The 57,671-nt window shown below is 34.2% G+C and carries 51 protein-coding genes (1 of these 51 running past the window's edge); 19 read left to right on the top strand and 32 right to left on the bottom strand.

The genetic code is table 11. From position 1 onward, the window contains the following. Window positions 1-438, bottom strand: the beginning of a protein-coding gene (locus SB689_RS15310; protein WP_410692962.1) for an AraC family transcriptional regulator. The gene continues 468 nt to the left of window position 1, outside the view; only the first 438 of its 906 coding nucleotides appear in the window; the start codon lies at window positions 436-438; its stop codon lies off the left edge, out of view. Window positions 439-560: 122 nt separating this feature from the next. Between SB689_RS15310 and SB689_RS15305 the strand changes: the two genes are divergently transcribed. From SB689_RS15305 to SB689_RS15295, 3 genes are read left to right on the top strand one after another with little or no spacing between them, the layout of a single operon-like run. Continuing rightward, the gene (locus SB689_RS15305; RefSeq protein ID WP_410692961.1) at window positions 561-1,790 is read left to right on the top strand and encodes an MFS transporter; all 1,230 of its coding nucleotides are present in this window, start codon (window positions 561-563) and stop codon (window positions 1,788-1,790) included. A gap of 2 nt (window positions 1,791-1,792) precedes the next feature. Further along, window positions 1,793-3,265 carry a trehalase family glycosidase gene (locus SB689_RS15300; RefSeq protein WP_410692960.1) on the top strand — a complete coding sequence of 491 codons (1,473 nt, stop codon included), beginning with the start codon at window positions 1,793-1,795 and terminating at the stop codon, window positions 3,263-3,265. 26 nt (window positions 3,266-3,291) lie between these two features. Then, window positions 3,292-5,727 carry a TonB-dependent receptor gene (locus SB689_RS15295; RefSeq protein WP_410692959.1) on the top strand — a complete coding sequence of 812 codons (2,436 nt, stop codon included), beginning with the start codon at window positions 3,292-3,294 and terminating at the stop codon, window positions 5,725-5,727. A gap of 346 nt (window positions 5,728-6,073) precedes the next feature. Here the strand turns inward: SB689_RS15295 and SB689_RS15290 are convergent, their stop codons facing one another. Beyond that, window positions 6,074-6,712, bottom strand: coding sequence for an MBL fold metallo-hydrolase (locus SB689_RS15290; RefSeq protein ID WP_410692958.1), 639 nt, complete (start codon window positions 6,710-6,712; stop codon window positions 6,074-6,076). 210 nt (window positions 6,713-6,922) lie between these two features. On the opposite strand from SB689_RS15290, the gene SB689_RS15285 reads away from it, so the two are divergent. Beyond that, complete coding sequence (locus tag SB689_RS15285; RefSeq protein ID WP_410692957.1) at window positions 6,923-8,137, top strand: type IX secretion system plug protein domain-containing protein; 1,215 nt, start codon at window positions 6,923-6,925, stop codon at window positions 8,135-8,137. An 88-nt stretch (window positions 8,138-8,225) separates the two neighbouring features. Here the strand turns inward: SB689_RS15285 and SB689_RS15280 are convergent, their stop codons facing one another. From SB689_RS15280 to SB689_RS15260, 5 genes are all read right to left on the bottom strand, one after another. Beyond that, a complete protein-coding gene (locus tag SB689_RS15280; protein ID WP_410692956.1) occupies window positions 8,226-8,483 on the bottom strand; it encodes a hypothetical protein in 258 nt (85 codons plus the stop codon). After that, window positions 8,483-8,713, bottom strand: coding sequence for a hypothetical protein (locus SB689_RS15275; protein ID WP_157886015.1), 231 nt, complete (start codon window positions 8,711-8,713; stop codon window positions 8,483-8,485). The genes SB689_RS15280 and SB689_RS15275 overlap by 1 nt, the downstream gene beginning before the upstream one ends. A 573-nt stretch (window positions 8,714-9,286) precedes the next feature. After that, window positions 9,287-10,309 (bottom strand): ferrochelatase, encoded by a 1,023-nt coding sequence (hemH, locus tag SB689_RS15270; protein ID WP_410692955.1) that lies wholly within the window; start codon window positions 10,307-10,309, stop codon window positions 9,287-9,289. After that, entirely contained in the window at window positions 10,309-10,704 is a 396-nt protein-coding gene (locus SB689_RS15265; RefSeq protein ID WP_410692954.1) for a hypothetical protein, read from the bottom strand. The genes hemH and SB689_RS15265 overlap by 1 nt, the downstream gene beginning before the upstream one ends. A gap of 69 nt (window positions 10,705-10,773) precedes the next feature. Continuing rightward, complete coding sequence (locus SB689_RS15260; protein WP_410692953.1) at window positions 10,774-11,652, bottom strand: NifU family protein; 879 nt, start codon at window positions 11,650-11,652, stop codon at window positions 10,774-10,776. A gap of 153 nt (window positions 11,653-11,805) precedes the next feature. Between SB689_RS15260 and SB689_RS15255 the strand changes: the two genes are divergently transcribed. Beyond that, window positions 11,806-12,342: a gamma carbonic anhydrase family protein gene (locus SB689_RS15255; RefSeq protein WP_066755230.1), complete on the top strand. Its 537-nt coding sequence runs from the start codon at window positions 11,806-11,808 to the stop codon at window positions 12,340-12,342. 192 nt (window positions 12,343-12,534) lie between these two features. Here the strand turns inward: SB689_RS15255 and SB689_RS15250 are convergent, their stop codons facing one another. Beyond that, window positions 12,535-12,990 carry a hypothetical protein gene (locus SB689_RS15250; protein WP_410692952.1) on the bottom strand — a complete coding sequence of 152 codons (456 nt, stop codon included), beginning with the start codon at window positions 12,988-12,990 and terminating at the stop codon, window positions 12,535-12,537. An 84-nt stretch (window positions 12,991-13,074) separates the two neighbouring features. On the opposite strand from SB689_RS15250, the gene SB689_RS15245 reads away from it, so the two are divergent. Next, complete coding sequence (locus SB689_RS15245; protein ID WP_410692951.1) at window positions 13,075-15,201, top strand: helix-turn-helix domain-containing protein; 2,127 nt, start codon at window positions 13,075-13,077, stop codon at window positions 15,199-15,201. 56 nt (window positions 15,202-15,257) lie between these two features. Here SB689_RS15245 and SB689_RS15240 read toward each other — a convergent pair whose 3' ends face one another. Beyond that, entirely contained in the window at window positions 15,258-15,707 is a 450-nt protein-coding gene (locus tag SB689_RS15240) for a mannose-1-phosphate guanylyltransferase (RefSeq protein WP_410692950.1), read from the bottom strand. Window positions 15,708-15,720: 13 nt separating this feature from the next. Further along, window positions 15,721-16,158 (bottom strand): hypothetical protein, encoded by a 438-nt coding sequence (locus SB689_RS15235; protein WP_410692949.1) that lies wholly within the window; start codon window positions 16,156-16,158, stop codon window positions 15,721-15,723. Between the two features lie 266 nt (window positions 16,159-16,424). Here SB689_RS15235 and SB689_RS15230 point away from each other — a divergent pair, with 266 nt between their 5' ends. After that, the gene (locus SB689_RS15230) at window positions 16,425-17,429 is read left to right on the top strand and encodes an LLM class flavin-dependent oxidoreductase (protein WP_410692948.1); all 1,005 of its coding nucleotides are present in this window, start codon (window positions 16,425-16,427) and stop codon (window positions 17,427-17,429) included. Between the two features lie 67 nt (window positions 17,430-17,496). Beyond that, on the top strand, window positions 17,497-18,618 hold the full coding sequence (gene ribB, locus SB689_RS15225) for a 3,4-dihydroxy-2-butanone-4-phosphate synthase (protein WP_410692947.1): 1,122 nt from the start codon (window positions 17,497-17,499) through the stop codon (window positions 18,616-18,618). Window positions 18,619-18,731: 113 nt separating this feature from the next. On the opposite strand, the gene fmt is transcribed toward ribB, so the two are convergent. From fmt to folK, 6 genes are all read right to left on the bottom strand, one after another. Then, window positions 18,732-19,679, bottom strand: coding sequence for a methionyl-tRNA formyltransferase (fmt, locus tag SB689_RS15220; protein ID WP_410692946.1), 948 nt, complete (start codon window positions 19,677-19,679; stop codon window positions 18,732-18,734). An 87-nt stretch (window positions 19,680-19,766) separates the two neighbouring features. Further along, window positions 19,767-21,668, bottom strand: coding sequence for an ATP-dependent DNA helicase RecQ (locus tag SB689_RS15215; protein WP_410692945.1), 1,902 nt, complete (start codon window positions 21,666-21,668; stop codon window positions 19,767-19,769). A gap of 83 nt (window positions 21,669-21,751) precedes the next feature. Beyond that, the gene (locus tag SB689_RS15210; RefSeq protein ID WP_410692944.1) at window positions 21,752-23,206 is read right to left on the bottom strand and encodes an OmpA family protein; all 1,455 of its coding nucleotides are present in this window, start codon (window positions 23,204-23,206) and stop codon (window positions 21,752-21,754) included. 201 nt (window positions 23,207-23,407) lie between these two features. Then, window positions 23,408-24,952, bottom strand: a complete 1,545-nt coding sequence (locus SB689_RS15205; protein WP_410692943.1) for an OmpA family protein — start codon at window positions 24,950-24,952, stop codon at window positions 23,408-23,410. Window positions 24,953-25,039: 87 nt separating this feature from the next. Next, a complete protein-coding gene (locus tag SB689_RS15200) occupies window positions 25,040-26,149 on the bottom strand; it encodes an OmpA family protein (RefSeq protein ID WP_410692942.1) in 1,110 nt (369 codons plus the stop codon). Between the two features lie 21 nt (window positions 26,150-26,170). Beyond that, window positions 26,171-26,587, bottom strand: coding sequence for a 2-amino-4-hydroxy-6-hydroxymethyldihydropteridine diphosphokinase (gene folK / locus SB689_RS15195; RefSeq protein ID WP_410692941.1), 417 nt, complete (start codon window positions 26,585-26,587; stop codon window positions 26,171-26,173). Window positions 26,588-26,606: 19 nt separating this feature from the next. Between folK and sppA the strand changes: the two genes are divergently transcribed. After that, window positions 26,607-28,364 carry a signal peptide peptidase SppA gene (gene sppA, locus SB689_RS15190; protein WP_410692940.1) on the top strand — a complete coding sequence of 586 codons (1,758 nt, stop codon included), beginning with the start codon at window positions 26,607-26,609 and terminating at the stop codon, window positions 28,362-28,364. A 76-nt stretch (window positions 28,365-28,440) separates the two neighbouring features. Here the strand turns inward: sppA and SB689_RS15185 are convergent, their stop codons facing one another. The 5 genes from SB689_RS15185 to rpmB all read right to left on the bottom strand — a co-directional run bounded on the left by SB689_RS15185 (window position 28,441) and on the right by rpmB (window position 30,435). Further along, complete coding sequence (locus tag SB689_RS15185; RefSeq protein WP_410692939.1) at window positions 28,441-28,701, bottom strand: GlsB/YeaQ/YmgE family stress response membrane protein; 261 nt, start codon at window positions 28,699-28,701, stop codon at window positions 28,441-28,443. 66 nt (window positions 28,702-28,767) lie between these two features. After that, entirely contained in the window at window positions 28,768-29,721 is a 954-nt protein-coding gene (ftsY, locus tag SB689_RS15180; RefSeq protein ID WP_410692938.1) for a signal recognition particle-docking protein FtsY, read from the bottom strand. Between the two features lie 113 nt (window positions 29,722-29,834). Beyond that, window positions 29,835-29,987: a DUF4295 family protein gene (locus SB689_RS15175; RefSeq protein WP_066755245.1), complete on the bottom strand. Its 153-nt coding sequence runs from the start codon at window positions 29,985-29,987 to the stop codon at window positions 29,835-29,837. Window positions 29,988-30,006: 19 nt separating this feature from the next. Further along, window positions 30,007-30,189: a 50S ribosomal protein L33 gene (gene rpmG, locus SB689_RS15170; RefSeq protein ID WP_027373683.1), complete on the bottom strand. Its 183-nt coding sequence runs from the start codon at window positions 30,187-30,189 to the stop codon at window positions 30,007-30,009. A gap of 3 nt (window positions 30,190-30,192) precedes the next feature. Then, on the bottom strand, window positions 30,193-30,435 hold the full coding sequence (rpmB, locus tag SB689_RS15165; RefSeq protein WP_054511814.1) for a 50S ribosomal protein L28: 243 nt from the start codon (window positions 30,433-30,435) through the stop codon (window positions 30,193-30,195). Between the two features lie 240 nt (window positions 30,436-30,675). Between rpmB and SB689_RS15160 the strand changes: the two genes are divergently transcribed. After that, on the top strand, window positions 30,676-32,388 hold the full coding sequence (locus SB689_RS15160; protein WP_410692937.1) for an FG-GAP-like repeat-containing protein: 1,713 nt from the start codon (window positions 30,676-30,678) through the stop codon (window positions 32,386-32,388). 310 nt (window positions 32,389-32,698) lie between these two features. Here the strand turns inward: SB689_RS15160 and lnt are convergent, their stop codons facing one another. Next, entirely contained in the window at window positions 32,699-34,339 is a 1,641-nt protein-coding gene (lnt, locus tag SB689_RS15155; protein WP_410692936.1) for an apolipoprotein N-acyltransferase, read from the bottom strand. 55 nt (window positions 34,340-34,394) lie between these two features. Between lnt and SB689_RS15150 the strand changes: the two genes are divergently transcribed. Both SB689_RS15150 and SB689_RS15145 read left to right on the top strand, forming a co-directional pair. Next, on the top strand, window positions 34,395-34,814 hold the full coding sequence (locus SB689_RS15150) for a VanZ family protein (protein ID WP_410692935.1): 420 nt from the start codon (window positions 34,395-34,397) through the stop codon (window positions 34,812-34,814). 42 nt (window positions 34,815-34,856) lie between these two features. Further along, window positions 34,857-35,438, top strand: a complete 582-nt coding sequence (locus SB689_RS15145) for a hypothetical protein (protein WP_410692934.1) — start codon at window positions 34,857-34,859, stop codon at window positions 35,436-35,438. A 125-nt stretch (window positions 35,439-35,563) separates the two neighbouring features. Here SB689_RS15145 and proC read toward each other — a convergent pair whose 3' ends face one another. The 8 genes from proC to SB689_RS15105 all read right to left on the bottom strand — a co-directional run bounded on the left by proC (window position 35,564) and on the right by SB689_RS15105 (window position 45,985). Next, window positions 35,564-36,367: a pyrroline-5-carboxylate reductase gene (gene proC, locus SB689_RS15140; RefSeq protein WP_410692933.1), complete on the bottom strand. Its 804-nt coding sequence runs from the start codon at window positions 36,365-36,367 to the stop codon at window positions 35,564-35,566. 45 nt (window positions 36,368-36,412) lie between these two features. Beyond that, on the bottom strand, window positions 36,413-37,561 hold the full coding sequence (locus tag SB689_RS15135; protein ID WP_410692932.1) for a cytochrome-c peroxidase: 1,149 nt from the start codon (window positions 37,559-37,561) through the stop codon (window positions 36,413-36,415). A 3-nt stretch (window positions 37,562-37,564) separates the two neighbouring features. Continuing rightward, window positions 37,565-39,091: a DUF6850 family outer membrane beta-barrel protein gene (locus SB689_RS15130; protein ID WP_410692931.1), complete on the bottom strand. Its 1,527-nt coding sequence runs from the start codon at window positions 39,089-39,091 to the stop codon at window positions 37,565-37,567. Between the two features lie 31 nt (window positions 39,092-39,122). Then, on the bottom strand, window positions 39,123-40,349 hold the full coding sequence (locus SB689_RS15125; protein WP_410692930.1) for a DUF4876 domain-containing protein: 1,227 nt from the start codon (window positions 40,347-40,349) through the stop codon (window positions 39,123-39,125). Between the two features lie 21 nt (window positions 40,350-40,370). After that, window positions 40,371-43,124, bottom strand: coding sequence for a carboxypeptidase regulatory-like domain-containing protein (locus SB689_RS15120; protein ID WP_410692929.1), 2,754 nt, complete (start codon window positions 43,122-43,124; stop codon window positions 40,371-40,373). Window positions 43,125-43,269: 145 nt separating this feature from the next. Continuing rightward, window positions 43,270-44,283: a UDP-N-acetylmuramate dehydrogenase gene (gene murB / locus SB689_RS15115; RefSeq protein ID WP_410692928.1), complete on the bottom strand. Its 1,014-nt coding sequence runs from the start codon at window positions 44,281-44,283 to the stop codon at window positions 43,270-43,272. 4 nt (window positions 44,284-44,287) lie between these two features. Beyond that, entirely contained in the window at window positions 44,288-44,767 is a 480-nt protein-coding gene (locus tag SB689_RS15110) for a hypothetical protein (protein ID WP_410692927.1), read from the bottom strand. A gap of 12 nt (window positions 44,768-44,779) precedes the next feature. Next, a complete protein-coding gene (locus tag SB689_RS15105) occupies window positions 44,780-45,985 on the bottom strand; it encodes a pyridoxal phosphate-dependent aminotransferase (protein WP_123980430.1) in 1,206 nt (401 codons plus the stop codon). 276 nt (window positions 45,986-46,261) lie between these two features. Here SB689_RS15105 and SB689_RS15100 point away from each other — a divergent pair, with 276 nt between their 5' ends. The 6 genes from SB689_RS15100 to SB689_RS15075 all read left to right on the top strand — a co-directional run bounded on the left by SB689_RS15100 (window position 46,262) and on the right by SB689_RS15075 (window position 53,140). Continuing rightward, window positions 46,262-48,757, top strand: coding sequence for a fibronectin type III domain-containing protein (locus tag SB689_RS15100; protein ID WP_410692926.1), 2,496 nt, complete (start codon window positions 46,262-46,264; stop codon window positions 48,755-48,757). A gap of 132 nt (window positions 48,758-48,889) precedes the next feature. Continuing rightward, window positions 48,890-49,345 carry a DUF1801 domain-containing protein gene (locus SB689_RS15095; protein ID WP_410692925.1) on the top strand — a complete coding sequence of 152 codons (456 nt, stop codon included), beginning with the start codon at window positions 48,890-48,892 and terminating at the stop codon, window positions 49,343-49,345. Between the two features lie 40 nt (window positions 49,346-49,385). Next, complete coding sequence (locus SB689_RS15090) at window positions 49,386-49,973, top strand: YiiX/YebB-like N1pC/P60 family cysteine hydrolase (RefSeq protein ID WP_410692924.1); 588 nt, start codon at window positions 49,386-49,388, stop codon at window positions 49,971-49,973. 268 nt (window positions 49,974-50,241) lie between these two features. Next, window positions 50,242-50,553 (top strand): NIL domain-containing protein, encoded by a 312-nt coding sequence (locus SB689_RS15085; RefSeq protein WP_410692923.1) that lies wholly within the window; start codon window positions 50,242-50,244, stop codon window positions 50,551-50,553. A gap of 112 nt (window positions 50,554-50,665) precedes the next feature. Continuing rightward, entirely contained in the window at window positions 50,666-51,220 is a 555-nt protein-coding gene (locus SB689_RS15080; protein WP_410692922.1) for a LemA family protein, read from the top strand. Window positions 51,221-51,223: 3 nt separating this feature from the next. Next, window positions 51,224-53,140, top strand: a complete 1,917-nt coding sequence (locus SB689_RS15075) for a DUF2207 domain-containing protein (RefSeq protein ID WP_410692921.1) — start codon at window positions 51,224-51,226, stop codon at window positions 53,138-53,140. A gap of 105 nt (window positions 53,141-53,245) precedes the next feature. Here the strand turns inward: SB689_RS15075 and murA are convergent, their stop codons facing one another. After that, on the bottom strand, window positions 53,246-54,553 hold the full coding sequence (murA, locus tag SB689_RS15070) for a UDP-N-acetylglucosamine 1-carboxyvinyltransferase (protein WP_410692920.1): 1,308 nt from the start codon (window positions 54,551-54,553) through the stop codon (window positions 53,246-53,248). After that, complete coding sequence (locus SB689_RS15065) at window positions 54,554-55,237, bottom strand: DUF4290 domain-containing protein (protein ID WP_410692919.1); 684 nt, start codon at window positions 55,235-55,237, stop codon at window positions 54,554-54,556. 189 nt (window positions 55,238-55,426) lie between these two features. On the opposite strand from SB689_RS15065, the gene SB689_RS15060 reads away from it, so the two are divergent. Next, window positions 55,427-56,863: an alpha-amylase gene (locus SB689_RS15060; protein ID WP_410692918.1), complete on the top strand. Its 1,437-nt coding sequence runs from the start codon at window positions 55,427-55,429 to the stop codon at window positions 56,861-56,863. The last annotated feature ends 808 nt before the right edge of the window (window positions 56,864-57,671 follow it).

The following is a 57,671-nucleotide window of genomic DNA, read 5'->3' as shown; positions in this document are numbered from 1 at the left end:
TAAATATCTTTTGTAACCTTCAGATTCCAGCATTAATTTTAACCTTGGAAGCATTGCTTTTTTGACCTTAGTATGAAATTGAATCCCATATTTTGAAAGCTCCAACAGATTTTTAATAGATCTTGCTTCAACTTCTTGCTGGGGAAACTGCAAAATATCTTCCTTGAACTGCAAAACAATTTCTTCATGCGGATCAATAGAGTTTAATCCAAATCCGGAGTGTGGAATATTAGAACCAATTAATACCAGATCGCCGTTCGTATAATTGCTTTTGTGGTAACCAACGTGGCGTGTTCCGTTCCCCGAAATCACGCACACAAGTTCAATTTCGGGATGATAATGGTATTCCCACTTGAATTCAGAAATAGGTGAATTGTTGTGGATTGTGCGAAAAGAGCTCTTTTCATCGGGGATCACTCGTTCAAATGTAACTTTCATTCAGTTAATCGTATTTTATCGACTAAAATAATAATTATATTAATATAGTTCAAATATTCATTTACTATGTTAAATTAACGTTAAGTAAAATGCTTCTATCTTAGCCACCAAGAAATTATTTAATGAAAAATTTCAACATAAAGGCGGTTTTATTTTTAAATTATTTTGTTTTTGCAATTCTATTGAATTCTGTGGGAACGGTAATTTTACAGATGCAGCAAAATTTCGGAATCTCGAAATCTTCTGCAAGTGTTTTGGAGGGTTTTAAAGATCTCCCGATTGCAATCTGTTCGTTTATTTTGGCATCTTTTTTACCAAAAATAGGAATCAAGAAATCAATGTTGATTGCATTGTTTTTGGTAAGTTGCATGTGTTTTGTAATGCCTTTTTCTAATGATTTCTGGTTTTTCAAATTACTGTTTACGATTGTCGGAATTTCTTTCGCTTTGATTAAGATTTCGGTTTTTACATCTATCGGATTGGTGACAAATACAGATAAAGAGCACTCAAGTTTTATGGGATATCTGGAAGGGTTTTTTATGATTGGAGTGTTGGTGGGGAATGTTCTATTCAGCTTATTTATAGACGACCATAACCCGAAATCTACCCATTGGCTGAATGTTTATTGGGTGTTGGGCGCACTTTCCACACTATCATTTTTGTTTCTTTTCTTTTCTAAATTGAATGAAAATGAAGCAAAAAGCGAAAAAACAGACTTGCTGGGAGATCTGAAAAACAGCGCAAGTTTATTCAGTTACAGAAAAGTGTTGTTCTTTTTATTATGTGCTTTTCTTTTTGTTTTGGTAGAGCAGAGTTTCCAAACTTGGACGCCAACTTTTTATAAAGAGATCCTAAAAGTTCCTACTTCGATGAGTATTCAGGCGGGTGCGGTTTTGGCGGGTGCTTTTGCGCTGGGAAGATTTTTATCAGGGTTTTTCTCGAAAAAATTCAGTTGGATTTACGTTGTTTCCTTTTGTGTAATTGGTTTTGCAATAAGTATTTTATTGGTTTTACCTTTAACTCACAATATTCATATCGACACGGGAACAACTTGGCTGAACGCTCCATTGGTTGTGTATTTATTTCCATTAATGGGCGGTTTATTGGCTCCGATTTATCCAAGTATTAATTCTGTGATCTTAGCATCAATTCCAAAATATTTACACAGTGCAATGTCTGGTTTGATTGTCGTTTTTTCTGCAATAGGAGGAACAATTGGTTCGATAATTACAGGTTTTGTATTTGAGAAATTTAGCGGACAACAGGCATTTTACCTTTCATTAATTCCACTTTCAATGTTGATTGTTTCGGCAATTTTCATGAATAAATTAAAAATAAATCCTAAAAAATAAAAATGAGTAATCAACTTTACATAAACGAAATTCAGGTTCTTTTTGATGAGGTTCAAAGATCTAAAGTTTTTGAAGATCAAAAGATGATGACAGATGCGGTTCCATTATTTTCTATTGCTGAAATTAATTCAAAATATGAAAAGGAAAAAGATACAGAAGGTTTTGATTTAAAAGCTTTTGTAATGTCAAATTTCGATTTTTTGGGAGCTAAAATTACAATCACGAGAGAAAAGCAGTTGCCAATAAACGAACATATCGAAAAACTTTGGGATGAACTGACAAGAACTGCTTACGAAGAAAAAGGAACATTATTAAAACTTCCAAAGCCTTATGTTGTTCCTGGAGGGCGTTTCAATGAGTTTTTCTATTGGGACAGCTATTTTATTATGCTTGGTTTACAGGTTTCAGGAAGAGTGGAAATGATGGAAAATATTATTGAAAACTGTTCTTATTTAATTCAAACCGTTGGATTTGTGCCGAATGCGAGCAGAACTCATTTTTTGAGTCGTTCTCAGCCACCGTATTTTTCGTTGATGCTTGATTTGCTTTTTGAAACTACAAAAGATGAAAATATTTACATCAAATATCACGATACACTGGAAAAAGAATATGCTTTCTGGATGAATGGTGAAGAAGGTTTAGAAAATGGTTCTAATACAAAAAGAGTTGTAAAAACAGTTGACGGAGATATTTTAAACCGTTATTATGACGCAGAAAATGAACCTCGTCCTGAAAGTTATTTAATTGATATTGAAGACAGCGAAAATACAGGAGACGAATTTTACAGAAATATAAGAAGCGCCTGCGAATCGGGTTGGGATTTCTCCAGCAGATGGTTTGCAGATGGCGAAACGATACAAACAATAGAAACACTGAACCTTGCTGAGGTAGATCTGAACTGTCTTTTATGGCATTTGGAAAAAACATTGGCAAAATCTTCAGCGCTACAAAATTTAACAGAAAAGGAATTTTACTTTACTCAAAGAGCAGCAAAGCGAAGACAGATGATCGATAAATACTTTTGGGATGAAAACATGTATAAAGATTATCACACAAAAAAACACACAACAACACCGTCTGAACATATTGCTGCTCTTTATCCTTTATTCCTTGGTTTGGCCAGTGAAGAACAAGCGAAATCTGTTGCAAAAAATATAGAAGAAAAGTTCTTGTATCAGGGCGGATTGGTTACTACAACCAAAAACTCAGGGCAACAATGGGATCTTCCGAATGCTTGGGCGCCTTATCAATGGTTAGGTTTTAAATCAATGAAAAATTATGGATTTGATGATCTGGCCGAGAAAATTAAAAATAACTGGTGTTCGAATGTTGAAAGAGTATACAACAACACCGGAAAATTAATGGAGAAATATAATGCATTAGACACGGAAACAATTGCCGGAGGTGGAGAATATCCAAATCAGGACGGTTTCGGTTGGACGAACGGTGTTTATTTAAAATTAAAACAAAATTAAAACTAACTATAAAAAATCATATGGCTATGAAAAAAAAATCGATCTTTTTAATTGCCGGTATTGCAACGCTTTATTTCAACAATGCGTATGCTCAGGAAACTCCACAGGATTCTACCAGATCGGCGTCTATTGAACAAGTCGTAATCACTGGTAACTCAAATCCTAAAAAGAAAATAGAATCGAGTACCGCAATTTCTACCTTTAGTGCAAAAGAAATTCAGAAGCAAAACCCAATCAGTGCGGCAGCTTTGCTACAAAGAGTTCCAGGTTTTGCCGTGGAAACTTCAGGTGGTGAAGTAGGAAACAACCTTTTCGCAAGAGGTATTCCTTCTGCAGGAGCTTATGAATTTGTACAGGTTCAGGAAGATGGATTGCCTGTTTTCGAAGATGGAGCTTTGCAGTTTGCTAATGCGGATAATTTCTTCCGTGTTGATAATTCAGTAAGTAGATTAGAAGCTTTGAGAGGAGGTTCAGGGTCTATTTACGCAACGAACTCTCCCGGAGGTTTGATCAACTTTATTACAAAAGAAGGAGGTAACGATTTTAAAGGAACTGCAAAACTTGAAACGAGCACTTACGGATTAATGCGTACCGATGTCAACTTGGGTGGCGCTTTGGTTCAGGATAAATTGTTCTTCAATGTTGGCGGTTTCTACAGAAGTGATGACGGAATCAGAAAAACAGGTTTTAAAGCCAATCAGGGTGGACAAATCAGAATGAATCTAAAATATGTTTTCGATAAAGGTTACGCTAAAGTTTATTATAAAAAACTTGACGACAGAAATACATTCTATCTTCCGATTCCTTTGGTGAGAGATGGAAATGATATAAAAGAATTCGGTGGTTTTGATGCTAATTATGGAACTTACAGCTATAGAACAATCAGTCAGTTGAATATTCCTCAAGCAGGAGGCGGTTTTTTCAACAGAAATTTAGAAGATGGAATTCATCCAAAAGTTGATGTTTTAGGAGCAGAATTTAAATATGATCTTGGAAATAATTTCTCTGTTTTAAACAAAACAAGATATACCAATATCAACATGAACTATACGGGAATTTTCCCAGCTGGCACACCTGCAACAGGTGCTAAATTTGCAAGTGATAATGGAATCGCGGGAAATAATTATCAATATTCATCAGTAAGCTCAGGAGCAATTATGAATCCGGCTTATGTTCAGGAATTAGGTTTTTGGGCAATTGATAAGCAGATGAATAACTTTGTGAATGATTTACAGTTCAATTATAAATTCGACAAGGGAAATGTAACGGCAGGTTTCTATAAATCAAACTGGAAATCCCACCAATACTGGAACTGGAGCAATATTCTAACAACAGCAACAGACAGACCTGAGCTTCTTAATTTAGTTGATACTTCATTAACGCCAAACAGTGTTGGATATTCCAAAACCTATAATGGAGTTACGGATATGACTTTCCTTCAGAGAGATACACAAACTCAAGGAAGTCTGAATGATCTTTATGCAAATTTAGACTATAATATTACGGATGATTTAAGCGTAAATGCCGGACTTCGTTACAGTCATGATTATTATAAAGGAAATTTTGCTAATACAACGAGCGCTAATCTTAATAATTCAGGATTAACGACAGACGGAACTCATAGCTTTTTAACAACAACGGCGGATGACAATATGAGTGTTTTAGGAAATAAATACACGTATTGGAATTATAATATTGATAAAGTTTCTTTCACTCTTGCTGCAAACTATAAAATTAACAGAGAAAACGCAGTGTATGCTCGTTTTTCTAATGGTTTCAGATCTCCGAATGAAGAAGCATATTATAATTATTTCTCCAATCCGACACCGGATCAGCCTTTGAAATCTGTATCAACCAATCAGTTTGAAGTTGGTTATAAATATTATTCAAGAACATTTGATATTGCTGTAATTCCTTTTTATTCTACACTTAAAAACCTTTCGTTTACAGATGTTTTCTCTAACGGAACTTCTGAAAATACTTTTGCTAATACCAAAAACTTTGGGGTTGAGTTAGAAGGATATGCAAGATTGTTTGATAATGTATTGGAACTTACCTTTAACGGAACAATTCAAAATCCAAAATACGATGGCTTGGAAGCAGGAAGCGTTCTGGAAGGGAATGTAGTAAGAAGAATTCCGAAATTATATTTTAATATTTCGCCAGCTGTAAATATTACGAAACAATGGAGAACGTATGTAAGCTATAATTATTATGGTAAACGTTTTCAGGATCAGACCAATCAGGATACTTTGCCTGCATTTGGTGAGGTTGGAGCTGGAATGTCTTATCAGTTGGGAAAAATACGTTTTGCAGTTGACGGAACGAATATTTTCAATACGATCGGAATTACAGAAGGAGATCCAAGATCACCAACCGTACAACAAGCGGGTAGTACGACTATCATGGCTAGACCAATTATGGGTGCTGCTGTAAGAGCATCAGTTGCATTTGATTTCTAAACAATTAGTTTTTTCATATCAAATTAAGAAACCGTCAGATTTTTTCTGACGGTTTTGTTTATCAATAGGAACGGGCTTTAGCCTGTTTATTTAAATTTAAAAATTCAATTGGCTTTAGCCAAAACGTATTTTGGAACACGAAAAAACGCAAATATTTTCACAAATATCCACAATCATCTGTGTAAATCTGAGTAATCTGTGGGAGAAAAATTATGTATTAAGTTTATCATTCAACAAGGGAGAAATTTGTCACATAAATTCTTCACTTCTTTCGCTCAATTGAATGTTAGTATATTTGTAAAAACTCTAAAACCCTAAAACTCTCCCGCGCTAAAACACTAAACCCTTACTTCAAAAATGGATTATACTGCTTTTCAAAACCAATACTCGTAGGATTTCCATGACCTGAAAAAACCTGTGTTTCATCATCTAAAATGAAAAGTTTGGTTTTAATTCCATCAATTAATTGCTCGTAATTTCCTTTGTAAAGATCGGTTCTTCCGATACTTTGTTCAAAAAGAACATCGCCGGAAATCATGAATTTCTGATTTTCATTATGATAAACCACACTTCCAGGAGAATGTCCCGGAACATGATATATTTTAAACTTTTCTCCGTCTAATTCTAATTCATCGCCTTCATTTACATATTCTACATCAACTTTTACAGGATCAATTTGAAAACCGAATCTCATTCCGCTTGCCTGAAGCATATCCAAAACTTCCTGATCTTCTTTGTGTAGGCTTACAGGAACTTTAAATGTATCAAAAGCCCATTGCAACCCTAAAACATGATCAATGTGAGCATGAGTCAACAATATTTTCTGAATTTTTAATTCATTTTCTTTAATGAAATTATCGATCGCTTTTGTTTCCTGTTCGTTCATATTTCCCGGATCGATCAACCAGGCATTTTTGTTTTCATTATAAACGATATAAGTGTTTTCGCTTGCAAAATTGAATACGAAGCCTTGAATCTGAAGCATATGCTGAATGTTTTTATTAGGACAAATTTAACCACAAAAGTCACAAAAGCCTTATTTAAACTAAGATTATTTTTAAAGCTTCAAGATTATCATAGATTTTAATGAGAATATTTAGAATGTAACTTTCTGTCTTATTTGGCTGGTGTTAAACTTTAAAAACTTTTGTGCCTTTTGTGGTTTAAAAATTGATTTTTCGTTATCTTCGTCATAATGAAAACTTTGCGCATACTTTTACTTTCTTTGAGTGGTTTGGTTTTTGGACAAAACATCCAAAGTATACAATTATTCAACCCACAGACGAATGATGAAACTCCGGTGATCAACCTTAATCAGACCTTGGTTTTAAGTTTTGATGATCTTACAAATTCAAGTGATATTTTTAGATATACGATCAAGCATTATGACAGAAACTGGCAGGATGATAATCTTTTCTTTACAGAATTTGCCAATGGAAGTTTAAATGGAATGATAGATAAATTTCAATATTCATTCAATACATTACAGGCTTATACACATTATACGCTGACGTTTCCTAATGACAAAATGCAACCAAAGGTTTCAGGGAATTTTGAATTGATTGTTTATAAAGATTCTGCGGAAAAACCTCTTTTTAAAAGAAGATTTTATGTAGTTGAAGATAATGCGAACCTAGCTTTAAATATTTCGAGAATTTCGGATGCAAGAAATCCAAATGCGAATCAAAAGGTAGAGGTACAGGCGGTTTCAAAAGGTGGAGATCTTTCTTCTAATGTCAATTCAATGAGTTTGAATGTGATGCAGAACAACAATCCGAACGTTACGGTCAATAATTTAAAACCAAGTGCGACTTTAGGAAATAAATTACTTTTCCAGCAAATGAATCTTGTTTTCCCCGGAAATAATGAATTTTATTATTTCGATAACAAAAACATGAATTTACCTGCAGATATGGTTCAGGCAACAGAATTGAAAGACGGAGTAAATCAAACCTATCTTCATCCGGTTTGGGCTTTTCCTCTGAATTATCAATATCAGCCGGACGTGAACGGAGCTTGGTATTACAGAAGAAACGACATCGGACTTGAAAGAAATGCAGAAAGAGAAGCAGATTATTCTTGGGTATATTTCTCTCTGGAATCTGATCCTGTGGATAAAGAAATTTATGTGTTGGGAGGTTTTAATAATTTTAAACCAAGCAAAGAAAACCAAATGCAATATGATGAAGCGGGGAAAAAATATGTTGCTAAAATATTCCTGAAACAAGGTTTCTACAACTATATTCTGGCTACAAAAAATCCTGATGGTTCATTGAATTTCGGTGAAGTCAACGGTAACTTCTGGCAGACGGAAAATCTTTATCAGGCGTTTTTATATTATGCGCCTTTCGGAAGAAGCTATGATGGTTTGATGGGGTATGGCGAGTTCAGAACTCCTGTGAGAAAATAAAAAACCTTATAGGTGTCAACTCCTATAAGGTCCTACATATAAAATAGTCCTGAAAAATGTGCTAATATTTTATTTAATCATTTTCAACTTAATTGATCTCCTTAAAGATTGCAGTAATAAATAAACTCTCTTCATCTTCAAAAATATAATGAATGTGAACGGGGAAGTTCTGCATGCTCATTTGTTGGAGTTCTGTTTCGGGATCTTCAGAATTTTCCACAATTTGTTGGATTGATTCTTTCAGATCTTCCAGAAAATAGGCTCCTTTATGTTCTTTTTCTGCATTGAAAACTCTCATAAGAAGTCTTATATCGTTCTTTGCAATGGAGGACAAAAATACTTTCATCAGGCAAAATTCTTTTCCAGCTCAGAAATATTTTCATAAAAATCAAGTTTTGTCTTCGGATTCTCGTTGTGAAACTGAATTCTGTACAAAACTTCATCCATCTGAAACTGAGGAACGGAAAATCTATTCTGCATTTCTAACTTTTCTACCATTCTTGCCAAAGTTTGAAGCAATTCGGGTGTGAAGCTTTCGATCTTGTGTTTTAAAATTTCGGCAGTTGCATTCATCATTTTTAATTTTTATGGTTAATGCTTTTCTTTTGATAGGGTAAAGTTAAGAAAAATATTTAAATTTTATAATTTTATTTAAAAATAATAGGGGTATTTGTTTAAAATTAATATTTATTTGAAATTAAGTATCAGAATTAACGGGGTGGTTGTAGAAAATATTGTTTTTATTTTTTATTTGAAGCTTTTTCCAGCTTTCCGCTATATCTTTTTGGTTACGGGCTCGGCTTCGCTCCGCCCGCAACCAAAAAGGATGTCGCTGCAATCTGGGCTAGGGTTGTAGTCGTTCTTTCAACATCCGTCATTGCGAACCGAAGGTGAAGCATCTATTAAATAAAAGTATATAAGTCAGATTTTAGCCCAAAATATAAGTTGAAGCCGTCGGAATTTCCGACCATGCAAATCAATATAGGTTTAAGCTATCGGAAGTTCCGACGAGAACAATCAAATTAAGTTTAGACTTTCGGAGTTTCCGACGATAGGAAATTAAAAAGGTTTGAGCTTTCGGAAACTCCGACAACGCAAACCTATATTTAAACAAAAAAAATAACCTCCGTTTCCGAAGGTTACTATATTTTAAACTAAATAAAATTCATTGAGTTTTTCCTCACACAAAGTTTTTACAACTTCAATCCAACGGTCTTCATCGTTCAGACAAGGAATGTAATGGAAATTTTCTCCACCTCCGTGCAAGAACTGTTCTTTTCCTTCCACCGAAATTTCTTCTAAGGTTTCCAAGCAATCAGAAACGAAGGCCGGACAAACAATTGCCAGGTTTTTCACTCCTTTTTTACCGATACTTTCCAGAGTTTCGTCAGTGTAAGGTTCCATCCATTTGTCGTTTCCTAATCTTGACTGGAACGTAACCATTACTTTTTCTTTTGGTAATCCTAATTTTTTAATAACAGAATTGGTCACATCAAAACATTGGTGACGATAACAAAACTGATGACTCGGATTATCTTTACGCGAACAGCAATCGTTTAAATTACAAGTATTCGTAGGATCGGTTTTATAAATGTGTCTTTCTGGAACTCCGTGATAAGAGAACTGTAAAGCATCGAAGTTTTCAGGAAGTTTTTCTCTGATACTTTCTGCCAAACAATCGGTGTAGATCTCTCTATTGTAAAAAGGTTGGATATAATTAATCTTTATATTTGGGAAGCTCTTTTTTCTAACTTCTTCCGCCTTGTCGATTACGGTTTCCGTAGTACTCATCGCATATTGCGGGTACAATGGGAAAAGCACGATTTCGGTAACACCTTGATCAACTAATTTTTGAATTCCAGCTTCAATACTTGGTTGAGCGTATCTCATCCCGATTTCAACAGGAACATCTACCAATTTTTGAAGTTTCTTCTGAATTTTTTCAGTGATCACAATCAAAGGCGAACCTTGCTCTGTCCAAACCGTTTTATAAGCTTCTGCTGATTTTGCAGGTCTTGTATTTAAAATAATTCCACGCACTAAAAGGGCTCGAAAAATCCAACGATAATCAATTACCTTTTCGTCCATCAGGAATTCGTCAAGATATTCCTTTACATCATTTACCGCCGTTGATCTTGGTGAGCCAAGATTTACTAATAGAATTCCCTTCATTATTTATTTAGATTTTCCAGTTGTCCATCAACAGTCGGACCATAGTTTTTCTTTAAATGAAAAATATACACTTCTCTGGCAAGCATTTCCTCGTCTTTTGTAATTCCAAAAGTGGCAAGGTATTTATCGTCTTTCTCAGAGATTATTTTGGTGAACAGCGCAAAATATTCTTCAGGATGTTCACTTAAGAAATTTTCTCCCTTTGATTTTTTTATTTCATCCTGAGTTTCTTTGTCGAGCTTATAATAATAGTGAACATAGTAATCCAGGAAAGTCGTATTCTTTTTATTAAGCTTATCAAAAACAACATCCATTTTCTGAAGGCTGTCTTTGGCTAAATTAGATTTCACAAGATCTTCATGAAATCCGGCATTAATATTAGAATGTGACTCCATTTCTTTCTTACATGAAAAAATACTTAGGCTGAAACAAATTAAAAGAAGAAATATTCTCATATTTAATAATTATCCGTTTACAGCTTCCACTTTTTCTACCAAATCAGGAACGAATTGTTTTAAAATACCTTCAATTCCGTTTTTCAAAGTAGCGGTAGAGCTTGGGCATCCTGAGCAAGCACCTTGTAAAAGCATTCTCGCTGTTTTAGTAGATTGAACGTATTCCATTAAAGAAATCTTTCCACCGTCATTTTCTACAGCAGGAGCAACGTATTCATTTAAAATATCAGAAATTTTCTGCTCATCATCTGTATAATCTCTGTTGATGATCTTTTCTACAGGATTTTCGTGTGTTTGAGCTTCAATTGTTGAGATCTCACCACCGTTTTGTAAATAGTCAGCGATCAATCCGCGAACAGCCATCATTACTTGGTGCCATTCCACAGAATTATCTCTTGTTACTGCCACGAAATTGTCAGAAATGAAAACTTCCTTAGTAAAATCAAACTCTTTAAAGATAGCCTGAGCTAAAGGAACTCCATCCGCTTGTTCTCTAGATTTTACTTCAACAAAACCTTCCAACAACAGTTTGCTTGAAACGAATTTCATTACCGCGGGATTTGGAGTCATTTCTGCATAGATCTGATACATTTCCTTTTTCTTTTGAAGGTAAATTCTAGGGTTAGCTAATAATTCATCTTCAATGATGTTTTTCAGACTTTCAACAACGTGTTCCCATTCTACAGTATCTTGTTTTGCTACGGCTACAAAATTTGCCGTAATAAAAATTCTTTCAACAAAAGGATAGTTAAAAAGTTCTTGTGCTAAAGGAATTTCTGAGATATCAGAATCTCTGTCCAGCTCCAAAGACCCGGGAATCAAGTTGTAGTCTGCTACAAATTTCATCACTTTTGGGTTTTCAGTTGGTTCTATAAGTATAGTATGCATTTTTTCGTTAAATTTGAGATACAAAAATACGGATTTAGAAGTTAGAAGCTAGAAGTTAGAAGTTAGATTTTTGCTATCAGCATCATTTAAAAATCGTGAAGTAAAAATTTAATTGCTAAATCGGCTCATTTTTCAAATTTTCAAAATAAAAATATGGCACTAATAAAAGAACTTTTAGGGAAAACACCGCAAATAGGAGAAAATACTTTTTTAGCTGAAACTGCAACAATCATCGGCGATGTTGTGATGGGTAAAGATTGTAGCATCTGGTATAATGCGGTGATAAGAGGAGATGTAAATTACATCAAAATGGGAGATAAAGTAAATGTTCAGGATAATGTAATGTTACATTGTACGTATGAAAAATATCCTTTAATTATAGGAAATAATGTTTCGGTGGGGCATAATGCTATTGTACATGGATGTACAATTCAGGATAATGTGTTGATCGGGATGGGTTCTATCGTAATGGATGACTGTTTGGTAGAAGAAAACTCTATTGTGGGTGCAGGCTCTGTGGTAACGCAAGGAACGCACATTAAATCCGGTGAAGTTTGGGGCGGAGTTCCGGCAAGAAAAATTAAAGATATTTCTGCTCAGCTATTAGAAGGTGAAGTTAATAGAATTGCTAATAATTATGTAAAATATTCTTCTTGGTATAAAGAGAACGCGAAAGAAGTTGAAAGATAATTTGGATGTGAATTGTGAATTTTCTTCGAAGTCAATTAACTTCGTTGTCAATTTTTTAGCACAATAAATTCACTTGCGAAGCAAAATTGACTATTCACATTTTAATAATTCATAAAAAAGCATTGCCAATTTTGACAATGCTTTTTTTTAATCCTTAGTGAGAAAACTCCTGATTGAGTTCGAGTGTTTATTTTATTCTACTGGGTAAACTACCTCTGCTTTTCCGTTGACACATCTGATTCCTGCCGGTTCTCCAACCAATGAACAGTCTGATGTGATGTTGTATTTTTTATTAAACTCAGCTTCTTTTGTATTGTAACTTTCAATTTTCGGTAAAATCTGAGCTTCTAATTTTGCTGGATAAGCGATATAAGATTTCGGTCCACCACAAGCTTTAGATCCTATTGGAGCAGGTTTCCATTCGTTTGTGGTTGTATCTGTACATTTTTCTTTAGAAATTTCGGCATCAATTTCAGCTCTCAGTTTATCTAATTGTGCCTGATCGTATTTCTGACTGTTTTCGTCAGCAGGCCTTTCTGCAATATCTTTAGGTAAATTAGTATTAGGGTCAACTTTCGCTTTACATGAATTCAAAGCAAAAACTGAAAATAATACTAAAACTGGAACCTGAATGAATAATTTTTTCATAAAATAAACTTTTTCTTTCCTCTAATTTTCAAAACTTGTGCCAAGATAAAAAATTCAAATTCATTTTCCGTAATTTTGCCGGCGATGAACAATCATTTTTTTGACTTAATAGAATATACCAACAGAAGCATTTTCTTAACAGGTAAAGCAGGTACAGGAAAAACAACTTTCCTGAACGATTTTGTAAAACGTACAAAAAAGAAGCACATTGTTGTGGCTCCTACGGGAATTGCTGCGATTAATGCGGGAGGTGTTACCATTCACTCAATGTTTGGGCTGCCTTTACGAACCTTTTTACCGACAACCGACCGTATCGACACCAGTTTGGCGAATAATATTGCCGACTTGATGCCTCATTTTAAATACCGAAAAGATAAACTTAAACTTTTACGTGAAGTGGAGGTTTTGATTATTGATGAGGTTTCAATGTTGAGAGCTGATGTTTTGGATATGATGGATTTTTCTTTACGATTCATCAGAAGAAACAGCCAACGATTTGGAGGTGTTCAGATGTTGTTCATTGGAGATTTATATCAGCTTCCACCGGTGGTGAGAGATGAACATATTTTAAAAATGTTTTATAATTCTCCTTTCTTTTTTGATAGCCATGCGATCAAAGAGATTCCTTTGTTGACAATTGAATTAACAAAAGTTTACCGTCAGTCTGACGAAAGCTTTTTAGATATTTTGAATGCAATTCGTGATGGAGATGTAGGAAGCATAGATTTCGAACATCTTAATGAAAGATACGATCCTGCATTTGAAACAGGAACTGAATCTTACGTTTATCTGTGTTCTCACAACAGAATGGCAGATGAGATCAATCAGGAAAAATTAAAGGAAATAAAAGTGGATCCTTCTACTTTTGAAGCGAAACTTTTCGGTGAATTTAAAGAAAATCAGTTTCCCAACGAGCAATTTTTAGAATTGAAAATAGGCGCTCAGGTAATGTTTATCCGAAATGATATTTCCGGAGAAAAAAGATATTTTAATGGAAAATTGGGTGAGATTTCCGCTTTAGATGAAAACGAAATTAAAGTAGTTCTCGACGGAAGCGAAAGAGAAATTACCGTAAAAAGAGAAGTTTGGGAACAGAAAAAATATTTTCTGGATACCGATAAAAATATTAAAGAAGAGGTTTTAGGAAGCTTCGAGCAGTTTCCTATAAAGTTAGCATGGGCGGTTACCATTCATAAAAGTCAGGGATTGACATTTGATAAAGTAATTATTGACGCCGGAAAAAGTTTTACAGCAGGTCAGGTGTATGTTGCCTTGTCGCGTTGCCGAACGTTAGAAGGAATTGTGTTGAAATCTAAAATTACGCCTGAAGTTATTTTTAAAGATAACCGAATTCTACAGTTTCAGGGCTCTACTTTTGCGAATGATAATGTGGAGGCTATTTTAAATCAGGAGAAATACGATTACAGCATTAAAAAAGTGCTTCGTACAGTAGATTCAAGATGGATTTTAAATGAAGTGGAAGAGTGGAATAGGCTTTCAATCACTACAAAAAGTATTGATACGGTAAAAACTAATCAATTATATATCCAGTTAAAGCATGAAGTAACTCAGCTTGGAAAAATTTTCGAAAAGCTGGAAAAAGTGATCTCTCAAAAAGTAAATAATTTCATCGATCAAAAAGAAGAATGGTCTGAAATTGAATCGAAAACAAAAGGGGCGGTCAACTTCTTTTTTACGGAAATCAGAGATAAAGTTTTCAGTCCATTAAAAGAATTTTATGCTGAAATAAAAGGAGCAAAAGGCTTAAAACAATATAACGAAGAATTTAGGAATTGGCTGGAAGATGTTGAAGAATATCTGAATAGTTTAAAAGAAGCTCATTTATTAGAAACGAAACTTTTAGACGAAAAGAATGACAAGGAAGTCAGCATGAAAATTGCAAAAGTTCCTTCACAGGTTCTTACTTTTCAATTGTTTGAACAAGGGAAAACTATTGCAGAAGTTGCATTTGAAAGAGGTTTAGTCAAAGAAACCGTGATCGGACATTTGGCGAAATTTGCCGAGCAGGGATTGTTGGATATTTCAAGAGTAATTACTTCAGATAAGATCAAAGCTTTTGAAGATATGTTCTACAAAACTCCTCACGAAACATTGACGGAATGGAAGAGTGCTTTACCAAATGAGTTTGAGTTTAATGAGATTAGGATTTTGATTAATCACTATAATTTTAAGAAGGAGAAAAATAAATAGTATCATTTAGAAAGGTTTAATAATTGACTTCAAATTCATTATTAAACCTTTTTTATTTAAATATTTAATATTAATTTCCTGTGATTATTGTCCAAAAAACTTGCGCTACGGCTATTATCTCTATATTCAATTTCAATATTTTCCAGTTCATTAAATCGACTTTTATCAGTTTTGATAAACTCAATTATTGTGAAATATTTTTCATCGATGTTATTAAAATAAACAATTTTTAAATATTCTTCAATCGAATTTTTATCAATCATAATTTTTCCGCTACCATATTGATGGCGATTTTGTCCATTCTTTTTCACACCTGAAACCCAATATTCTTCTCCGGTTTCTATGTCAAAATGATTTCCCCAAATTCCTGTATTTTTAAGTTTTTTCAACGCTTTGTTGTTAAAATAAACCGTTTGACCGGATTTTGAAAATTCTACAAAACCAATCCATGCCAATCCGTGATGACCTGAGGATTTGTTTTCGATGTACATTATTTTTGATTTCATGGTTTGATTTTCTTTACTGATTTAATAAATCTTGGTTAATTCTATATCCAACAATCTTAATATCTCCATTTTCTTTCCGCATTGAGAAGGTTTCTTCGGTTTTACCCATATCTCTTTTAACATCATACGTAAGTACATATTCGCTTCGAGCATTACTTCCTTTTACCACTAAGGTCTCCCATTTTACCAAGTTGTATTCCTGAATTTGCCCAATTTTATTTTGAGAAACAGTATTTAACTCATTAAGTTTATCTCTGTTTGTAACCTCAAAAAACTTATCACTGAATAATTCATACATTTTATCCTGATTACCACCGTATTTTAATTGCCAGTAAAATTTCTTTGCAATTTGATCTGCATCATTTTTATCAGATTCTCTGTTTGAAAAAGTTTGATTAAATGAGCAGCTTATTAAGAGAAATGAGATAATGAGTAGATAGATTTTTTTCATTCTGAACAAGATTTTTTTTTCTTCATTTTATAGAGTGTGAAAATAAAGTATTTATTTTTTAACTACAAAAAATATAAACAAGATTAAAAAATTTTCAATAGTTTTTTCCTGAACTATACCATCAGACTTATCAATTACAAAAAGTAACTAATGCAGTTTAGATGTTTTAAATTTGTTTGGTTTTTTAGACCAAAAATTTAAAGTATGAAATCGACAAAGGAGATTGATTTCATATAACCTTTTAAAAAAAAGTAAATATCTCGTATATGAAAAACTTTGAAATATCAGTGTTAGATCTTGCGCCAGTAAAGCAAGGGAAAAGCATTCATGATAGTTTTCAGGACAGTTTATCTTTAGCAAACTTTACTGAAAATCTTAATTATAACAGATTCTGGCTAGCCGAACATCACAATATGGAAAGTATTGCCAGTTCTGCAACTTCAGTTCTGATTGGTTTTATCGCCAACGGAACAAAAAAAATAAGAGTAGGATCGGGAGGAATTATGCTTCCGAATCACAGTTCATTAGTGATCGCCGAGCAATTCGGAACACTAGAATCTCTTTTCCCTGGAAGAATTGATCTTGGATTGGGAAGAGCTCCGGGAACAGATGGTTTAACTGCTCAGGCTTTGGGTAGAAATCCGGCAATTATTAACGAACAGTTTCCAAGACAGATTTTAGAACTGCAAAAATATTTTTCTAAGGAAAATTCTAATGCATTAGTTCGCGCTATTCCAGGAGAAGGATTGGATATTCCATTGTATATTTTGGGTTCGAGTACAGACAGTGCTTGGTTGGCTGCGGAATTGGGACTTCCGTATGCTTTCGCAGGGCATTTCGCTCCTGAGCAAATGGAAATGGCTTTCAATATTTACAGAGAGCATTTTGAGCCTTCAAAACAATTGGATAAACCTTATATTTTAGCTTGCGTCAACGGAGTAGCAGCGGAAACTACTGAAGAAGCACACAAACTTTCTACGACTTTATTTCAGGCATTTATCAATATTGTAAGAAACGATAGAAAACCTTTTTCTCCGCCTGTTGATGATATGGATGATGTTTGGTCGCCAATGGAAAAATCGATGGTTTTACAAAAGTTGAGATATACTTTTATCGGAGATCAATCTGAAATTGCAGAGAAGTTAAAAAGCTTTCAGGACAAGTTCAATGTTGATGAATTAATGATCAATTCTCACATTTACGATCATCAGAAAAGATTAGACTCTTATGACATCATCAGAAAAGCCAAAGACTCTTTATTCAAAGCGTAACAAACCGTTTATATTAATTGGGAGATGCTTATTTTTATGAGTATCTTTGCAAAAATCTAAAGTAAAAATGTCTGATATTAAATTAAATACTATTCCGGAGGCTATTGAAGACCTTAAAAATGGTAAAATAATCATAGTAGTAGATGATGAAGACAGAGAAAATGAAGGTGATTTTCTTTGTGCTGCAGAACTTACAACACCAGAATTAATCAATTTTATGGCTGTTCACGGAAGAGGGCTTATCTGTATGCCGCTTCCTGAAAAAAGATGTGACGAGCTTGGTTTAGATATCATGGTAAGCCGTAGCAGTGATCCTAAAGAAACTGCGTTTACTGTTTCTGTTGACCTTTTAGGAAACGGAACTTCTACAGGTATTTCTGCGGGTGACAGAGCGAAAACGATCTTAGCTTTGATGGATGAAAATTCAAAACCGACAGATTTCATGAGACCGGGACACATTTTCCCGCTTCGTGCTAAAAAAGGAGGTGTTTTAAAAAGAGCCGGACATACGGAAGCTGCGATTGATTTAACTCAATTGGCAGGTTTAAAAGAAGGTGGTGTAATCTGTGAGATCATGAATGAAGACGGATCAATGTCTCGTTTACCGGATCTTCAGGTTTTTGCTCAGAAGCATGATATGAAAATTGTTTCTATTGAAGATTTGATTCATTATCAGCTTAAAAAAGGAAATCTTATCGAAAGATTGGAAGAAAGAAAAGTAAAAACTGCTTATGGTGAGTTTGATTTTTATGCTTTCAGAGAGACTTCAAACGAACAGATCCATTTTGCTTTAACGAAAGGAACTTGGACGGTTGATGAGCCTGTTTTGGTAAGAGTTCAGTCTTCTGATTCTTATTTTGATGTGTTGACAAGATTGAATAATGGTGAAAAACCTTTATTGGAGAAAGTAACAAACATGGTAAATGAAGCAGGAAAAGGTGCTGTTATTTTCATCAATAATGTTTCAAATTCTGAAAATACACTGAAAAAATTACAACAATTCTTGGATTATCAGGATGGTCAGCAACAGCGTCCAACGTTGGCGTATAATTTCAGAGATTATGGAATCGGAACGCAGATCTTAAAGAATTTAGGAATCAATAAGTTTAAAGTAATCACTCAAAATCCTAATATTAAACCTCAGGTTGGAGGATATGATGTTGAGGTGACGGAGTTGGTACAACTATAAAAATGTGAATTGAGAATAGTCAATTTTGCTTCGCAAGTGAATTTTTGTGATTCTGAAAAATTGACAACGTAGTTAATTCACATTTGACACTTAACAAAAAATGGCTTGATTTATCAAGCCATTTTTATTTCGTCAAAATTTCTGAAACCGTTCAGGAAATCTTTGATATTCATTCTTTTCTTTCCTTCTAATTGTAATTCTAAAGGAAAATATATTCCGTCTTTAGTAAAGATCTTAAATTCATTTTTTGAAATTTCTAAACTTCCAACAGTTTTTCCATGATCTTCGATTTCAAATTTTCCACCAAATATTTTTAATCCTTTTTCTTCTTCACCGATTTTTAACGTTGTAAAAGTAGCAGGGTAGGGTGACATTCCTAATATAAACTGATGAACTTCTTTTGAGGTTTTCGTCCAGTCTATTCTTGTATCTTCTTTGAAAATTTTATAAGCATTTTTAGGATGTTCAACTTCTGGCTGAGGTTTTTCCTGAATTGAATTTTCAGCTAAACCGTCTAAAGTTTTTACTACCAATTTTGAACCCATGACCATTAATCTATCATGAAGTGCCCCTGCATTTTCATCAGGGAAAACATTTAATTCCTCTTGGAGTAAAATATTTCCTTCATCTATTTTTTCATTGATAAAGAACGTTGTTGCGCCTGTCTTTTCTTCACCATTGATAACAGCGTAGTTGATCGGTGCAGCACCTCTGTAATCAGGAAGTAAAGAAGCATGAAGGTTGAATGTACCCATTTTAGGCATTTCAAAAAGAACTCTCGGCATCATTCTGAAAGCTACTACTATGAAAACGTCGGCATCCAATTTTCTAAGCTCTTCCAAAAACTCTGGATTTCTCAATTTTTCAGGTTGAAAAACCGGAATATTATTTTCTGATGCAAAGATTTTTACAGGAGATTGATTAATTTTTTGTCCGCGTCCACTTGCTTTATCGGCAACCGTTACAACGCCTACAACTTCATGGTGAGATTGATGAACAGCTTCCAACGAAGTTTTTGCAAACTCTGGAGTACCTAAAAAAACTACTTTCAATGATTTCATAATGCAAAGATAAACTCTTTGATTAAAAAATTAAAATGATTTAAAAATTCATCATGGAAATATTACCCATTACCAATTACTGATTATTTATGCTAAGGCGTACGTTCTAAAATTCAACATTTTTACTTTTCCTGAGTCTAAAAGATAAATCAGATTTTCTAAAATGTTTTCTTTGGGATGGTAACTCAATTGTACAGAAAGCTCTTCGATCGTTGCGGGTTTTTCAGTTAATAACTTGACGATCTGATGAGAAATATTTTTTCCAAACATTGATTGTTTATTCTTTTCACAAACCGAACACTGACCACAATTCTTAGAATTTTTTTCTCCGAAATAAGCTAGAATAAGTTTCATTTTACAGTAGTCATTACTTTCTGTGTAAAACTTCATTTCTTCCCATTTCTGGATTTTATTTCTTTGAATATGTTCAAATAACTTCCAATAACCACTATTGATAACTCTTTCGTCTCTCGGTTTTAAGAATTTTACGCTTGATAATGCGCCATCGACATATTCAAGATAATTTTTCTGCTGTAATTCTTTAAGCCTTTCTTTTATTAAATGAATGCTTATTCCTAATTTATTGCTCACCTGTTGCTCGCTGAACAATACTTTATGCGTTGTAATCCCTGAAATTGTACGAAGCAAAAGCTCTATAAAATAGGCGTCTTTTTTAGGCAACTGCTCGATTTCATCCGCCTTTATCAGCAATTCTACAGAAGACAGACTTTTATTATCATTAAAATAAATGATTTCCTGATTGTGAAGGAAATTCAATACATTTTTAATCTTTGCGGTTGATAATTTGGTGAAATTTTGAATTCCTGCAGCGTTTAACTGAAATGTTTTCTCTGGTAATTCATATTCTGCAACCTGGAAAATAGAGTATAGATAAGTCACGATCTTTAAAAATTCTGCTTTATTGGGAGTTTGATTTTTTAAGATCTGATCAAAATTTGAGATTTCCTGCTGATTCCAAAGCATGAAGGCAAAACTGTCTTTTCCGTCTCTTCCTGATCTCCCAATCTCCTGATAATAATTTTCAATTGACGGAGCAGGCGAGAAGTGGATCACAAAACGAACATTGTCTTTATCGATTCCCATCCCGAAAGCGTTGGTTGAAATTAAAACATTATTGTTATTTCTGTTCCAATGATTTTGCTTTGCATTTTTCTCTTTTGTAGTTAATCCGGCATGGAAAAAATCTACATTTTTTAATTGATTTTTATGTAAATATTCAGTCAGTAATTCGGCTTCCTTTCTTGTACGAACATATATGATTCCAGAATCATTATTATATTTTAAAATATTAAAAATTCGCTGAAATTTATCAGAAACCTCTTCTGTAAAGATTTTAATATTATCTCTTTTAAAACTTCTATGAAAAATTTGAGGATTTTTAAGTTCCAGTTTAGTTTTAATTTCTTCCAACACTTTTGGAGTTGCTGTAGCCGTTAAAGCTAAACATGGAATTTCAGGATTATTTTTTCTGAACTCTTTTATGTTTTGATAACTTGGTCTAAAATCCTGCCCCCATTCTGAAATACAGTGTGCCTCATCCACTGCTATAAATGACATCTGTATTTCTTCAATATTTTGTAAAAACTGTTTATTTGTTAATCTTTCCGGAGAGACGTAAAGAAGTTTTGTTAAACCGTCTTTGCATCTGTTATAAATCACTTCAGCATCAAAATCATCAAGTTCTGACGATAGATATTCCGCTTCAATTCCTCTAAATTTTAATTGATTGACCTGATCTTTCATTAATGCCAAAAGGGGAGAAATCACAAGACAAGTTCCTTCTTTTAATAAAGCAGGAAGCTGATAGCATAACGATTTTCCGGCTCCTGTAGGTAAAAGAACTAAAGTGTCTTTCTCGGTAAGAACTGAATTAATAATTTCTTCCTGAGAATCTCTGAATTCATCATATCCCCAAAAATATTTCAGGGTTTCATATTTTAATTTTTGAAAGTCTTGTTGAGAAATCATGAGGTAAAAATAAGGAAAGTATCGTATTACAACAAAAAAAGTCACGCAATGCGTGACTTTAATATAATTAAATAATTAGTTTATTATTTAGCTTCAAAGTAAACTCTTCTGTTTGCTCTGTTTTTCCATTCCGGACACTTAGTAGCTGGGTCACACTCAGGGTATTTAAGGTCTTTTTCACCTTTACCGATAGCGTTTAATTTAGTAGATTCTACTCCGTTTTTCACTAAGTAACTCTTAACGCTATTCGCTCTTCTTTCAGATAATTTTTGGTTATAAGCATCAGAAGCTCTAGTGTCAGTTGCACCAACTACATTATAAGCTCCGTTTGAAGAATTAATATAGCTAACTGCATTGTTAAGAATAGGTGTGTTAGATGGTAAGATTCTATCAGAATTTAAATCAAATTCAATTCCTTCTAAAGTTCTAGTGTCATCAGTTACAGGTCCTGTAGGTGTTGCTGTAGGACAACCGTTGTTTTCAACAGGTCCAGGAACAGTTACACATTTATCGTAAAGATCGATTACTCCATCTAAATCTGTATCAAGAGCTACACCCGCACCGTCAACTCTTGCGCCGGCAGGAGTATCAAGTTGTCTGTCCCAATCGTCGCAAACACCGTCATTATCAGCATCTCCTTTTTTACAAACTTCGATATCCTGGTTTTTATTAGCCAATACATCTAATTTGTAATAGATTTCCTGCAATGGGTCATGCCACATTAAGTGAGATTCGTGTTTTCCTAGTTTTAAAGAAACACCTAAAGTTGCGTTAAAGAAGTTATCAGAAACTTGCTCTTCACGTTGGTTGATAGCACTGTATTGTGCACCTCCACCATCAAACTCATCATCACCAGTCATCACATACATTAGTCTACCTTCGATATCTAATCTTCTGTTAACTTTGAATTTAAGACCAGCACCAGCCTGACCGAAGAATGAACCCAATTTGAAAGGCTTAATTTCAGTCATTAATCTTTGTCCAGTCTCATCTTTTTGATAAGCTTTGTATGCTAAAGTACCAATACCTGCATAACCGTGTAATGCCCATCTGTATGGAGAATGATTATCAACTCTTCTTAATAAGTTTGAGAAGTTGATGTCTCCTAAGATAGAGATCGCGTCATACTGAGTTCTACCTGCTACTTGCTGATATTTTGAAGCATCTGCAGGAGCTGCATCTTTAGTATTGAACCAACCTTGTCTAGTTTCTCCTCTGTCATACTGAAGGTTAATACCGAAAGCATGAGTAATCGCTTTATCAATACTAACGTAAGCAGAATATCCAAAAAGATTTTTACCGTTACCGTTTTTAATTGATGTTAAATCCGCAGACTGAACCAAAGGTACACCGGCACCAATTGAAATTGCCCAATCATTAAATCTCTTGGATTTCTGTGTAAATGGGGAAACATTCGCAGAACCGGAAGAAAATGTATTTGGGTATTTTCCGTTTGAAGAAACTGCCGTTGAGTCTTGTGCATAACTAGCCGTCGGAACAGCCAATGCCAACGCAACAATTGCTAAACTTAATTTCATAGTGTATTTTTTATTTAGTTAATTAAATGATTGTACTTTTCAGAATAGATATTTTTGCTAACATTTATTAGATTAAATATTTAACAGTTTTAAGAACCCATTCTGAAAATTATGTAAATTTAATAAAAAAAAACCAGTTTATGGAAAAATAAAACCGAAAAGAAGTTCTTTTCGGTTTTATTTTATTTATTATAAAGAAAATTACTTTTTCTTCTTTTTAGCAGGAGCTTTTTTAACTGCTTTTTTTGCAACAGGAGCATCAATGTAATCTTTCTTTTGAATAGAATTCCACTCACTAGCATCCTCTATAGCTTTTACTGTAACTTTTCTGTCAGCTAATCTTTCTGCATCAGAAGCAGTCGCAGGGATTGTTGCTTCAGCAGAACCTACACCTTTAGATTTAAGTACATCTGCAGAAACTCCTCTCGTTTCTAAAGCTACAACAACAGCCGCAGCTCTTTCCTGAGAAAGTTTTAAATTGTAACCCGCATTTCCTTTAATATCAGTATGTCCTGTAAGTAAATATTTACCGTCATTTTCTTTAATAATCTTAGCTGCTTGATCCAGTCTCTCATTAGATTCCGGTCTGATAGTAGCTTTGTTGAAATTAAAGTATACATTTTTAAGTTCTTGTTCTACCGCTGTAGCAGTTACTGTGTTGTCTTTTTTCACAGGACAACCGTTATTGTCAGCAGGTCCAGGAACGGTTACACACTTATCATAAAGATCAATTACTCCATCTAAATCTGCGTCAAGAGCTACACCCGCACCGTCAACTCTTGCACCGGCAGGAGTATCAAGTTGTCTGTCCCAATCGTCGCAAACACCGTCATTATCAGCATCTCCTTTTTTACAAACTTCGATATCTTGCTTCTTATTAGCTAATACATCTAATTTATAATAGATTTCCTGCAATGGATCATGCCACATTAAGTGAGATTCGTGTTTTCCTAGTTTTAAAGAAAGACCTAAAGTTGCGTTGAAGAAGTTATCAGAAAGTTGTTCTTCACGTTGGTTGATAGCACTGTATTGTGCCCCTCCACCGTCAAACTCATCATCACCAGTCATTACATACATTAGTCTACCTTCGATATCTAATCTTCTGTTAACTTTGAATTTAAGACCAGCACCAGCCTGACCGAAGAATGAACCTAATTTGAAAGGTTTGATTTCAGTCATTAATCTTTGTCCGGTCTCATCTTTTTGATAAGCTTTGTATGCTAAAGTACCAATACCCGCATAACCATGTAGCGCCCATCTGTATGGAGAATGATTATCAACTCTCCTTAATAAGTTAGAGAAGTTGATGTCTCCTAAGATAGAGATCGCGTCATACTGAGTTCTACCTGCTACTTGCTGATATTTTGAAGCATCTGCAGGAGCTGCATCTTTAGTATTAAACCAACCCTGTCTTGTCTCTCCTCTGTCATACTGAAGATTAATGCCAAAAGCATGAGTTATAGCTTTATCAATACTAACATAAGCAGAATATCCAAAAAGATTTTTACCGTTACCGTTTTTAATTGATGTTAAATCCGCAGACTGAACCAAAGGTACACCGGCACCTACTGATATAGACCAATCATTAAATCTCTTGGATTTTTGTGTAAATGGAGAAACATTAGCAGAACCGGAAGAAAACGTATTGGGGTATTTTCCGTTTGAAGAAACTGCCGTTGAGTCTTGTGCACTAATAGCCGAGGGAAAGGCTAATGCTAGTACAGCAATTGCTAAACTTAATTTCATAGTGTATTTTTTATTTATTTTATTAAATAATTTTGTTTTAAGTAAAGTGGATTTACTTAATTTTTTTAGTTGTTTAAAAGTGATTGTTTATTTAGTAGGACAACCGTTGTTTTCTGCAGGTCCAGGTACTGTTACACACTTATCGTATAAGTCAATAACACCATCAAGATCCATGTCTAAAGCAACACCGGCACCATCAACTCTTGCACCAGCAGGAGTATTAAGTTCTCTATCCCAGTCATCGCAAACACCATCATTGTCATTATCACCTTTTTCACAAACAACAAAATCTGTTGATGCATTTTCAAGAACATTTGTTCTGTAGTAAGCTTCCTGTAAAGGATCATGCCAAGCTAAGTGAGACATATGTTTACCTAATTTAAATGATAAACCTAAATTCACGGTCCACATATTATCAGATCTTCTATCATTGATCATGTTGTATCTCGAAACTGTAGAGTTAGGATTGTAGTCGTTTGGACTAGCCCATCCACCACCGTCGAACTCGTCATCACCACTGATGATGTACATTGTTCTAGCTTCAATGTCAATAAGTTTTGAAACATTATATTTCAAACCAATACCGAACTGATAGTAAATTGAGTTAATGTCAAGTTTCTGATCAATAAACAAAGGAATTCTTGCGGGAGTTGTGCTCCATCTGTACTCGTTGTTGTCGTGTAGAGATGTGTTATAGTTCATGAGTCCAATACCTCCATAACCATGTAGTGCCCATCTGTAAGGAGAATGATTATCAACTCTTCTTAAAATGTTTGAAAAGTTAACGTCTCCTAATAAAGCAATTTGGTTATACTTGGTTTTTGCAACTCCTACACCAGCTAATTGTCCGGATACACCTTCCAACATGCCTTTTTGATTTGTTTCACCTCTTTGGTAAATAATGCTTAAACCGAAAGTGTGCGAGATCTGCTTGTCTATACTTACGTAACTGTTATAACCCCAGTTAACCTTTTTGTCATAGAATGACGTAAGATCTGATTGAGTCATAAATGCTGCACCTCCACCAACTGAAATACTCCAGTCGTTAAATCTTCTAGCCTTGTTGTCGAAAGTTTGGACATTGGCAGAACCTGAGGAAAAAGTATTCGGGTATTCGCTAGAGGAACTAACGGCGATACTGTCCTGAGCATAAGTAGCAATAGGCAAAGCGGCCAATAATAATAAACCTAATTTCATACAATATGTTTTATGTTTTATTTAAAAAAAATCTTTTAATAATATTCTAGAGAATTCCCGTTCAAAAAGATGTTTCTGATGAGGGACTTCTAACCTTTCTGATGTGAACTTCAATTCATCATATTTAACGATGTCGATATCTATTATTCTGTCGGCATAGCCTCCTGATACCTTCGAGTCGTTAATTCTTCCCATCTCAACTTCAATACTTTTAATAAAATCAAGTAGTTGAATTGGTGAAAGATGTGTGAATATAATTGATGCAATATTACAAAAAATATTGGAACTAACAAATTCTACAGGCTCAGATGTTAAAAATTCACTAATTTTTAATATATCGTTACCTCCTTTTTTAATGTGTTCGAGGGCTTCGTGTAAATTTTTTTTTTTGTCTCCAATGTTACTTCCCAGTAACAAAACTACCTTATGCTGCGACATATTGGAAAATGATTGATTTATGAAAAGTTTTTTTAAAAATGTACTGGCAAATATAGTGGCAATTGTGATACTATGTGTCGTATTTTTCTTCTTTTTCATTATAATGCTCGTGTTTAGCGCAATGGGAAGTGACAAATCTGTAGAGGTGAAGAAGAACTCGGTCTTAACTATTAATTTAAAAACACATATAATAGATAGCCCTACGGAAGAACAAACCGGAATATTTAATATTAATAATCAAAACAAAAGCGTTTTGATTTATGATGCTATCGAAGCCATAAACAAAGCAAAAACTGACGATAATATTAAAGGTATAAGTATTGAAGCTGATGATCTTCATGCAGGAATTACCCAGATAGATGATCTGAGAAATGCGATTCAGGATTTTAAAAAGAGCGGGAAATTTGTGTATGCTTATGGTAATGCAGTTTCTCAGGCTTCTTATTATTTAGGATCTGTTGCAGATCAGTATTATCTTAATCCATCAGGGATGATCGAACTTAAAGGTCTTGCGACGGAAGTTACTTTTTTCAAAGATTTTGCGGATAAATATGGAATTGGAATCGAAGTTATTCGTCACGGGAAATTTAAATCTGCTGTTGAACCGTTTTTAAGAAATGATATTTCTCCTGAAAATAAGGAACAATTAGGAACTCTTTTAAATGATATCTGGAAAAATACTTCGACAAGAATTGCAGCTTCAAGAAAGATTGATACTGCACAATTCAGAACAGTTGTTGACAGTTTATATGGTATGATTCCTGAATTGGGATTGAAACATAAACTTGCAGATAAATTAATTCAAAAAACAGAATATGATGAATTAATTAAATCAAAATTAAGCTTAAAAGAGAAAGATAAATTAAATAAGATCTCTTTAGGTAAATATATTGCTTCGTATTCTGAAGATGATAAATCTGGTGATAAAGTTGCTGTTTTGTATGCATCAGGATCAATTAATAATGGCGATGAATACAACGATATTTATTCTGATAAATATGTGAAGTACATCAAAGAACTACAGGAAAACGATAAAGTAAAAGCTGTTGTTTTAAGAATTAATTCTCCTGGAGGAAGTGCAAATGCGTCTGATGAGATTTTATTTGAACTTCAACAATTAAAAAAGAAAAAACCACTTGTTGTTTCTTTTGGTGATTACGCAGCATCCGGAGGTTATTATATCGCGATGGCAGCTGATAAAATTTATTCTGAGCCTAATACATTAACTGGATCGATCGGAGTTTTCGGTGTAATACCTTATTTTAAAGATCTTGCCAATAAAAATGGAGTACGTTCTGATATTGTTGCTACCAATGCAAATTCTATGTATTACTCTTCTTTAAATGGAGTGAGTCCTTATGGAGTAAGTATGATTACAAGAAGTGTTGAAGGTACTTATAAAAGATTTGTACATTTTGTAACGCAAAACAGAAAACAGACTTTCGAGCAGATCGATTCGATCGGTGGAGGTAGAGTATGGAGCGGAACCAGAGCTAAACAAATTGGTTTGGTGGATGAATTGGGAACTTTAAACGATGCGATTAAATTTGCTGCACAGAAGGCAGGTTTGAAGTCATCTTACAATGTTGCATCTTTCCCTAAAAAGATGACTCCATTCGAGCAAATCTTTAATGATCTTAATGAAGAAGAAATCTCTGCGAGGATTATTAAAAGTAAAATTGGTAAAGCAAACTATGAAATTTTGAATCAGATTACGAACGAAAAGTTACAGTCTGAGGTGAAAATGGAAATGCCTTATCAGATTAAAATAGACTAAATTATATTGTTTCATAAAAGAAGCCGGATTTGAAATTTCAAATCCGGCTTCTTTGTTTTATATTTTATTTAAATAATTAACTTTTCCTTGTGGCCATTCCGTAAAGCCAGAGAACGATTAAAGCTCCACCAATAGCTAGAATCCAACTTCTAGGATTCCAAAAAGATGTTACATCACCCCAATGAAGAAGGTAAACTCCGATTGCTCCACCTATAAAGGCTCCTACAATTCCTAAGATGATCGTGATTAGCCAGCCACCTCCTTGAGTTCCCGGCATAATTAGTTTTGCGATTGCACCCGCAATAAGACCGAATAAGATCCAAGTTATAAATCCCATAGTTTTAATTTTTTTTAATTGTTAATATGAATGTGTTTTACTAATTAAAGAAATATATGATAAAAATCATCTCTTCTTGAAAAAAGAATCTACAAATTCTGTACCATTAAACAATTGCAAATCTTGCATCTTCTCTCCAACGCCAATATATTTTACCGGAATCTGAAACTGATCGGAAATCCCAATCACAACACCTCCTTTCGCTGTGCCGTCTAGTTTTGTAACTGCCAAAGCATTAACTTCAGTCGCTGCTGTAAACTGCTTAGCCTGTTCGAATGCGTTTTGTCCGGTAGAACCATCAAGAACCAACAAGATTTCATGAGGAGCATCAGGAATAACCTTCTGCATTACTCTTTTGATCTTTGAAAGCTCGTTCATTAAGTTGATTTTATTATGAAGCCTTCCCGCTGTATCGATGATAACAACATCTGCTCCCTGAGCTTGGGCACTTTGTACTGTATCAAAGGCTACAGAGGCCGGATCGGAACCCATTTCCTGCTTCACAATTGGAACACCAACTCTTTCACTCCAAATCGTTAACTGATCAACAGCAGCAGCTCTAAATGTGTCTGCAGCTCCTAAAACTACTTTTTTACCTTCTGATTTAAATTGATGCGCCAGTTTTCCGATCGTAGTTGTTTTTCCTACACCGTTTACGCCGACAACCATTATTACATAAGGTTTTTTTGAAGCATCAATGTTTCCTGTTCCTGCGTGAGGATTTTCAAGCAATAATCCTGAAATTTCTTCACGAAGAATATTATCTAGCTCGCTTACATTTACATATTTATCTCTGGCTACACGCTCTTCAATTCTTTCTATAATCTTGATGGTAGTGGATGCGCCAACGTCTGATGCAATAAGTATTTCTTCCAGGTTATCCAGAACTTCATCATCTACTGTGCTTTTACCGACTACGGCTTTTGTTATTTTTTCGAAAAACCCCTGACTGGATTTTTCCAATCCTTTATCTAAAGTTTCCTTTTCTTCTTTTTTGAAAATATTTTTAAACCAACTCATATTAGAATTTTGATTGTATAATAAGATGTTGTATTATCTCTCTTTATTACAAAGATAACAAAAAAACTACCCAAAAAATGAGTAGTTTTTTTATATTGTAAATAAAGCTAGGCTTATTTTTTCAAATAAGCATCCACTTCGTCTGCATTCATTACTTTTTCTTCGAAAACGTAAGCATCTGATTTAGATGACTTCACCATTTTCACAACTTTAGTCATTTTCTTAGACTGTCCGCTTTGTAGGGTTGCTACTACTTTCTTTGCCATGGTAAATTATATTTATAAATTACTTGATTTCTTTGTGAAGGGTAGATCTCTTAAGAACAGGATTGTATTTTTTCAATTCCAATCTCTCTGTAGTGTTCTTTTTATTTTTTGTAGAAATGTATCTAGACATTCCTGGCATACCACTTTCTTTGTGCTCTGTACATTCAAGAATTACTTGAACTCTGTTTCCTTTTTTTGCCATGATTTAGTTCTTTTTAATCAATCCGTTTCTAGTGCCTCTTTCGATAGCCTCTTCGATTCCAATCTTGTTAATCACTCTCAATCCATGAGCTGATACTTTCAGTGTTACGTGCTTATCTTGCTCTGGAAGGTAAAATTTCTTCTCTAATAAGTTAATTTCAAAACGACGCTTCGTTTTGTTATTAGCGTGAGAAACGTTGTTACCAACCATTGCACGCTTTCCTGTTATTTGGCAAATTCTTGACATATCTCGATGTTCTTATTTGTATAATATTTGAGGTTGCAAAATAACGAAGAATTTTTTAGATAGGCAAATGTTTTATAAAATATTTACAAATAACTGGTTGATTTATAATATTGATTTTACACGTAAGAATAAACTTCAGATACCATGGGCATTGAGCCTGATAAAATTCATATCAACTTTATTAAAGATCGATAAATTAATCCTATATCTTTGTTTTTAATTAATCTAAATAAAAATAATATGAAGAGGATTTCTATTCTATTATCTCTGCTTCCGTTAAGTATGGCAGCGCAAAATTTCACTGAGGTTCAGACAAGTATGAATAATTTCTACTATCCGGCAAGCGATATAGGAGATATTGATAATGATGGATTACAAGATATTGTTGTAAACGGAGCAATAGATTCTGATGGAGACGGAAATGTAGATACCACTTATAATGGAATATATAAAAACAACGGAACAACATTCATTCCTTATGCCGATTTGGGAGCAGATGCAACGCATTTGGGAGATATAAAATTCATTGATTATAATAATGATGGTCTGGCAGATATTATTTCTACAGGGTTGAGTTATATGGATATTGTGAATTATAAGCATTACAGATTCAGAAATACAGGTTCAGGTTTTGTGAAAGAAGCTGATCTGTCGGGTAAAATCTATGGTTCAATGGAAGTTTTTGATTTTAATCATGATGGTTTGCAGGATTATGCATTGAATGGAACTCAGTATATCGATGGCCTCGGATTTGTCAATAAATTAGATTATTATCAAAATACAGGAAGTAGTTTTCAGGTATTTCCCGGTTGGATGGAAGGTACTCAAAACAGCAGTTTTAAAATGGTTGATCTGAATAATGACAACCTCTTAGATCTAGTAATATTAGGTTACGATGCGAACAGTGACGCTATGTTTAAGGTATATTTAAATATTGCAGGAACGTTGACCCTTACTCAAACGCTACCTCCTTTAGCAAGCGGGAAATTGGAATTTGCTGATTTCAATGCAGATGGTTTTCAGGATATTGTGGTTTCTGCGCAAGATGAAGAATATAAAGGATCTCTCGCTGTTTTAATGAATGATGGAGCGGGACATTTAAATATTCAACAAATAAATACTCCGGAAATTTCAGATTCATCGTTAAGTGTTGGTGATTTAAATAATGATGGATACTACGATTTCATTGTATCAGGAAATGACGAAAATAATGATGCTGTGGTAAAAGTTTTCACTTACAATTCAATCAATCAAAATTTTACAGAAAATACAACTACAGGTTTATACAACTTAGGAGGTCCGGGTTTTGTGCATCTACTTGACTATAATAATGATCATCACCTCGATGTTCTATTGTCCGGATTTGATTGGGCAGATCCGGCAATGCCTTCATTAACTAAAATCTTCAAAAATGTTTCATCTGAAACCAATTTGAAACCTGCGCCTCCTACAAACCTGAATGTTTCAAAAATAGGAAACAGATTTAATTTCTCTTGGAACGGCGCTTCTGATGACAAAACGCCAGTAAATGCATTGCGTTATGAAATCAAAGTAGGAACAACTGCCGGAGCTCAGAATCTTGCCAAATATATTGTAACAACACCTTCTTGGTTCTTAGATCTTGATCCTGCAATTCAGAATGTGTATTGGACTGTAAGATCCATTGATGCTTCAAAAGTGTATTCTGATCCGGCCACTGAAAACACATTAGGAACTCAAAATATAAGCTTAGAAAATCAATTCTCTATTTATCCAAATCCTGCGACAGAAAGGGTATTCATCAAAGGAGAAAAAGTTTCAGATGTTGAAATGTATTCAATAGATGGTAGAAAACTGAATGTCACGTTGAGTAGTGATCAATCTATCAATGTTTCTCATCTTCCAAAAGGAGTTTATATTATTAAATTAAAAATAAAACAACAAGAAATCACCAAAAAACTCATTATTAAATAATTGAAATTTTCCTTAATCAATGCGAAAAGCCAGACGTCCAGCTGGCTTTTATTTCTCTACTTTTATTTTAAATGGCGACTCAGATTTTTCTGAATCGCCATTTTATTTTTTAATTAAATATGAATTATTTTAAACGCAAATTTTCACAAATTTTTTCCACGAATAACACAAATTTTTATAACATTTATATCAATAGAAATGGGCTTTAGCCCGTTTAACAAAAAAAATCAATCAATTGGCTTTAGCCAAAACTTAGAATAAATTATTCACAAACATCTGTGCAAATCTGTGAAATCCGTGGGCAAAAAAACTAAGCTTTTTTACTCTGAATTTTATTCTGAACTCTTTTAATCAAGAAATAAAACAACAAGAATCCCAACGCGAAAAATGAAAATCTTGTCAGTAAATCACCGCTTCTTGTGTAAAAAGTCTGTGTATCATACAAATTAATTTTAGCAAATAAAGTTGTTTTATCTCCGTAAAAAGTATCTTCTACAATTTCTCCTTTTGCATTTATATGAGCCGAAATTCCACTGTTTGCAGCACGGGCAATTTCTCTTCTGGTTTCGATTGCTCTTAATTTTGCATACGATAAAAGTTGTTTGTGACCTTCCGAAACACCCCACCAAGAATCATTGGTCATGATCGCGAAGAAATTGGCTCCTTTTTTCACATATTTGGTTACAAATTCACCATAAATGCTTTCATAACAGATAATTGGAGCAATTTTTCCTTTGTTGAATGGATTTGAAAACGCAACTCTCTCTTTATCCATTCCTAACGAAGCAACAGTTCCACCCAAATTAAGCATTGCATCGCCTAAAAGTGGTTTTAAAACATTCATATAAGGGAATATTTCAACACCGGGAACCAATTTTCCTTTGTGATAAACGACCACTTTTTGATTCGGAACGATTTGAACTGCAGAATTATAACTTTCAACCCAAAGTGAAGGATTAAGCTGATAGGCTTCTATTGGTAAATTATCTTTTTTTGTATAAAAACGATGCGAAGAAATTCCTGTTGAGAAAACAGAACCCGGATGTTTTACAAGGAAATCTTTAACATTATTTAAAAGTAAACTCTTTTCAAAAGCAGTCTCAGAAATAGAACCTCTTCCGGGAAGTGCCGTTTCCGGAGCGATATAATAATCAATTTTTCCTTTTGAATTTCTTTCGGCAAGACTTAAAAGGTCATTTTCTATCGTCAAACTGTCAGTTGAATATTTTTCTCCGTAAGGATCAAGATCAGGTTGAAGCATTAAAACATTTACCTGTCCGATGGGTTTTTCATTAAAATTATTGTATTTCGCAAAAGAAATAATCATCGGAACAACAATTAAAATAGCTACAATGGATGTATTAATAATTAAACTTTTCTTTTTTCTTCCTGCCTCCCAAATTCTTATGGTATAAAAAATGAGAACATTAATCACCAAGATCCAGAAACTTCCGCCGGTTGCTCCCAAGGTATCATACCATTGAACAAATTTTGGATAATCTGAAAATACATTTCCAAGATTTAGCCAAGGCCAAGTGAGTTCCCAGTTCAGATGAAACTTTTCAAAACTCATCCAGATTGCTACGAAAAAAGCTAATCCCCAATAGGTTCCCTGAGCATTTTTATACCAATGATAACATTGAAAAACTAAAGAATATAAAAGTGAATTAACCAACACAGGAAACACAACGGCCATCATAGAATGGCTTCCGTCAGGGTTTTTGGCGCCATATAACCAGCCTGTGGTTACGATATTCCAGATAATAAAACACAGATAGGAAAGTCCGAAAACCACCCAACTTTTTCTATTGAATTTGGAAAATTTTGAAACGCCGTGTTCCATCATCAAAAGCGGAACAAGAGCAAAAAATATAAAGAACGGAATTCCGTAAGTTGGCCAGGATATAGACAACAGCATCGCCGAAATGAGCGTAAGTAGAACGTATTTCATTAATTTTATTTAACATACAAATTTAATGTTTTTGAAATGAATAAATTTGCAATTGATGTTAAAGAAAATTTACAAATTTATTATTGTTCCGTACACCTTGTTTCTGCTGTATCTCATGTTTTTAGGAATGGGCAGATTTCAGTATGATGAGAATATTGTGAGAATAAAACCTATTTTATCAACGATAGAGTTTATTGAAGGAACGATTCGGTGGGAAGATATTATCAGAATTGTCTTAGGAAATGTTGTAATGTTTATTCCGTTTGGTTTTCTGGGCTGGATCTTTCCTAAACTTAAAGAGCTGAAAAGTCTTCTTTTTTCCTTTATTTCAGCAATCGTGATTGTAGAAGCGCTTCAGTATTTTACAAGAATGGGAATTTGTGAAATAGATGATATTATTCTTAATACTTTCGGGGTTTATTTGGGCTTTCTGATGTGTATGTTTTTAGAAAATAAATTCAGTCGTTTCGTATAATTCTTTTTTAGTATTCGTTACATTTGTTAAAAACAATTTAAGATGGATAAGAGAGGATTTTTCGTAGAAGAAATCAAAAAAGAAGTACTTGGCGATTGGAAAAGCATCGCGGTTGAAGTTCGTCCAAGTTCGTTTAAAAATGAAGACGGAAGTTTAAAACCGTTTTATTTAACTAGAGAATTCAGTTATTTACCGGAAGATAAATTTCAATTGGAAATCATCAATTATGCTGATGCTTTCGGGAAAATTCCTTTGGTTAAAATGTTAATTAAAGGAGAAGTGGGGTGGCAGGGCGACCATCCCGTTGTAGAAGGTGGACAAAAAGTAGATTTTACAGCCAACGAAAGTTATGAAGTTACACCTTTGATCCAAAATTTTGCCGATGTTCTGAATAATTTGGCAAAAGATGGTTTTGATCAATGGGAAGTTGGGAAATCTCAAAATATTTTCAAGAAAAAATTTATTCCTTTTGGATTGAATGAAGGAGATATTTTCAAAGAATACGATCTCATTTACCTTTATAAAGATATGATGTTTTGGGGCGCAAGAAATGTTGACGGAAGAGGTTTTGATACCGAAGAAAACCGCCCGACGAATTTGCAGATTCCGATGGTTAGGAAATAATATTTTTTTGAACCATTAAGTTTTATTAAGAAGTTAAGGAACATTAAGCTTTTGATTCTTAAAGCTATTTTTAGGTATCGTCTTAAAAAATCTTAACTTCTTAATAAAACTTAATGGTTTAAATTCTATCCATTCAATTCCTTTGCCCGTTTTTCAGCATTTAAAATCCCGTTTTTCAGAATTTCTTTGAAATTGTTTTCTTCAAACGTTTTTAATGCGGCTTCTGTTGTTCCGCCTTTGGAAGCAACGTCTTTTATTAATTCTTCCAAATTTTTATCAGAATTATTAATTAAATGATAAGCTCCCAACATGGTTTGCTTAACGAAGAGTTTTGATAGGTTTTCGTCAATTCCCATTTCCATTCCGGCTTTTATCATGGCGTCTACAATGTAGTAGAAATAGGCTGGCCCGCTTCCTGAAAGTGCAGTTACACCATCCAAAAGATCTTCGTTTTCCAAATAAACCGATCTTCCTGTGGAGTTCAATAATCTTTCAATATTAATTAACTGACTGAAAGAAATTCCTTCCGCAGAAGTATAGCCTGTAATCCCCATTCCCAACAGAGTAGGAGAGTTCGGCATTGCTCTTACAACAAGTGGATGATTTAATAATTTCTGAATTTTTTCGATCTTAATTCCTGCCATGATCGATAAGACCATCTGATTTTCTTTTAGTTTAAATCTGAAATTTTCAGCAACATTTTGAAAGTCCTGAGGTTTTACGGCAATGATGATTAAATCTGCATCCAATTCATTTACGTCATCAAAAATAGAGATTTTAGAACGTGGAAATTCTTCTGATATTTTTGATAATTTAGATTGGTTTCTTGTAATTAAATGTAAACTTTCAGGTTTGATTAATTCATATTTCAAGAAAGACTTTGAAAATGATAAGCCCATATTTCCGGCTCCGAGAATCGCTATTTTCATGTGTGTTTTTTATCGAATTTTTAGCTAAAATAACTAAAATATTTTTTATTCCACAGGGAATTCCGGTCTTCTCATCTTATATCTTGTTCCGGAAAGGCTTTGAAGGAAAGAAACTAAAGCTTTGGTTTCTTCTTTGGTTAAATGTAAAGGCTTTAATAATGGATCTGTCATTGGATATAACGGATCGAGCTGTTTTTTCTCCGGACTTGGATCGATTTGGTGCATTCCGCTGTTGTAAACATTTACAACACCTTCCAGATCATCGAATAATCCGTTGTGCATCCAGGGTTGAGTAAGCATCAGATCTCTTAATTGAGGTGTTCTGAATTTACCTGCATCTTCTGGTTTTTTAGTAATTTCATATAAACCAAGATCCTGATATTTTTTCTTGTAATATGTCAATCCGATATTGTGGAAAGATTCGTCGGTAAGATATTGTCCGTTATGGCAATTCATGCAACGGGCTTTTGTACGGAAAATATGCATGCCGTAGATTTCTTCATCAGACATTGCATTATATTTTCCTTCTAAAAATTTATCGAAACGACTTGGCTGACTTTTAATTGTTTTTTGGAAATCTGCGATGGCTTTTACAATTTTTTCATATGTTACTTTATCGGTTCCATACGCTTTTTTGAAGAGTTCTTTATAACCCTTTACAGCCTGTATTTTTGCGGGTAAGGTCTTTACATCCATAGCCATTTCATGATGGGCACTCAACGGACCAGCTGCCTGTTCTTCTAAGGTTTTTGCTCTTCCGTCCCAGAAAAAAGATTGGCGTTGTGCAATATTGTATAATGAAATGGTATTTCTGTTGCCCTGTAAATGATCATTTCCCAGCGCAACACGTCTGCGGTCTGACCATCCCATTTCAGGGTCGTGACAAGAACTGCATGAAACCTGGCTTGATTTTGATAATTTAGGATCGAAAAACAGCATTTTTCCTAATATAACATTAGGTTTATCTTGGTCGATAAAGAAAGTAGAATCGTTTTTAATGGGCGCAAATTCATTCCATTTTACTCCGTAATCAATATTTGGTTTTGGCCAGTCGGTGATTGCTTTTTTATAGCTTTTTACAATATCTTCAATACTCGGATCCTGAATGTTTGACAAATCCTGATTAACCTTTGGCGTAAAACTCCACAATAACAATAAAACCAATCCTAAAACCCAATATATACCTCTTTTCATTCCCTAAAATGTTATTCCAATGCTTGCGCCTACAAAATTATTGTTTTTTTTCTGAATTTTTTGTGATTGATATTCTGCACTTACGAAGAATGCAGGTAGTTTTTCAAGTTTTAAATCATATCTTAATGATGCTCCAATAATGGTAATATCACTTGCTTGGAACTGATAATCCTGAAGAGCCCATCCATCAACAGCTGCATTTCCTGTAGTTGATAAAGCGTTAATTGATTTATTGACAACTCTTTTTGAAAAATAAGGCTGGAAACTCAATACCTGATTTTCTTTGATCTGCTGTTTGTAATCTGCATTAATCCCGAAATAAGAATATTCAAATTTTTGTCCTGCATTTGGATATAATCTTCGTTCTTTAATATCTTCATAACCATAAAATGGAGTCGCAGTGATTGAAAATCTATCCTTATTATATTGATAGAAACCTTTTATTGTTGATACATAGTTTTCTCTGCGGTAAGCCTGTCTTTTAAATATTTGAGTCATGCTTACGGTATTCAATGAATAACCATACTCGGAGCCTGTTTTTACGGAAGAGGTGAAATTTGCTAAAAGTCCGATTCTATGTTTTTGATTTAAATCAAAAAACTTAGCACCTTCAACCTGATAATTTTCATCGACTAAATCAGAGATATCATAAAACGTATTTCCTGCATCGTTGTAACTTTTTACATTATTTGCTCTTCCAATACTTGCCTGAAGATAGAAATCCTTGCCTTCTTTATTGAAAATTTGCAAACCTCCTTTTACTCCGAATTCTTCGAATGTTGAAGCTGGCTGTGTACCTCCGTTAAACAAATTATTAGAATGTCCCAATCCTACCATCTGATAAACATAAGGTCTCCCTAATGAACTCTGAAAAGTTAAAGAAGTGTTTTGTGTGTATTTGTTGAATTCGCCAAAAATTCCAACTTCATATTCTCTGAAAACTTTGTAATTTACGCCTGCATTTATTCTCAAATCAGAAGTTGTACTTCTTACTCTGGGATCTCTGGCGCGATATCCCAACTGTGCCAAATAACTTACTTGCCCCGCAAACGTCCAACGATTTGTTTTTTGTAAATAACCTCCGGCAAACTGATAACGCTCAAGATTCAGTTTTCCTCCAACAGAGTCTGAAGTGATATAGGGAGCAACACGATCATAATCTAATGTTTCATTCCACTTGATGTTGTCTATTTTTACATTCTGATATCCTGCATTTCCCCAAACATAACGGTTCGGTTTTAATTTTTGAAAAGATTTTGCCTCAACTGTTAAACCTTTTTCTCCACTTCCTAATTGTTGACGATACGCTTTGTCATCTTTATTATGAAGTCCAACATTGAATTCTGAGAAAGAAGTAGAACTATAATCCGACATGGATGCCGGATTATAGTAAAATTGAGTTTTAAAATTTCTTTCTACATTATATTGATTGTTAATCGTTTTAAACAAGCTAAGACTGTCTTGAGCTTTCACTGAAAGTGAGCCTAGAATGATCAATAGCAGATAAAAAGATTTTTTTATAGTAAGCATAAATTTATTTTAATGAAGATCCAACTGTATTTTAGTGTGAAATACCATCTTTTAAACTTGGCTGAGAATCTTTTACAAAATCAGTTGAAGAGTTGTTGGTATCAGAATAAGCATTTTTGTTGTTGGCTGTTTTTCCGATTATTTTACGTCTTACAGATTTTCCGTAACGGGTAGCATCATTATCTATCGTTCCTGCAGAAGTCCATCCTCCGTCAATACTTGGAGAAGTTAATGTATGAATGAATTTTGTTGGAATACTATTGTTAACACCGTCTACGATCCAAGTATTTGGAATAGAATATGTACTTTTTGAAGTGATACCTCCCGCACTGTTTTGGTAAGTGTAATTATATTTATGACTTGTTAAGAACGTCGTTTCATTTTCTCCGGCAGGGAAACGGGCAATTACATAACTTTCGAATCCTCTGTTGTGTAAGAAGAACATGTTATAAGCCATTTGAGTATAAATCACTTTAACATTGGGAACGGCTGGGTTGTCAACCTGACCCAAAGTCGGATTGGTAGAAGGGAATTCAAAATCTGCATTATGCAAGTCATATGCAGTACTTGTATTTGCTTTATGATTGATCGCATTATCAGCAATTACAATGAAATCACCTGGCTGAACAGGATATTGAGTTCCATCTCCAGGCAATACCATCACTCCTTTTACTGGAAATGATTGGTTAACGTCATATGGAGTAGGGTTTTTGTCATCCGTTGTAAGGAATTCTGATTGAGCAAGAATTAATTTATCAGCATACAATACCTTATCTGTATTGTTGGTAAGCTTAAAATAACGTCCTGAATTATAGTTTTTATTATCCGAAGTTTTTACTCCTGTGAAAAATACTTCTTCAATGATAAAATCTTCCTTGAAAGTTTTAAAATATAAAGGAACATTTACGTTTGTTACCAATGTGGTAATATCTGCGGAAGCATTACCTCCGGCAGCAGTTGGTTCCTGTAGAGTCGTAACAACTTGTCCGTTCACTGCAATTTTATAAGAACCGTAAGGAACTTCTATAGATAGAGAACTTGTATTCTGAATAGACTTTGTGATGATAGCTCCTGTATTGATTTCTTTAATTTCAATATTTAAAGATTGATAAGAAGCAATGTTTTCTCCGGAAAAAGACAACGTTAATACTCCGTTTTGAGCAGTCTGTATTCCGAAATCATCGTTGGAACATGATGTCATTGTAAACGTCGTCGCCATCATTGCTACCATACTTAATAGTAAAACTCTTTTTTTCATGTTATTTTCTTTTGATATATATTAAAAATTGTAGTTTAATTCCATTCCAAAATAAGGAGTGTTTGCTCCTTTTCTGTAAACTGTCACATTATTGAATGTATAAGGTGCGCTGTAATTGAAAAGTCTGTTGACAAACATTGAAGTTTTTAATGCCCTATAAATACTTTTTGTAATCTTAAAGTTTCCGGTGATGGTGAATGTGTAAAGGTTCGGCAAGTTATCCGTAACTGAAACATTTCTCACCAGCCATTGTTTGTAAATGTCTGTTCTGTCTGCATCTGTAAAAGGATGTATCACTCCATCAATTCCATAATAAGAAATTGGTTCTGCGATTCTTTGGTCATTTTTTCTATGATCATATAAACTTCCCTGGAAAGAAGCTGACACGGTAAGGTCTAAGCTTGGTAAATAAGTATCGATGAAAAGATTATAATTCATGTTTGAATTAACATAACCATCATCATTTTGATAAATTCCATAGTAATGAAATCCGTCTGCACCTATCGATTTTTGAGGAGTTTCTACTACAGCAATTGTGTTTCTATATTGTGTTTTAAACCAAGCTCCGGTAAATGTGAATCTTGTATTAATAGCTTTGATTCTTGGGGAAGTATATCCAAATTCAATTCCCTGCTTCAAAGTTGCACTTCCGTTTTCATTAAGAAAATAAGATCCGTAGGCTTGTTTTACAGTATAGTCTACATTGGTAAGGTTTGGTCCGTTAGAATTCCATTGTGAAAGGTCTATCTGTGAGGCATCATATTGTTTGTAAGTATGAGTTGTTGTGTGAAGCATACTTCGGAAGCCGTTCGTCATATCTTCTTTGAAATAAGTGATAAAAAATTCATTGTTTCTATAACTTAGATCTAATCTGATCTCTTTCTTAATACTTTTTGCAGCTTCAATATTTTTATTTTCTCGCGATTGTACGTACGTCATGAAGTTTACATATCGATATTGTGGATCGTTACCGTAATAATTCAGCTGCGTATAATCCCAATATTCTTTGTTCGGATAAAGCATCAACAAAGTCGGTTGCTTGTAGAATAGACCGTAACCTAATGTAACATCCGTTTTCAAAGGGAAATTATTGATCATTAAATGGGGTAAACTATACTGGAAATTCAATCTAGGCTCTGTGAAAACTTTTTTGCTGATGGCATAAGAATTATCAATTCCTAAATTTTGTGAAAGTCTCAAACCTGCATATAAAGTAAACTTATGCTGATTGATTGCATAACTCATCTGATCTCCTGCAAAAGCAGCTAATAAGTTGGATGCCGGAATATCATTAAAAGCTCTTGGTCTGTCTATTCCTGATGCTGCCGAGGGAGGTGTTCTCATGTCATAAACCAAACCGTTCCCGTTGTTTTTAGAATATCTCCAGTCAAGTCCGGCTTCATAATCATGAGTGATTCCTGCTGTTTTTCTTGTTCCGTTTATTTTAAAAAGTGCTGAGATATCCAGCGGCTTTCCTTCTGTTGAAAATTCAGTGACGTAACGTAGATCTGGAAAGAAACCAACATTTTCTCCTTGATCGTAGGCTAAAGAGAAAGATCGCGGGCCAGATAGCTGAACTAATTTTGTTTGTTCAATTTTTTCAAATCCTGCACGGATGGCTGTATTTAAAGTTACCTTATTAAAGAATGAACTTTTATCTAATTGATAAATAAAGTTATTCGTAAAGCTGATCTTTTTATTATTTGATTCATATCTGTCTATGTCAGCTGTTCCATTATCAGGATCTACTTTTTTCTTGTCAATATTTACTGAAAAATCGATGTTTGATCTCCATTCTAAAGTTCTTGACCAAAGTGTTGAGATTTTCTTTGAACGAAGAGAAGCCGTGATTCTTTGATAATTTTCAAAATCATCAGTCGGTGTAGCTTTCGAATCCAAGAAATCTGCACTTGCGCTCAACTGCCATTTATCATTTATTTTAAATCCTTTTCCGACATAATATTGTTTGCTGAAACCATCAGCTTTAAACCTTGCCTGAAGTGGTGATTGTCCGATTTTACGCTCAATCTTAATCAAACCTGAAGTTAGATCTCCATACGAAGCAGAAGGAATTCCACGAATGATTTCCACTCTTTCAATATCATTAGTGGAAATGGTTCTCATATCAATTCCTGAATAAGCAGTTTCTCTGGCTTCTGGAGAATATCCAAACTGATCCGGAGATACCGAAATCTGCATATCAGCATTTGAATTAATAATATTGTCATCTACCATGAATTGCACACCCAGCGATGAAGTTTTGTAGTCGTTGCTTGAAAGGCTACCCGGATTTTCACGAAGAATAGGTCTGTTTACTCCACTTAAATTAGGTGTTTTTGCCAATCCTCCGGGAAGTAATTCCATCAAATCTGAAAAGCTTGAAGGTTGCAGATGTTCCATTGCTTTTCTGTCGATGACGGATTTTGTAGTTAATCCTTTTCCTTCTTTAGAAAAGACAACAACTTCTTCCAATTTATCAATCGGCTGAAGGTTTATTGTTAAATTTTGCTGAGAAGCAAGCGTAATGTTCAGTTCTTTTTCCTGAAAATTAGGGTGGATTATTCTAATATGATGTTTACCATTTAATAAAGAAATATTGGCATTTCCATTATTATCTGTGGTTACAGAAGATTGGTCAACTATAATAGATGCACCTTCTAATTCTTTATTATTTTCGTTGTAAACCGTAATGTTCAATTGTGATCTTCCTTCCTGAGCATATATGAAATGCGTACTGAAAATGAAGAAGAAAACAAAAGATAAAAATCTCATCATCCTAATCTTATTTATTCTAAAAAAAAGCGAGTGCAAATATATTTATTATAAGTGCTTTACGATAATGTTATTTAGAATAAATTAAAATAAGTGACAAATGTCAGAAAAACGATCTGAATATTTTTTATAAAATCTTAGGATAAAGTTATATAATATTCACCTCTCTCTCCAGTTCTATACCGAATTTTTCTTTTACGGAATTAATGATTTCAGTTGAAAAATCGAATATTTCCTGACCTGTTGCATTTCCTGTTGCGTTAATAATAACCAAAGACTGCAATTGATGTGAAGCAACATTTCCGATTTGTTTTCCTTTCCAGCCACATTGTTCGATTAGCCAGCCTGCGGGAACTTTTACAAATTCTCCGTTTGGATATCCTTGAATATTTTCAAATTTTTGCTTCAATTCTTCAAATTGAGCTAAAGGAATCGTTGGATTTTTAAAAAAACTTCCTGCATTTCCGGTAACTTTTGGATCGGGAAGTTTGCTTTGTCTGATGTTGATAACAGCTTTTGAAACATCCTGAATGGTTGGATTTTCAATTCCTAAATTTTCAAGTTCAGATTTTATTGCGCCGTATTCGGTTTTGATGTTGTGATTGTCTTTTGTTAATTTAAAAGTAACTTCCAAAATCACATATTTTCCTTTGCCTTCCTGCTTAAAAATAGAATCTCTATAACCGAATCTGCATTTTTCAATGTCAAAAGTTTCAACTTCTAATGTTTCCAGATTTAAAACTTTACAGTCTACAAAAATATCTTTAATCTCAGTTCCGTACGCTCCGATATTCTGCATCGGTGAAGTTCCTACATTTCCCGGAATTAATGATAGATTTTCAAGTCCGCCAAGGTTTTTATTTAAACAGAATAGAACGAATTCATGCCAGTTTTCTCCGGCTTTTGCAGTAACTAAAACTTCATTGTCGTTTAAGCTTTTTTCAGAAATACCCTTTAGATTAAGTTTAATAGCTAATCCATCAAAATCTTTGGTAAACAAAATATTACTTCCGCCTCCTAAGAAAAGGAGTGGGAGGGCATGAGAGTTTGAGAGTTTGAGAGTTTGCTTTAATTCTTCAATTGAATGTACTTCAACAAAATATTTTGCTTTGGCTTCTACACCGAAAGTATTGTAAGGTTTTAGAGAAAAATTTTCGTGCATGGCATTATTTGTATTCTTTGGGAAGAATTTTTTCTAATTGATCTTTGAATTTTTGAAGCTGATAATAATGAATCGTATCATTATATGAATTGACGAATACATGAGAGCTTTTTAATGTCTTGATCTGAAAAGTTTCATCCATTCCGTCCTGAGCCTGTAAACTTTCTGAACTTTTGATTTTGTCCAGCGTTTTTATATCAATAGATGAGGTTAATTTTTTCCAGGTTTGTGGGTCAATGGCAGAATTCCATTTTTTATGGATTTTTGAAGAAGTCGCTCCCTGCGTCAGATTGATGGAATCTTTTGTTAGTTTAATAATCTTATAGTTTCCTAACTTTCCGCCAACATTTGAAAAACCGATGAATGTGATTTCATTCTTATTGTTATCGGCTTTTGATAGGGTTTCTTTCTGACAAGAAAAAAATATCAGCAATAAAAATGTTGAAAATAACATCTTCAAAGTATTGATCTTTATTGCTGACATCTTTATTAAATATTAAAGGTGAAACTCTAATTTATATTTTTCAAGAGCATCTTTTAAAATTTCGGCACTTCTTATCAAGTCCTGTTCTTTTAAAACATATGCAATTCTTACTTGTTTTTTACCTAATTCAGGATTGCTGTAAAATCCTCCGGCTGGTGCAACCATGATAGTTTCATTATTAAGAGAATATTTCTCTAGCAACCATTGAGCAAATTTTTCTGTATCGTCTACAGGAAGTTCGGCAACACAGTAAAATGCACCTTTTGGTTTTGGACAGATCACTCCAGGGATAGCATTTAGTTGATCAACCAAAACGTTTCTTCTGTGAGTATATTCTTCTCTTACCGCTCTAATGTATGCTCCGTCATTCTGGTGCGCTGCTGTTGCTGCAATTTGTCCCAATAAAACCGGGCTTAATCTTGCCTGAGCAAAAAGCATTGCCGCATCATGTATTTTTTTAGAACGTGTAAGCAGACATCCGATTCTTACACCGCACATTGAGTAACGCTTAGATTCAGAATCAATGATGATACAGTTTTCACTTAATTCAGGAAAAGCAAGCATTGAGATTTGTTGTTTTCCGTCATACACATATTCTCTGTAAACCTCGTCCGAGATTACAACGATATCATATTTTAAAGCAATTTCTGCTAATTTTTGAAGTTCTTCACGAGTGTAAAGGTAACCTGTTGGATTTCCCGGATTACAGATAACAATCGCCCTTGTTTTATCTGTAATTTTCTTCTCAAATTCTTCAATTGGAGGAAGTGCAAATCCTGTTTCAATAGTTGAAGGTACAGCAACTACATTTACATTGAAAGTACTTGTAAATCCATTATAGTTAGCATAATATGGTTCAGGAATGATTACTTCGTCACCGTCGTCACATAACGTTGAAATCGCGAAGTTCAACGCTTCAGAACCTCCATTTGTTACAATGAAGTTGTCGGGTGTAAGATCTGTGAAATCTAATGAATGATAATATTCTGTAAGTGCTTTTCTGTATTCTATATTTCCTTCAGAAAGAGCGTATTCTAATACTTTTAAATCAATGTTTTTTAAAGCATTTAAAGCCGTTTCCGGAGTTTCAATATCAGGCTGTCCGATATTAAGGTGATATACTTTTACTCCTTTCTGTTTTGCTTTAAGGGCAAAAGGAACCAGTTTTCTTACTGGTGATGGCGGCATGTGTTGTGCTCTGTTTGAAATATTCGGCATTGTTCAAAAATTTGTATGACAAAAATAACATTTAATTCTTCAATAATAAAATAATGAATAGATGCTTATTAATTGAATTTTTGAATCTGTAGTGTTTCTTTTATATTTTGATGAAATATTTATGCTAATTAATTTTTTAGTTTTAATTATTTATTTTAAAAATTTAAATTATAATGAGGTTAATATGTTATTTAATGTTATTTGTTTAAAATAAATATGTTAATATGTGTTTTATATTGTTTTTTTATTACATTTACAGCGATAATTTTAAGTAATATGAAAAGAAAGCTATTTTTTGGAGCATTAAATGCTATTGCTCTTTTGTCGGCATCCTCTATGATGGCGCAAAATTTTCAAACAATGCCTATACAATCCGGCTATAATGCTGATGTAATTGCTAATGGAGTAGGCTCTTCTTCGATTTCTACCACTACGGATGTTGACGGCGTTTCTTTTGCTTTTGTAGCGAGAGATTTTCTTCTTACATCTTCCAGTACTGCTCTTACGTATGGGATACCTTCGGATGGAATGATTAATTCTGTGGTTGCAGGTACTCCTGGACTGAGTTTTAAACTTGGAGATTTAAGTGGTAGTAATTCCTTAAGACTTGCAAATGCAAATGATACCGGAACTTTAGTATTTTCTACACCAAAGGCAGCGGTTACTTTGTACATGCTTTCAACCAGTGGAAGTGGAGCGTCTACAGCGAATGTAGTTGTGACCTTTACAGATAATTCCACTCAGACCTTTACCAACGTAAGTGTTTCTGACTGGTACGGCGGAACAAATTTTGCCATTCAGGGAATTGGTAGAATCAATAGAAATACAGATGTTTTAGAAGCAAACGCAACAAATCCAAGATTGTATCAGAATGCATTGGCGATTGATGCGGCTAATCAAACAAAACCAATACAAAGTGTAACGGTAACTAAAACTTCTACAGCTCAGGGATATACAAACGTTTTTGCATTCTCTGCAGAAGCTTTCTCTGATTGTTCGGCACCTACTTTACAGCCTGTAGGAACTTTAACGGCAAATTCAGCTCAGGTTTCTTGGACGGTACCGGCTACTACCCAAGCTTCAGGATATGAAATTTACTACAGTACTTCAAATACAGCTCCTACAAGTGGAACAGCTCCAACTCTTACTAATATTCCTGGGACAAGTACAACAATAGGAAGTTTGTCTGCGAATACAGTGTATTATTATTGGGTAAGAACGAAATGTAATAATTCAACAGGTCAAAGTGTATGGTCGTTCTCAGGAACATTCAAAACAATGTGTGGTCCTATGACGACGATGTTTGAAAACTTTGATTCTTATGGTACAGGAAATATAGTTCCGGATTGTTGGGCAAGAATTGTTAATACTACGGGATCTCAAACGATCACCAGCACTTCACCGGCTTCGGGAACAAGAAATATTTATCAGTACAGTACAACGGCGCAAAATTCTACGTATGTTGTGTTGCCTCAGTTTAGTAATATTAATGCAGGAACGCATTGGTTGAGATTTAAAGCGAGAGTAAGCACATCACCGGGAACTTTAGATGTTGGATATGTTACTGATGCTACGAATTCTGCAACTTTCACATCTATCCAAACATTATCTATATCTAATATTGTATATACAGATCCAAATGCAGAATATAAAGTAATCGTACCTTCTTCTGTACCTGCAAATGCAAGATTGGCTATCATGAATAAAAATGACGGAAAATCTTATTATTGGGATGATGTATATTGGGAAGCAATACCTTCTTGTCTTACACCAACTGCGGTTGTTGTTTCTAATATGAGTACTGTTTCTGCTGATGTAACATGGACGGCACCTTCTCCGGCTCCGGCAAATGGATATGAATATTTTATTTCTACAAGCAGTACTGCTCCAACAGCTACAACACCAGCTTCAGGAACTACAGCACTTACTACATTAAGTATTTCTAACCTTACTCCAAATACAACTTATTATGTTTGGGTACGTTCGGTTTGTAGTGCATCAGATTCAAGTGTATGGTCTTATCCGGTTACATTTAAAACATTATGTGGACCAATGACGTTATTGTCTGAGAATTTTGATTCTTATGGAACAGGTGATATTGTACCTGATTGTTGGATAAGATTAGCAGGAACAGGTAGCCAAACACTTACAACAACTACACCAGCTTCTGGAACAAGAAACGTTTATCAGTATACAGCTACTACTTCTACACCTACAACGGTTGTTCTTCCGGTATTTAGTAATATTAATGCGGGAACTCATAAGCTGAGATTTAAAGCAAGAGTTACAACTACCGCAGGAGCTTTGCTCAATGTTGGATATGTGACTAATACAGCAGATGCAAGTAGCTTTGTATTGCTTCAGGCTTTACCAATTTTGAACACTGCTTATACAGCTGCTAACTCAGAATATACAGTAACTGTTCCTTCTTCAGTTCCTGCAAATGCAAGACTAGCTATAAAGAGTCCTAATGACGGGAAATCTTATTATTGGGATGATATCTTCTGGGAAGCTAATACATTAGGAACTTCTGAGGTTGGTACTAAGAAATCACTTTCTGTATATCCAAATCCGTTCAGAGATGTAGTATATATTTCTGATATGAAAGATGTGAAGTCAGTAACAGTTAATGATGTTTCAGGAAGAGTTGTTAAGCTTATTGATAACCCTGGAAAAGAACTTAATTTAAGTACATTGAATTCAGGTTTGTATTTACTATCAATTACTTTCAAAGACGGTTCCAAATCTGTTACGAAGGTTATTAAACAATAAAATTTTTAGACTTAAATAAACAGGGAAGGCAGTTATATTTTATATATAGCTGTCTTTTTTTATTTAATTAAAATTGTACGGCAGGGTTCATATAAATTTTGTTATTTTGAAAATTGTAAAAACCGAATTAAAATGCAAATTAAAGCAGATTCTGTAGAAGATTATATTTCGAAAATTCCTGAGGAAAGACAAGAAATATTCAAGAAAATATTTGATACAATAACCGATAATTTACCTGAAGGTTTTCAGAAAGGAGTAAGCTATGGAATGGTTGGTTGGGATGTTCCTTTGGAAACTTATCCTGCAGGCTATCATTGTACGCCGGGTTCGCCGCTTCCGTTTATGGGATTGGCTTCTCAAAAGAATTTCATCGCGTTTTATCATATGGGAATGTATGCAAACCCTGAACTGCTGGATTGGTTTGTAGCCGAATTTCCCAAACATTCTAAAAGAAAACTCGATATGGGAAAATCATGCGTCCGTTTCAAGAAAATGGATGATATTCCGTTAGAATTATTAGCTGAGGTGAGCAAAAAAATGACTGTACAAGACTGGATTTCTATTTATGAGACACAACTTAAAAAATAATTTTTTATTTAAAATATTGGCCATTTTTGTTTTAATACTGATGTCAGGATGTAAAAATTCTGCACTTTCAGATTTAAAAAATGGAGATCTGCTTTTTGTTACCGCAAAAGAAACCGGATTATCAGGAGCTATTAATAATGTAACGCAAAAACAGAAAACCGCCTCTTTTGATCATATCGGAATTTTAGAAAAGAAAGGAAATGAAGCATTTGTTCTTCATGCCGCTCCAAAAGGTGGTTCGCAAAAGCAAAATTTAAAAGATTTTCTAAAAGATCAGGCGAATGACGGACAAAGAGTTGTTTTGTATCGTTTAAAACCTGAATATCAAAATACAATTCCTGCTGCCATTCAAAAAGCAGAAAGTATGTTGGGAAAACCTTATAATTTCAATTATATTTTAGATGAAAACTCTTATTACTGTTCAGATTTTATTGAAAGAGCTTTTCGAAAAGACAATATTTTTAAATTAGAACCGATGACTTTCATTGATCCTAAAACAGGGAAAACCAATGAATTTTGGGAACAATTCTATCAAAAGAAAAATCTTAAAGTTCCAGAAGGTGAGTTAGGTTGTAATCCAAATGGATTAGCCGCATCAGATAAATTGGAAAGAATAAAGGAATTATAATAATTAGAAATTAGATTAAAAATAAATCTCTTCTTAAATATTCAGATATTTATAAACAGTACATATCAATAGGAACGGGCTTTAGCCCGTTTTATTTTTGCCAAAATTCCAAAGGCTTTAGCCAAAACTTAATAAATAATGTGTTAAAATTAAAAATTAATAGTCTACTAATTTGGTAGACTAATATTTTTTTATATTTTTGTCAAAGATTTAAAACAAATGAGATGAATTAAATCAAGAACAGTCTAACCAAAAAAAATATTTAGTTATGATTACACCAAATCCAACTGTGCAGGTTTTACACAACAGAATTAATCTGCAAAAAAGAGAATTGATATTAGAAATAGAGTTAAATGGCAAAATGAAATTCGAACATTTAATGAATACTATTTATAATCAGTTCGGAATTTATCACAAGGTGTTATCGGCTAATGTGGAGTACGTCAACGGGCGTAGTTTTGGTTCGGTTCAATTATATATTAATGTAACTTCAGAAGAGTATCAGGAGCTTGAGTTCTTTCTGAATAAAAATAAACTTCTAAATACGACTGTAGAATATCTCTGCAGAAAGTATTTTTAGGGGAGGTTCATATAGTTTTAATTACGAAAGTGTTCAGTTTACTGAGCGCTTTTTTTATTTTAAATTATAATTAAAAAAAGGTTATTTTTAAGCTAAATTAAAATCGAAATCTATGATCATTCTAATTATTGTAATCGCATTAGCTGTAATATTTCTTCTTTACGGAGTTTCCATTTATAACCGATTGGTAAAACTGAGAAATCTGGTTCAGGAAGCTTGGAGCAGTATCGATGTAATGCTTAAAAAACGTCACGATCTTATACCGAACCTTGTAGAAACGGTAAAAGGTTACGCTACCCACGAACGCGAAACATTGGACAGTGTGACAAGAGCAAGAGCTCAGGCTGTTGGTGCTAATTCTGTAGAATCTAAGGAAGCTGCGGAGAAGAATCTGAATCAGGCAATGGTGAATTTACTCGCTGTTGCAGAGCAATATCCGGATTTGAAAGCAAACACAAATTTCCAGCAATTGCAATCTGAACTGACTTCCATAGAAAATGATATCGAAAAATCAAGAAGATATTACAACGGAACCGTTCGTGATAACAATACATTGGTAGAATCTTTTCCTAGTAATATTATCGCCAACATATATAAATTCGTAAAATCTCCATTCTTCGAATTAGAAAATGCTGCAGAAAGAGAAGTTCCAACTGTAAAGTTTTAAAGAATGAAAAAGTTTTTAGTACTTTTTTATTTGCTGACTTTTACGCTCGCTTTTTCGCAGGAAGAAGATAGTTTAAGTGATAACAAAAATGGAATTGAGCGGATCACTTCTTTTCATTCTGATATTAATGTTGATAAAAAATCTGCGCTGAATATTACAGAAAACATCAACGTTCACAGTCTTGGAATTAATATCAAACGAGGAATTTATCGTGCACTTCCTTTATCGAGAAATTTAAATAACAAAACTCAGAAAGTAAAATACGATATCATCTCCGTAAAAAAAGATGGAGTAGAGGAGGATTATCATGAAGAAACGGGAGACGGTTATCTGAAAATCTATGTCGGAAATAAGGATGTAATTCTAAGTCCGGGCGATTATAAATATGAAATAAAGTATAAAACAGAAAATCAAATCGGATTTTTTGATAAATACGATGAGGTATATTGGAACGTAAACGGGACGGTCTGGGATTTTGCAATAGACACAATTTCTGCAAAGGTCACACTTCCTGAAGGCGCAAAAATTCTTCAAAATTCATGTTACACGGGTTCTTACGGAAATAATTCTCAAAATTGTACTTCTAAAGTTTTGTCAGATAATTCTATGGAATGGGCTGCAACTAATTTAGCTCCGAATGAAGGATTGACAATTGCCGCAGGATTTCAAAAAGGAATTATGATTCCTCCGCCACCACCAACTTTTCTAGAAAAATTTGGAATTTTAATTGGCGGATTGATCATCTTTTTAGGTTTGATTTTCTATTACTTTTCAACATGGAGAAAATATGGTGTTGATCCACAAAAACCAACGGTTTATCCACAATTCAACGTTCCGGAAGACCTTTCACCGGCTTCAATGGGATATTTGGAAAATGAAAGTTTTAAAAATAAATTTCTAACCGCCTCAATCGTCAATCTTGCTGTAAAAGGTTATGTGAAAATTATTGAAGGCGAAGATTCGGGAATTTTAGGTTTGTTCAGTACAAAGACATTTACTTTAAATAAATTAAAAGAGCCCGATCAGGCTTTACCAAAAGAAGAGATCAATTTAATGAATACTCTTTTCACGGGAAATGATACGTTAAAGTTTGATGGAAAATATAATTCAAAAATTGAAAATGTAGTCAATAGTTTCAAAGGAACATTGGCATTTCAGCATGATAAATTTTTAAATGAAGGGAATAACTTTTCAAAAGTTGTTGTGCCGATTTTAATCATGACGGTTGTATATGCTTTAGGTTTATTTATAAGCTATAAAATAGATCCGGAGCCGGAAAAAATGGCTGGTGGAATAGCTGTATATGTTATTTCTTTAATCATATTTTTTGTAGTATCATTTTTGTCAAGCAGAGTTTCATGGAAATTTTTAATTCCTATTCCAATCTTTGTTATCATTGGATTGATTGGTTTTATTAAACTAGGAAACGGCGGAAGTGAACTCATTAATTTTGGAGTTTGTTACTTCTTTATTATTCTAGGATTTACTTCTTTGATGATCTATCAATATGTAATTAAAAGACCATCAGAAGAAAAATTGAGACAAAAATCTTTAATTGAAGGTTTCAAAATGTACATGGGAGCAGCTGAAAATGAACAGTTGAAATTTCACAATCCTCCTCAGATGACGCCACAGGTTTTCGAAACTTTATTGCCTTTTGCAATGGTTTTGGGAGTTGACCAGATCTGGGGAGAAAAATTTGATGCGATGGTGAAAAATATGGCAAACGGAACAGAATATGTTCACGCCTGGTACGTTGGAAGCTCCATCAATCATTTAAGTTTTGGAAATACACTGAACTCAAGTCTTACCAATTCCATAAGATCTGCAGCTACACAACCATCCAGCTCAAGCAGCGGTTCCGGTGGTGGTGGATTCTCCGGCGGTGGCGGCGGAGGCGGTGGAGGAGGAGGCTGGTAATCTGAACTTCTCGAAAAAATAAAAAGCGTTCAAAATTTTGAACGCTTTTACTTTATAATACAGGTTAAAAACTAATATCTAAATTCTAACCTCTAATTTCTTATCTTAAATTCTTTCAATATCAGCTCCGATGGCTTTCAATCTTCCGTCAATATTTTCGTAACCTCTGTCGATTTGCTCAATATTGTGGATAATTGATTTTCCTTCCGCAGAAAGTGCAGCAATAAGAAGTGCATTTCCGGCTCTGATATCAGGAGAAACCATTGTCGTTCCTCTTAATGGAGCTTCTTGATTAAGTCCGATCACAGTTGCTCTGTGCGGATCACAAAGAATGATCTGCGCGCCCATGTCGATTAATTTATCAACGAAGAATAATCTTGATTCAAACATTTTTTGATGAACCAAAATACTTCCTTTTGCCTGAGTTGCCACTACTAAAATAATAGACAGCAAATCCGGAGTGAATCCCGGCCAAGGTGCATCAGAAATCGTTAAAATAGATCCGTCAATAAATTTCTGGATCTTATAGTTTTCCTGAGCAGGAATATAAATATCGTCGTTGCTTTGTTCAAGCTGAATTCCTAGTTTTCTGAATGTGTTTGGAATAACGCCAAGTTGGTTCCAGTTTACATTTTTAATGGTAATTTCAGATTTTGTCATAGCCGCAAGACCGATCCAAGATCCGATCTCAACCATGTCCGGAAGCATGGTGTGTTCAGTTCCGTGAAGATGGCTTACTCCTTCAATTGTTACTAAATTAGAACCGATGCCAGAAATATTAGCACCCATTCTGTTCAGCATTTTACAAAGTTGCTGAAGATAAGGCTCGCACGCAGCGTTATAAATTCTTGTTTTACCTTTTGCCAAAGCTGCCGCCATTACGATATTGGCAGTTCCTGTTACAGAAGCTTCTTCCAGTAAAATAAATTTACCGTTAAGTTCTTTAGCTTTTAATGAATAAAAGAATTCCTGTTCATCGTAATGGAATTCTGCACCAAGTTCTACAAGTCCCTGAAAGTGAGTATCTAATCTTCTTCTTCCGATTTTGTCACCACCCGGAGTCGGCATATAAGCTTCACCATATCTTGCCAACATTGGACCCATTAGCATGATAGAACCGCGAAGTTTTGCTCCGTCTTTTTTGAATTCGTTGGATTTTATATAATCGAAGTTTACTTTATCAGCCTTGAAAGTGTAATCACCATGTCCGTTTTTGGTTACTTTTACACCAAAATCTCCAAGAATTTCAATCAGTCTGTTGACATCATGGATATCCGGAATGTTTTTAATTCTTACCTCTTCATCAGTTAATAAAACTGCACACAAAATTTGAAGAGCTTCATTCTTAGCTCCCTGTGGAGTAATTTCACCTTGCAGTCTTTTTCCTCCTCTTATTTGAAATGTTCCACTCATTTACTTTCTGTTATTGTTGTTAGTGTTGCTTCTGTTATTGTTATTATTGTTGTGCCTTCTTTTATTGGGCTGATTTTGGTTTCTGTTATTATTGCTGTTACTTCTGTTATTGTTGTTTCGGTTGTTATTACTTGTGTAATAGATCTTGCTCTTTTCCAACGATTCTATATTGGTAAGATCCAGTCTGTTGGCCGATAACTCTTTCAAATGACGGAAGATCACATCATCTGTAACATGTTCTTTATTATAAACATTGTAAGACTTCTTCATATTATTGGCAATTACCTCCTTCAAAGCTTCTTTTTCGTCGCCAGGTTCCAGTTCTATTGCTTTTTCTATTAATTGAAGAATACTTTTTCCGTAAAATTTAAAATCTCCCTGTAATTTAGGGTATTCCATTGTTTTTGGTTTCTCTGCCAATTGCTCTCTTGTAGGAAACGGATATGGTGAATCTACATCCAGATCATAATTAGCTAAAATAAAAAGATGATCCCAAAGTTTATGTTTATAATTGTCTTCATCACGAAGTTGTGGGTTTCTCTGACCCATAAAATCGATGATCGCCATCGCCATTTCGCTTCTTTCATCCCTGTCAGAAAGCTCTTTGCAACGCTCAACCAACTGTTGTATTATTCTGCCGTATTCGGGCATATGAAGCTGGGTTTTTTGGGTATTGTATTCCATAGTATGCAAATATATGGATTAATGGAAAAATTGTACCGAAAATCTTCAAAGTTTATTATTTTTTAATAAAGATCTGAATAATGGATTGATAGAGTTTATTATTTAATGTAAAAATTATTTCACTCAAATAAGAATTTATTTCAATAAAAGTGTAATTTCGTTATTAGTTTAATAATTAAAACATTGTATATGAAAAAAACACATTTCTTACTTTCTTTTTTAGCATTAGGCTTTATTAATTCTTGTCAGAATAACGATGAGATTGTTGATAAAAATCCTGAACAACTAGAGATCCATAATAAAACGGTAAATGTTACCACACATGATGGGCGACCTTTTAGTACCGGAAGTTCTGGTTCAGTAAATGGAAAATTTATTTCGGGTCCTGGTGGTGGAGTCTTAATGCAGGGATTTTATTGGGATGTTCCGGATGGAGGAAATTGGTGGAACACTGTAAAAACTAAAGTAACCGATTGGTCAAATGCAGGAATTGGTGCAATTTGGCTTCCACCAGCTTCAAAAGCTCAGAATGGAGCCTACTCAATGGGCTATGATCCAACAGATTACTACGATTTTGGAAATTTTAATCAAAATGGAAGTGTTGAAACCCGTTTCGGTTCAAGATCAGAACTGGAAGCATTAATTACAAAAGCGCATACCGAGAATATGCAGGTTTATGCTGATATTGTAATTAATCATAACAGTGGAGGTCAATCTCAGGCAAATCCTTTTACAGGAACAAACACGTGGACAGATTTTTCAGGAGTCGCATCAGGAAAATTTCCTAGAAGCTATAATGATTTCTACAAAAACTCTTACGGAAATAATGATGAAGGAGCATTTGGAGGTTTCCCGGATTTATGCCATGCAAATCCTTACGTTCAGGATTGGCTTTGGGGCAGAGATGATTCTGTCGCAAAATATTACAAAAACGTAATGAAATTTGATGGCTGGAGATTCGATTATGTGAAAGGTTTCGGACCTTGGGTTGTTAATACGTGGAATGCCAATGTTGGCGGGTTTTCTGTTGGAGAATTATGGGATTCAAACGTGAACACATTAGAATGGTGGGCAAACAATGCCAACAGTTCTGTTTTCGACTTTGCAGCCTATTATAAAATGGATGAAGCTTTCGATAACGGAAATCTGAATGCATTAAATGACGACATGATGTGGAAAAGAAATCCTTACAAAGCCGTAACTTTTGTTTCGAATCACGATACGGATATTATCAACAATAAAATGTTGGCTTATGCTTACATTCTAACTCATGAAGGATATCCTACAATTTTCTACAGAGACTACGAAGAATGGCTGAATAAAGAAAGGTTAAATAACCTGATCTGGATCCACAACAACAAAGCAACCGGAAATACATCAATTCTGTATACGGATAATGATGAATATATTGCCAGACGTAACGGTTACAATGGTAATCCGGGATTAGTAGTTTACATAAACAATTCATCAAGCTGGCAGGAAAGATGGATTCAAACCAATTGGGCAAGTCAACAAATTAAAGACTTCACAGGAAGCTCAACTTGGTATCCGACGACACAAGGTGATAAGTGGGTGAAAATTCAATGTGCCCCGAACAGTTACTCTGTTTGGTCATTAAATCAATAAATACTCACAAAATATTTCCCACAGATTACAGAACTTACAGAAAAATAATCTGTGGGATTAGTGAAGATCACTTCAAATTTTTAGTATCATATATAATAAAGAAAAGCAGAGTCATTAAACTCTGCTTTTTTCTTTCACGAATTGTCATTGCGAGAAGCGAAGCGACGAAGCAATCTCAAAAACAAATACTCATACCCTCCAATTCTCAAACCCTCCCACTTAAGAATCCTTAGGAGCTTCATCCAGCTATCCACTCATACTCCTCGCGCCATCGCCTTCTTTCAGATCCGGCTTCTTGCTGTGGGGTAACCGTTTCTATCTGGGCTAGGGTAATAGGCGTCCTTATTATTCTTTGTCATCATAGAATTTCCCCAATCCTAAAATTGATCTATAAAGCTATAGATTCATACTCTCAAACTCTCCCACGCTAACCCTCTATTCTAAGATCTGTGCAAATCTGTGAAAATCTGTGGGAGATAAAAAAGGCATCCTCAAGCATAACCTCTCACGACTCCCAACCTCATAGGTTTTCAAAACCTATGAGGTTTAATTAGAACATACCTTATATATAGTATACCTATTATATAATAAGGATATCTTTTTCAAATCCCTTCAAACGCCTTTTACTCCTCACAAACCCTTATTCTTACACCTTTCAAAAAGATAATCGAATCCTGTGGATAAGTACCACTATCTCTACAAACTAAAGTATACCAATAAATTACAGTCATAACTTTTCCACAATAGGAGTTTTACATGAACATTATGTTAAATAGATTTGGAGTGGTAGGGTATAATGGAGTACTTT

The sequence above is a fragment of the Chryseobacterium sp. SIMBA_038 genome (genome assembly GCF_046535115.1).
In the GTDB taxonomy this organism is placed as follows: Bacteria; Bacteroidota; Bacteroidia; order Flavobacteriales; family Weeksellaceae; genus Chryseobacterium.
The sequence above is the reverse complement of the archived record's forward strand: the minus strand, read 5'-3'. Positions and strand labels throughout refer to the sequence as shown.

Coding starts and splice junctions, on each gene's coding strand:
- SB689_RS15305 (WP_410692961.1), top strand. CDS start 561: ATGAAAAATTTCAACATAAAGGCGGTTTTATTTTTAAATTATTTTGTT.
- SB689_RS15300 (WP_410692960.1), top strand. CDS start 1,793: ATGAGTAATCAACTTTACATAAACGAAATTCAGGTTCTTTTTGATGAG.
- SB689_RS15295 (WP_410692959.1), top strand. CDS start 3,292: ATGAAAAAAAAATCGATCTTTTTAATTGCCGGTATTGCAACGCTTTAT.
- SB689_RS15290 (WP_410692958.1), bottom strand. CDS start 6,712: ATGCTTCAGATTCAAGGCTTCGTATTCAATTTTGCAAGCGAAAACACT.
- SB689_RS15285 (WP_410692957.1), top strand. CDS start 6,923: ATGAAAACTTTGCGCATACTTTTACTTTCTTTGAGTGGTTTGGTTTTT.
- SB689_RS15280 (WP_410692956.1), bottom strand. CDS start 8,483: ATGAAAGTATTTTTGTCCTCCATTGCAAAGAACGATATAAGACTTCTT.
- SB689_RS15275 (WP_157886015.1), bottom strand. CDS start 8,713: ATGATGAATGCAACTGCCGAAATTTTAAAACACAAGATCGAAAGCTTC.
- hemH (WP_410692955.1), bottom strand. CDS start 10,309: ATGAAGGGAATTCTATTAGTAAATCTTGGCTCACCAAGATCAACGGCG.
- SB689_RS15265 (WP_410692954.1), bottom strand. CDS start 10,704: ATGGAGTCACATTCTAATATTAATGCCGGATTTCATGAAGATCTTGTG.
- SB689_RS15260 (WP_410692953.1), bottom strand. CDS start 11,652: ATGCATACTATACTTATAGAACCAACTGAAAACCCAAAAGTGATGAAA.
- SB689_RS15255 (WP_066755230.1), top strand. CDS start 11,806: ATGGCACTAATAAAAGAACTTTTAGGGAAAACACCGCAAATAGGAGAA.
- SB689_RS15250 (WP_410692952.1), bottom strand. CDS start 12,990: ATGAAAAAATTATTCATTCAGGTTCCAGTTTTAGTATTATTTTCAGTT.
- SB689_RS15245 (WP_410692951.1), top strand. CDS start 13,075: ATGAACAATCATTTTTTTGACTTAATAGAATATACCAACAGAAGCATT.
- SB689_RS15240 (WP_410692950.1), bottom strand. CDS start 15,707: ATGAAATCAAAAATAATGTACATCGAAAACAAATCCTCAGGTCATCAC.
- SB689_RS15235 (WP_410692949.1), bottom strand. CDS start 16,158: ATGAAAAAAATCTATCTACTCATTATCTCATTTCTCTTAATAAGCTGC.
- SB689_RS15230 (WP_410692948.1), top strand. CDS start 16,425: ATGAAAAACTTTGAAATATCAGTGTTAGATCTTGCGCCAGTAAAGCAA.
- ribB (WP_410692947.1), top strand. CDS start 17,497: ATGTCTGATATTAAATTAAATACTATTCCGGAGGCTATTGAAGACCTT.
- fmt (WP_410692946.1), bottom strand. CDS start 19,679: ATGAAATCATTGAAAGTAGTTTTTTTAGGTACTCCAGAGTTTGCAAAA.
- SB689_RS15215 (WP_410692945.1), bottom strand. CDS start 21,668: ATGATTTCTCAACAAGACTTTCAAAAATTAAAATATGAAACCCTGAAA.
- SB689_RS15210 (WP_410692944.1), bottom strand. CDS start 23,206: ATGAAATTAAGTTTAGCAATTGTTGCGTTGGCATTGGCTGTTCCGACG.
- SB689_RS15205 (WP_410692943.1), bottom strand. CDS start 24,952: ATGAAATTAAGTTTAGCAATTGCTGTACTAGCATTAGCCTTTCCCTCG.
- SB689_RS15200 (WP_410692942.1), bottom strand. CDS start 26,149: ATGAAATTAGGTTTATTATTATTGGCCGCTTTGCCTATTGCTACTTAT.
- folK (WP_410692941.1), bottom strand. CDS start 26,587: ATGTCGCAGCATAAGGTAGTTTTGTTACTGGGAAGTAACATTGGAGAC.
- sppA (WP_410692940.1), top strand. CDS start 26,607: ATGAAAAGTTTTTTTAAAAATGTACTGGCAAATATAGTGGCAATTGTG.
- SB689_RS15185 (WP_410692939.1), bottom strand. CDS start 28,701: ATGGGATTTATAACTTGGATCTTATTCGGTCTTATTGCGGGTGCAATC.
- ftsY (WP_410692938.1), bottom strand. CDS start 29,721: ATGAGTTGGTTTAAAAATATTTTCAAAAAAGAAGAAAAGGAAACTTTA.
- SB689_RS15175 (WP_066755245.1), bottom strand. CDS start 29,987: ATGGCAAAGAAAGTAGTAGCAACCCTACAAAGCGGACAGTCTAAGAAA.
- rpmG (WP_027373683.1), bottom strand. CDS start 30,189: ATGGCAAAAAAAGGAAACAGAGTTCAAGTAATTCTTGAATGTACAGAG.
- rpmB (WP_054511814.1), bottom strand. CDS start 30,435: ATGTCAAGAATTTGCCAAATAACAGGAAAGCGTGCAATGGTTGGTAAC.
- SB689_RS15160 (WP_410692937.1), top strand. CDS start 30,676: ATGAAGAGGATTTCTATTCTATTATCTCTGCTTCCGTTAAGTATGGCA.
- lnt (WP_410692936.1), bottom strand. CDS start 34,339: ATGAAATACGTTCTACTTACGCTCATTTCGGCGATGCTGTTGTCTATA.
- SB689_RS15150 (WP_410692935.1), top strand. CDS start 34,395: ATGTTAAAGAAAATTTACAAATTTATTATTGTTCCGTACACCTTGTTT.
- SB689_RS15145 (WP_410692934.1), top strand. CDS start 34,857: ATGGATAAGAGAGGATTTTTCGTAGAAGAAATCAAAAAAGAAGTACTT.
- proC (WP_410692933.1), bottom strand. CDS start 36,367: ATGAAAATAGCGATTCTCGGAGCCGGAAATATGGGCTTATCATTTTCA.
- SB689_RS15135 (WP_410692932.1), bottom strand. CDS start 37,561: ATGAAAAGAGGTATATATTGGGTTTTAGGATTGGTTTTATTGTTATTG.
- SB689_RS15130 (WP_410692931.1), bottom strand. CDS start 39,091: ATGCTTACTATAAAAAAATCTTTTTATCTGCTATTGATCATTCTAGGC.
- SB689_RS15125 (WP_410692930.1), bottom strand. CDS start 40,349: ATGAAAAAAAGAGTTTTACTATTAAGTATGGTAGCAATGATGGCGACG.
- SB689_RS15120 (WP_410692929.1), bottom strand. CDS start 43,124: ATGATGAGATTTTTATCTTTTGTTTTCTTCTTCATTTTCAGTACGCAT.
- murB (WP_410692928.1), bottom strand. CDS start 44,283: ATGCACGAAAATTTTTCTCTAAAACCTTACAATACTTTCGGTGTAGAA.
- SB689_RS15110 (WP_410692927.1), bottom strand. CDS start 44,767: ATGTCAGCAATAAAGATCAATACTTTGAAGATGTTATTTTCAACATTT.
- SB689_RS15105 (WP_123980430.1), bottom strand. CDS start 45,985: ATGCCGAATATTTCAAACAGAGCACAACACATGCCGCCATCACCAGTA.
- SB689_RS15100 (WP_410692926.1), top strand. CDS start 46,262: ATGAAAAGAAAGCTATTTTTTGGAGCATTAAATGCTATTGCTCTTTTG.
- SB689_RS15095 (WP_410692925.1), top strand. CDS start 48,890: ATGCAAATTAAAGCAGATTCTGTAGAAGATTATATTTCGAAAATTCCT.
- SB689_RS15090 (WP_410692924.1), top strand. CDS start 49,386: ATGTCAGGATGTAAAAATTCTGCACTTTCAGATTTAAAAAATGGAGAT.
- SB689_RS15085 (WP_410692923.1), top strand. CDS start 50,242: ATGATTACACCAAATCCAACTGTGCAGGTTTTACACAACAGAATTAAT.
- SB689_RS15080 (WP_410692922.1), top strand. CDS start 50,666: ATGATCATTCTAATTATTGTAATCGCATTAGCTGTAATATTTCTTCTT.
- SB689_RS15075 (WP_410692921.1), top strand. CDS start 51,224: ATGAAAAAGTTTTTAGTACTTTTTTATTTGCTGACTTTTACGCTCGCT.
- murA (WP_410692920.1), bottom strand. CDS start 54,553: ATGAGTGGAACATTTCAAATAAGAGGAGGAAAAAGACTGCAAGGTGAA.
- SB689_RS15065 (WP_410692919.1), bottom strand. CDS start 55,237: ATGGAATACAATACCCAAAAAACCCAGCTTCATATGCCCGAATACGGC.
- SB689_RS15060 (WP_410692918.1), top strand. CDS start 55,427: ATGAAAAAAACACATTTCTTACTTTCTTTTTTAGCATTAGGCTTTATT.